The organism is Methylobacterium sp. W2 (assembly GCF_020662345.1).
Classification (GTDB): domain Bacteria; phylum Pseudomonadota; class Alphaproteobacteria; order Rhizobiales; family Beijerinckiaceae; genus Methylobacterium.
This window is the reverse complement of sequence record NZ_VMOA01000047.1, coordinates 1-43,127: the sequence shown is the minus strand read 5'-3', so window position 1 is coordinate 43,127 and position 43,127 is coordinate 1. Positions and strand designations below refer to the sequence as shown.

Genomic DNA, 43,127 nt, shown 5'->3' with positions numbered 1-43,127 from the left:
AGATCCCCGCCTCCCGGCACGCTATCGCCAAACTCTTACCCTGGGCCGTCTGCACCTCAATCTGGCGCAGCTTCAGCACCACCTGCTCCGCACCCGTCTTCTGACCTCGCTTCATGTCCAGCTCCTTTAGTCCTGGCTGATCCTCTCAATCAGCCCGGTCCAAAGCCAGCCGGTCAGGTCAGATCCTAGCCGCTACGGATTGGGATCGACACATCTAGCTTCTTACTGAACACAAAGGGTCATTCGGCCTTTCCGAGGCCTAACTGGGTGATCGCCAAGGTCCGGCGCTTGCGGGGGGCACGTGGCGAACGGGTAATTGGCCGCGATGTTTCAGGGTCCGGGCAAACGGTCGGGTGACATCTCGATATCATTGGCGAGGTGGCTATTGGAGGGAACTGCTCATTACGATGGTGACCTCGAATTCATCCAGCGTCAGGCTGAGCTTCGGCATGCAGATGCCGAACGTAGTCGACGTCCTGAGGCCAGTTCAGTGTTTTGGGGGGGCCAGCTTCGACTGGTCCGGTGACACCCAGGCAGATGCCAACGGAAGCTCGGGCAACTCACTCGTTCAGTGCTGCGAGCGTCCTACAGGCGGAAATCGGCGGGTGGATCTGCGACCATGGGCGGAACACCGGCCGCGCAGGCTCAACCGGAGGCGGCATAGTTCCCCGACATGCTGGTCCGATAGGCGGCCAGACGCCGCTGTTCGACGCGCAACGGTTCTGGAGCCTGCTCGCAAAACGCGGGTGAGAGGCTCTAACCGGCCAAGGCCTGCATCTCGGCTACGCCATCGCGCAGGACGTACCCGCGTCCCCAAACGGTCTCGATGTAGTTCTTGCCAGCGGAGGCATTGGCGAGCTTCTTGCGCAGCTTGCAGATGAAGACGTCGATGATCTTCAACTCCGGCTCGTCCATTCCGCCGTAGAGGTGGTTGAGGAACATCTCCTTCGTAAGGGTTGTGCCCTTCCGCAGCGCAAGGAGTTCCAGCATCTGGTACTCCTTGCGGGTGAGGCTCACCCGGTTGCCGGCAATGGCCGCCATCTTCTCGTCGAGGTTCACCGTCAGGTCGCCGGTAGTGATGACCGACTGGGCATGGCCCTGTGAGCGGCGGACGATCGCGTGAATGCGGGCGACCAGCTCGTCCTTGTGGAACGGCTTGGTGAGGTAATCGTCGGCTCCAAAGCCGAGGCCCTTCACCTTGTCCTCGATGCTGGCCATGCCAGAGAGGATGAGGATCGGCGTCTTGACCTTCGCCACGCGCAGATTGCGGAGCACCTCGTAGCCCGACATGTCGGGGAGGGTGAGGTCGAGGAGGATGATGTCGTAGTCGTAGAGCTTGCCGAGGTCGATTCCTTCCTCGCCGAGGTCCGTCGTGTAGGTGTTGAAGCTCTCCGACTTGAGCATCAGTTCGATGCTCGCTGCGATCGAAGCGTCGTCCTCAATCAGCAGCACGCGCATGGGAAGGTCCTCAAAAGATTGAGACTTCCTAACCGGACGTTGGCAACAAACCGTTAAGGTGCGGGAGAAAGACCCGCTTCATGCAGGCACGGCTCGGCTGCGCACGAGGCTGCGGACAGCTCGAAACGGAAGCGTCAGGATCGTCAAACAGGCGCCCAGCGCCAGGACTACGAAGACCGACAGGATCGCCGTCAGGATTTTGATCATAGGCGTGCTCGCTCCGGTGTGCAGCGGGACAGGCCCCGCACCGCAGCCACGATCCTCCTGAAGTTCGGCGAGAGTGTGTGTGAGCCAGCTCAGGCCATCGGGATGCGCTCGTCCGCCCTACTGGCCAGCCACATCCTCTCACCACCCTGATGAGATCGATGCACATACGAAAAACGCCCCAGGAGAAGCTCCTAGGGCGTCTGTTGGCTGAGCGACCAGCTGGATCGGGCCGGGGATGCTCAGGCAGATGATATAAGACGAAAAGCCTTAGTAAGATCCGAACTTGTAGTTCAGGCCGGCGCGGACGACGGCGAACTCGCTCTCGCGAGCGGTGACCGAACGGCTGAGCGTAAGAACGTTGGTAGCTGGGTTGAACACCGAGCGTTCGCCGGTACGGCCTTCGTTCTCGAGGTTCACGTACAGGCCTTCGACCTTCAGGGTCACGGCCGACGACTTGAAGAAGTTGAAGAACGAGTCGGTGGGCATGGCGTACTCGAAACCGCCACCAGCGGTGTAGCCGGTGCGGAAGTCGTCGCGGCCAGTGCCGCCGTCGCCGTAGGCAAAGCCGCCGGTGCCGTAGAACAGGACGCGATCGAAGGCGTAGCCGAGACGACCGCGGACGGTGCCGAAGAAGTTCATCTCGTTGCCCGGGACGCGGACACCGACGGGGCTGTTGAGAGCGCCGGCGACGGGGCTGATGGTGCCGGTCACAGTGCGGCTCTTGTTGCCGAAGTCGGTGTACTGAGCGTCAGCTTCGATACCGACGACCACGCCCGAACCCGGAGTGAACTGGTAGTTGTAGCCGACCTGGCCACCGCCGACGAAGCCTTCGAGGTCGTTGCCGCCGTTGGTGGACACGACCACCGGGGTGCGGGTGAAGGAGTTCAGCACCGAACCACCCGGGAGAGCGTAACGATCGCTGTTGCTACCGGCGTCGAAGCCGTAGCCTGCGTTGATACCGAAGTAGGCGCCCGTCCAGGTGAACACCGGGACCGGTACGAAGACCGGGGGAGCGGCGCGACGCGGCAGGTCAGCGGCCGAAGCGGCGCCAGCCAGGAGAGCGGTGGCCGCAGTGGCGAGGAGGAGCTTCTTGAACATGGAAGTCGTTGGCCCGTGCGATGAATTTGAACGATACAGAGCCCTGAAAGCGCCAGCAGCGATAGTGCGATCTTGCAACACTGCGGAGCTACAGCTTACCAGCCAAGAGTTGACGCAATACGCCACAAGCAGAAACGCAAAATATTTCATGTTTGAAGTGACGTCATGATTAATTATTTCTAAACAGAGGTGGGACGTGGCATGACCGTTAAATCTACGACAGACATTGATCGTGCCGTCGGTTTGCGCATCGCTGCCCTCCGTAAAGCTAAGGGATTGTCACAAACTGCGCTCGGCGAAGTCGCCGGAGTTACGTTTCAGCAGATCCAAAAATACGAGAATGGACAGAATCGAATAGCCAGCGGCCGCCTACAGCAGATCGCCCAGTTTTTCGAAGTACCGATGTCAGCTCTCTTCGGCGAGAGTGAGCCCCAGGGGCAGGACGAGATGTTCCCGTTTCTCGCTGAGCCTGGCGCCATCGAAATCCTCGCCGCTTATGCATCCATTGAGAACAGTGACCTTCGCCGCGACGTGTTGTCGATTGTGCGAACCGCATCTCGGCTGAGTGTCCGGCAGACCGATTAGCCAGCAGCACCTCGCGTCCGACCGGTAAGCGCTCTTCCTTCACACGGTACGGTTCGGCCGCGCGCAAAGCCTCAGACGGTTCGGAAGAGCAGTGTCCGGCTTGTCGAACAGCCGCATACCCTCACCGCATGGCTTTCGCCCGTTCCGCAGTCCGCCTGGATTCTCGCGAGCCGCTGGCGTGAAGGCGACCCTGCCGTTCCGGCAGCTTTCTTAGGGTTTTGCTGGTCTCGGTTTTCCCCGGAGTTAGAACCCCTGTATCCGTGGGGTGAATCGCTTTGCACCCTATCCCCTCGGCCTTCGGTCTGCCGGCACGACGCATCCACGCCTGCCACTCTCGGCTGATGACGCGGACGAGGTTCGGCGAGTTCTTCCGGCCCTCGTGCCGACGCTCCTCAATAGTCAGTAGCCCGTCGCCCTCGGCGAGGCGGATCGCGGCCTGAGCGAGGCGACGGCAGACCCCGGCCCTCGCGGCTATCGCGTCGATGCAGAGGCCACACACGCCCTTGGCGGCGACCTCGTCAGCGACGATGCGCAGGACCGCGAGCTGGCCGGTAGTGAAGCGCGAGGCCAAGGCGGGCGGCATAGGGCCGGAACAGGCCAGCAGGCGGCGTCTATCCCTGGACATGGCCTTGTCGGGACTGATGACGTTCCTCCGCGGCGGGAACAGGCTCGCACGGCTTGCGGGGATGCCGACAGGCACAATGCCCTCACGGATCGTGCTGCGTCGCCCGTGAAGCCGTTCGGCGAGTGCCTGGGCCTCCTCATCGGCCAAAGCCCCTGACCCGTGCCCCTGCCAGACCTGACGCGATAGTTCGTCCATCTGCGCAAGCGTCCGCGCGCCGTCGATCGCGGCGGCCATGGTCGCGTGAAACATCGTCCCCAACCCTCTCGGGCCGCGGCAGGCACAAGGCACGACTTCTCGATGCGGGAATTGGCGTTCCCGCTTGACTCCCGAGGGGGTCATATGGCTTGTGAGGGATTGCATCGGTCCTCACAGACCATTTTCGATTTCGACGGCTCCCCGTTTGGCGACGGGGGGCCGTTGTCGTTTCAGGGTCTATCTCGCGGCGGTGATCTCTCCTGATGCCGGCTCACGACTCGCTTGGGGCGATACGGGGCCGGACATGGCATGTCGGCCGGGCAGGGCGGTTAAGTCAACGCTAACCCTCATCGGCGACGCCCACGGCCTGCTCGATCCAAGGGAGGCCCGCCGTTTCCGACGCCCTGCTCCTGCTTGCCCTGGCGACCGAGAATGCCGAGCTGCGTGCCCAACTCGCGGAGGTCCAGGACCAGTGCGTCGAGCTGGCGGTGGATGCCGGCGAGTTACACGCCGAGGTCGAGTCGCTGCGGCGGGAATTGGCTGAGGTGCGGGCTGGAAGGGATGCGTGGAGGTTCTAGAGCATCGCTACGAGGGCAACGCCGCCGATCATCAGCAAGCCGCCGAAGATCCGCCAGATCGTTGCCGGGTGACGCTCGAAGCCTATCCAGCCAAAATGATCGAGCAGGATCGAGGTGACGACACCCGCTGTCACGAGCATTCCTAGGAATGGAGCTGCACCAATCTGCCTAGCCACGATGAACTGTGCCAGGATGATGCCGCCGCCCAGAACGCCGCCGATCCGATGCTGGATCGTCGCCCTCATGCCGGCCAGTGCCTCGATGTATCCTTCGGCGCGTACGGTACTCATGCTCGGGTTCCTGGCGGCTACCGCGAAGAGGTAGGGCAAGCTTTCCGGTCGTTTACCGCTTCGCCGCCCAGATCGGTTTGGACCGCGAGGTAGGGTGAGATGGGAACCGGAGTCGCATCTACGTAGTTCTACCCGCTCAATGGACGGACTGCTTTCAAACTCGCCCGGCTTCGGCCGCGGCGGGTTTTTTGACGCTCAGACGAAACAATCTCGGCATCCCATACGTACTGCGCCTCGTCGCGCAACGTTTTGAAGGAACGCCGTTTGCCTATCGACCTCGCATCTCTCCGCGAAGTAGAGGCTCCGCACCCTCAGTACCGGGCCCATTTGAAAGACCTCGGTGATCGGATCTTACGAGTGCGTGAGATTGCCGCCGACAACGAGGAGGAAGCGTTTCGCCAGCTGCACGCGATGACGGACGGACGCCCTCTAGAGCTATGGAAGGGCCGTAACTTGCTCGCTCGGTTGGACGCCTCGGGTAACCGAGAGACCTAACCCCCGGCACGCCCCATGCTTCGCCCTCTCCGGAGTTATCCTCCACGGTGCTCCTATGAATGACCGACCCCGCGCAGCGAAAGTTGTCGCAGGGTTTTCCCATGTTTGGATGCCATATCGAAGCAGGCATGGAAATTAGGGAAGGGCCCCGTGTTGCCACCTGCATTGACAGGAGCATCCATGAAGACTTTGACCCTCACCGCCTGCACCGTAGCCCTCGCATCTTTCGTCCTCGTCCAAATGGGAACGACAGCGGACGCCCGATCCAGAAGCAAGAAGCGCGGCACCGCCGTAACCACCAGCACAAGCACGACCGGTGGTCGGCCGGGACGCACGATCTCTCGCGGTGTTACCGGCGCAGACACAGTTACCTCGAACTCGGCCGCAGGTGGCAATTCCAGCCAGCCTGCACGTGCATCCGGGACCGGTAGCGCCGGCGGTGGTGCGGGCGGGGGCATGTAGTAGGAAGCGTCTTAGAACGATTGGACCTCGGCAGCAGCGCGAGGGTGCCTCGAAGGCTGTGGCTGCGAAGGCTCCGCAGAATGAGGTGATGTCAGACGCACCTGCTCCCGAGAAGAAGCGTGCAGGTCGGCCCCGCAAGGCTGCTGCAGCCGAATAACCTAGGCCATAAAAGCGGGTCGGGCGAACGTTCGCGGCGCGTGCCCGACCCGCCGTCACCCTAAATGCCCGTTGAGGCAGGCCGCAGGGCAACGGGGGCAGTATCGACGGTGGATTGCGGTCGTCAATCGTCGCTCCCGCCTCCAACATAAGTCGGGTCGATGCAACGAGGTTTTGCGGCAGGAGCCTCACCGCGGGGCCATCTTCACAGGGGCGCCCCCAGGATCGAACGGCGCCGGGGCGAGAGTACGGTTAACAATTGGTGACCGCCCTTACCATGCTGTGCAAGGCCATCAGCAAATGCTCGGTTTGCACACTTTGATAGGCCGTGGATCGACCGACCCAGTCGTTTCAGGGTCGCGGCTCAGCGAGGCATGGTCTGCCGGCTGTGGAGCAGTCTTCGGGATCTTCATCAGTTGGAAGGCACAGATGCAGCATAGAGCTAGGGATGCCAGCCAGAGGGCGCCTCTCGCTGTTCTTACGGTACGTTTTGACATGGCCCCCAGGTTGAACCTGGATAGTTAGCGGTTTCCTAACGCCGTGAACCAGGAGCGCTACAGGGAACCCGAGCATCGAGAGCTATGACGCTTGATCGGAAATTTGATCGGGGGCTCGATAGATAGCGGCTCCGGTGCCGAGGTGCCGCTGGGCGCGAAAGCCAAGTCTCTCAGCATGGCAGGCGCTATCAACAAGGTTAAACTCGCAAAATGGGTCTGACGAGAAGACCACCGGCGACCACCATAGGAAGCTCGTCAACGACGTATTTTAGAGCGTTTGAACGAAAACGATCACCGTCGCGTTTGAACACCGATTAAGATCAATCGGGAGAAACGCACATGACAACCAAGTCACTTATCGTCGCTGCTTCGCTCACCCTTGCTCTCTCAGGGGCTGCCTTCGCTCAGACCGCAGCGGGCGGTGGCAGCACCGAAGGCAACATGAACAACCCCGGCAGCGTGAAGAGCAACAGCGAGAAAAGCATGGAGCGTTCGACGGGCTCGGCCACAGGCACTTCCATGGAAGCTCCTGGGTCCTCTATGGCCCCCGGCGCCAACAGTGGCTCTGTAGCACCTGGTGGTGCCCCGATGGGTGGTCATAGTAGCGGCGGTGGCACGAGTTCCAGCGGCATGTCGAAGTAGCTTGCGGCAGGCCCCTTGGCTTTAAAGCCGGGGGGCCTTCTAGCTCGGCAAAGCATCGATGAATTTCTCCCAAGGGATTGATTCCAGGTGCCTTCACTTAAAGATGGAAACTCTGAATGCGCAGCTTCTTACTCACCCTCAGCTTTGGCATTTTTGCTGTAGGAAGTGCAATGGCAGCGCCAGATGCATCTTCGACGAAGCGCGGAAACCCAGATTTGAAAAAGTATTGTACAGGGGATGCGCTTACATATTGTGGCAATATTAGTCCTGACGATCCTGCCATGGATGAATGCTTCAAAAAAAATAGAGACAAAATATCAGAGAATTGCCGCAGAGCTATAGATGCTTATGAGGCCTCGGGAGGCAAATAAGTCATCTTCCCAAATATTTTAATCGACACCTTCAGCTAGCTTCTGAGCAAACTGAAGGGCTTCGAGCACGCCTTTGCCAATCCGATCTGCCTCTGCCTGCCCATCCGGGTCCGCAAGAACGACGGCTACAGCCCGGGGAACGGAAAGAGCGGGAGCACTGACCGTAACCTGCAACTCATCGCCGTGTGGTGCCCTAATGGTCCGCAGTCCTACGACCAGACCTGCTGCTTCACCGAACACATGACATAGACCGTTCGCCAGAAGCGGATGGCTACCAAAATCGGCCTCGATCACATCAGCCATGATGATAGCCCTCAGAGCGCAGTCAGTCGCTTCGTGTTGATAGCCACGTGCTGACGATAGCGGGCGATCACGGTCTCGGGGGAGCCGCCGAGCATCAACGTGTTCGTTGCCTCGATAGCTGCGCTGATTTTCTCTGAAACCATTGAGTGTGCCTCTTCGCGCGCCTCACGGCCTCCCCACGCAAGCCGAACCATCCGAAACTCAATGACCTTTTGCGCTTCAAAAGCCAGCATGAGGTATGACAGGAAGGGATTGAACACGGCACACTCCGCACCACGGTTTCGCAGCGAATATGCAACGTAGGGCGGCTTCGGAATGATCCCGAATATGAGGCATGCCTGGATTGACGAGAGTGGGCGGTAGAGCCGGGAAAGCCGAGAAGCTAAATGCCCGCAATGCCCGACAGACGATGACGATCTCCGGCGCGGCTAACTCCGATAAGCCGGACCTCGCCCGCCTCCAGGCTGATGCGTTCGATGGAACGAGTGCCTAGCGTCCCTGCGTAGCGCGGCGTTCCCCTTCCCCCCTCATAGACGACCGCTGCCTCCATCGCTCTGTCCATCGTATCCGCTAGGACTGCATAGATATGGTCGGATCCGTCGGGCTGCTCGACTGCGATCAGGTAAGCGAACAGGGTCGGCTTTTTGGACATGGTCTCCTTCGATGCCGTGGGCAGTGCGAGCGAAAGGCTCATACGTAAACACGAGCGGTAGTCCCTCCGCGATCTCAGCACTGGGTTGGACGGAGGAATAGGCCTTGCATTCCCGAAAAGGCCGAGCCTTGGGTAGGACTTCTATTCGTTCTAAAACGCCATATCAGTGGGCCCAATCGGCGCTGCATGTTTCGAGATGACAATATATCAACAATATTTTTATCCAATGGTTGCAGAGTGTGTTGTGAATGAAATTAATCACATCCTATCGTGCTTTTATTCGCCATCAGAGAGAATGCTATGTCCGACAAGACCCAAGACTTTTCGTCAAACTACATCGAACTCACCGCTGACATCGTCGCCGCCTACGTCTCCAACAATTCGGTCCCCGCGAGCGCATTAGGCGAGTTGTTGACCAACGTGCACGCTGCCGTCAGCGGTCTCACGACGGGCGGAACCGCCACAGCAGCTGAGGACAAGATCGAGAAGGCCACGCCAGTCCAAATCAAGAAGTCGATCACACCGGACGCACTGATCAGCTTCGAGGACGGCAAGCCTTACAAGACGCTGCGCCGCCATCTGACCCTTCGCGGTCTGAGCCCCGAAGCCTACCGCGCGAAGCATGGCCTGCCGCCGGATTACCCGATGACCTCCGCGAGCTACTCGGCGCAGCGCTCGGAGCTTGCCCGGTCGCTTGGCCTTGGGCTGCAGCGGCGCAAGACGGCACAGGCGGCGTCAGCCGCGCCGGAAGAGGCCGAGCCGGTGTCTGAGAAGCCCAAAAAAGCCGGCCGGCCGCGGAAGACTGCCGCAGCCTGACGGGCGCCAAACGCGCTCTAGGCCAAGCGGGCGGGTAGAAGAGGAAAGTAGCAGAGGGCCGGGCCGCATCGAGAGCAGCAGCTCCCTGAAAAGTTAACGGCCACGGACGCTGGGCCAAGGTGCGCGTACATCCGGCGTCACCCTATCCCGGCATCGTGGCCGTTCCCGATCAAGCGACGTGGGTCGCGATCGGCATGATCCTCATATGGGGGTCATATGGTTAACGATCAATGAGGAGCCGTAATCCGCTACTCCGCGGCCTCGGCCTTGGCGTCGTCCTCGTCGAGGATGCCTTCCAGATCGCCCGTCAGAGCCTCAAGCTGCTCGGCGGTCGCTACGATCTTGAACTTGGTACCGTCCTCAGCTTCCACAGCGATCTCGACGTGGTCGCCAACCTTCGCCGCGAGAGCCTGCTTCAGGGTGTAGGTCGTGGCCTTGTCGTTCGCTGCCATGAGGATCTCCTTGTTCGGCAGCAGCCAACGCATCGGCGCTGAAAAGGGTCACGACGCCTATCGAATTTTAGGGCTTTCTTGGTGCGACTTCTTCGTGGAGGAACAGGCAAACCCAGCACATGGTTGGTCGCCTGGACAAAGATCCAGGAGGAAACATGACGATCATCCGTTCGCTCGCTGCTGCCACGGCCATACTAACGCTCACGGCCGCCACCACGATCGCAGCTCCCTGCGCCGTCGGCACGACATCCAATAGCCAGGACAAGCAAGCTGCGGCTGACAAGAGCTCCAAGGTAGACGGCGGCTCCGATGCCAAAGTGACCCCAGGTGCGAAGGCCGAGTCGCCCGGTACGGTCGGCGCCATGAACAATGTCGGCGCCAACGCCCAGCCGGCCGCCGGCGAGAAGAAGCCGGCCGAGGGGCAGGTTGTGAAGCCCGGCAGCGACGACTGCTAATCGTCGGTTCAAGGCCAGCGTACCTGATTAAGGAAGCCCCACGATGCTTATGGCCGCGGGGCTACTTTCGAGACAAGGACGACGAGCTGTCGTTATCCCGCGCCGTAGCCACCCTTTTTGTTGGTTGGGTGGTTGCTGGGGGAATGGTCATCATATCCCCCTGTCGAAGGCCCTTTATCCGCGGAAGGCTCTACTGAGCGCGGGCCTGTTGGGCCAGCGTCGGCGAGGCCGGCCGGTTCCTTGGCCTTCTCCGCGGGGTGGAGCGGTAGCGGAGTTTTTGGTTCGCGTGGTGCAACGTCATCGACCATCGGTTCGCTCCAAGTTTCGACTTCAACGGAAGCGAGATTGAGGTGTTCCTACATGGCGAGACTAGGTCGCGACCGCGGGCAATGGCTCGATGCGCTCCAACTCGGGGGCGGATCTCGGAAAGCAAGGTCTCGCTCTCAAAATCGGCTTGTATGGCGAACTGGTGCGTCGTGCCGAAGTACCTAGACCGGCCGGAAGGCAGGGCTGACGCCGGCCTTCTCCTTCACGATGCGCTAAATGCTTGAGGGGCAAGGCCGAGCTTCGGTCGCGCTCTGGAACGCTTCCGATCATGGGAGGCTTTGCTTCTTGCAACGATGAGGGAACAAACCCGTGACCGCAGCCGATACACCACAGCCTGGCGCCGATTTGCAGCCCATCGACAATCCGCCGGCCACGTCCCAACCGCCTGAGCGGAAGCCGCCCTCGATCCCGGAAGAAGACGATCCGGAGATCGAAAAGACCGAGGAGCAGCCAAGCTAGCTCGGCATCACTCCCACGCATGCACGTTGTAAGAAGTCTCCAGCCGTCAAAACGCTCACCCCCGCCGCCCCGATCTGATCACGGGGCCGGCGGGGTGGGTCGTTCATCTCACGCTGAGCCGGTACGCAACTTGGCTCGACGGACAGGATGCGGACGGGGCGGTTAAATAACCGTAGCCTGATTTCTAATTCGCGTTAGCGATCTGCGCTGCTAGACTTACTCGGATCATCGGCCGAATTGATGTAGTTCAATCCAAACGGTCCCGTTCCGCTTACTTGAATCACAACCTGTTCTTCGGTTGACCATAATGAATGAGCCATATCCGCCGGCAAGGATACGAACCCCCCTGTTCCCAGCATCTTTCCACGTCCCTTATCTATCGTACTTCCCATATCGTGCACGAGAGAACCGGACAAGATTGTCACCGTTTCAGCGGTTGAATGGGTATGCGGAGCAATAGTCGTATTAGCCGGGATCTTTAGCCGCAGCACGAAGGGTCCAGGCTTAGCTGGATCACCGTCGAGTAAACTAATTTCGATACCCTTTGGCAGGTCATTTGGAGCCGGTTGCCACTTGATGTCTGCAGCGTTTGAGATCGCTATCATGCCGTGCGTATCGGAGGAGATGGGCATAGAAGCTTCCGACTGAGGCAGATTGTTTTTCACGAGGTACTTAATGCCTCGATCAAACGAGATGTCGTTGTCTCCTCGAATATCCACGCTGTAGGCCTGCTCGGCCTTGTCGCCCCGGAGATCCTTCACATAGACGTTGATGTTCAAGATGAGATTTGAGACCTTCTGGATCTCACCCGTGATCGCGACATCGGCACCGAGCTTCTTCGCATATTCTTCGGCGCAGCCATTGCAGTGCCGCAAGTCCGATCCTTTGGTGACTTCTTCCTTTACGGGATCGGTTGATACGATGACATAACGGCCACTGTCTTTTAGAAGGGTGCGCAATAGGTCACTTAATGGTCCAAGACGTGCCTTATCGGCCTCCGTTGGGCCTTGGATGCCGAGATTGGCAAGCTGGAAGTCGAAAACTGCTGCCTTTGGAGGCTCAGCCCATGCGGCTGTCGCACTCAGTAGCGCGCCCGCCAGGGAAAATAATGTCCGGAAACCAGCCTTCATAGTCGTTCCATCCTAAGTTTGTTGGAAGTGGAACGTGTCACGGCAGGAATGGTCCCGCGATCATGCCCGCGGGAGGTGAGTTTCAAACTCGATGCGCAGAGACACCTGCTGATGTCGGTCCATGAGCGTACTGAACATTAGGTCCGAGTGCCTGATCTACTGCTCTCTAAAAGAGGCTTTTAGGGCACGCGAGTCTGACCGCGTTTTCCTACGGGCCACCCCCATTCCGATAAAAAAACCCGGGCTCTTTTATGGAGCGCCCAACGCCGGGTCGGCAGCCGGGTTGTCCCGGAACCGGATGCCAGCACCACCGCCGTTCGCAGGGATGAACTCCAGCCCGGCCTTCTCGAATGCCTCAACAAGCGCGCGATTGTTCATCGTTGTCAGGCGAGCGTCTTCGTCCTTCGCCTCGAAGGCTCCGATGGTGGACTTCGAGACGCCAGAAGCGGCGGAGAGCTCGCCCTGCCCCCATCCCGCGAGTGAGCGAGCGGCCTTGCACATGCGGGGCGTGACGCGAAGGGCCATTCTCTCTCCGAACCTGTATTTCTGATGCAGGACTGGTGATACGTTGCAGCTAGTGAGCAAATATAGCCCTGCAACGGAGATACAGCAACGCCCAACATCATCGAAACCCTCGCCGGGCAGTTCTACCGGGTCCGTGACACCGACAAGGCCGAACTCGATCACGTCTGGCTCGGCGTCGAGGTGAAGCGCGTCCGTGGCGGCTTTGCTGACAAGGCCAAGGCTCGCGAAATCCTCGTCCGCAAGCTCGGCACCCGTGCCGTCGCCGCTTCCTGAGGGCCGGGCTGATGTCCTTCCATTCCCGCACCCTCTCTTGGTCGATGGTTCTCCGCGAGATCCGCGACACCGGCCCGACCAAAGCCGAGTTCGCCGCTGCCATCCAGGCCGAGAACGACGCCAAGCGCGAAGCTGGCCGCGCCAAGGTCGGCATGGATCGCGGCCTCGTCACCGGCTCCACCTTCAACGTGCCGGCGATCATGTCCTGCGCCATCGTCGAGGCCCGCAAGCACCCCCGGAACGACCCGACCCTGACCTGGGGCGCCGCCCTCTCCCGCGCCCTCCGCTTCTTCTGGGCCTGCGCCCACGCCGCTCGCCGCCTCGTCGTCCCGGCTGCTGCGCCCGTGGCTCCGATGCCTGCCGCTCTCCGTCGCGGTGTCCTAGCCCGCGCCTGGGAGCTGTTCCGCTCCTCGTACAACTACCCCCGCGTTCCCTTCCGCTCGATCGGCCGCGATTGCTTCACCTCGGCGCTCAAGCGGGCATGGGCTGAGGCCCGCGAGACTGCCCGCCTCGCCGGTCTCGGTGTCGAGGCCCTGAAGGCCGCTGACGCCATCGAGCCCCGTGTCCGCGTCGGCCTCTCGACCTCCTACAGCGAGCGCGCCGACGAGGTTGCCGCCCGCCACAAGGCCAGCCGCCTCCGCACCGCTGCCATGGCCTACGCGACCGCCTAGCAGCCCCGATCCCTGCCGGCGGGTAACCGGCACCCCTTCCCCGATCCTGCCGCCACGAGCCCTTTGGAGCCCGACCGATGACCTATGCCGAGATCCCGGATTTCTCCCTGCCCCTCGTCCCGACCACCGTTGTCGAGCGGGTGCCCTTCCACGCCGACCCAGTGCTGGCCGCCATCGACGCTCACGACGAAGCTTGGTCCATCTGGCAGGCTGCTCCCGAGGCTCGCATGGCCAGAGCCCTGGTCGAGATGAGCGCCGCCCTCGACCGCCTGCTGCTGACGCCCTGCGCGACCCGGTTCGGCTCCTTGACGCTCCTCCGTCATCTGCGCTGGCACATTCAGCACGACGGCATCACGGACGCCGCGGTCCTGGCCCGTGCCGGCGACCTCGCCCGCTCGCTGCATCTCGATTTCCTGCCGGTGACGCCTCCCCGCGAGCCGGTCGCCCCGATCCTCCGCGCCCTCATGTCCGGCGTCGAGGTAGCTGCCGCCCTGGTCATCGTCTTCGGCGGAATGGCCCTCGTCGGTCTCGCCACCCTCGCCTGAAGCATTGCAACATGTCAGCACGACAGCATGACAGCATCACAACGCTGAGGAGCTATTCGATGCGCAATCCCCTCGCCCGCCTCGTCCATCGCGACCCCGCTAAGCCCACCCTGCGCGAGCGTGCCGCCTCGCTGAAGGCATCCGCAGCCCGTGTGATCCGGCGTCCGAAGCCGGTGGAGGCCGAGCCGGAGGTGGATTGGAACAGCCCGCCTGCGGGGTTCCTGGATTATCCGCACGGCCAGCCCGCAGGCTTCCTACGGGTAGATCTCGTGGTGGCCAACGAGGCACAACGGCTGCACGACCTCGCCCTCGCGGAGTTCGAGCGGCGCAGCACATCGTGGGACGACTGCCATCCGGACATGAAAGCCGGCCAGCTCGACAAGCTGCGCCGCCTCCTCCGGCTCGATGAGCTGGCCCGCGCTGCCGATCCCACGAAGGCCATCCCGATTGAGTTTCAGCCGAGAGACGGGACGATCCTTTACGAGGACGCGAGCGGCCGGGCGCACCGCAAGCCGGTCGCCGATTGGATCAGCTTCATGGCAATGCGCATGTTCAGCGTTGCTCGCGGAGAGTCCGGCCGGCTGTTCAACGAGCGCGCCGGGACCGACCAAGAGGCCAACCGGCCGATTGAAGACCGCATCCGCCGGGAACTCCGGCTCGATGCCCTCCATGATCTCGCTTTTCGGTCGAATGCCGTGTTCGAGGCCGGGAAGGAATACGCGCTCGGCCGGGGGCCGCTCGCGGTTCACGCAAATGACGATGCTGAAATCCTGGCGCTCGCTCGGCAGTTCGATGAGGCGCACGCAGCCTGGCTTGTGACCGTCGAAGCCGGGCGGGAGCCTACGGAGCAGTACGAGAGGATCATTCGTGAAGCGTGCGCTCGCGGCGGGCCGACGATAGACGACTATCGCAGGGCCGAAGCAGTTCCCCGCCATGCTGAAACCAGCGAGGCAGAGGAGGACGCTTTCGGCGTCGCGACCGACATCGGTATGGCCATCTATCGGTCTAACCCGCGCACCCTTCTCGGTCTCGCTGCGATGGCCCGCGCCACGATCCCGAACATCTGGCCTCAGGGAAACTACGGTCCAGACGCCAGCTTGGGGTCCGAGGAAGACGTCAAGGAAGAGGCGGCGCGCAAGCTGATCGACGCCTGTCTCTCGCTCGCGGGGGTGGATTGGAAGGGGCAGCCGGTAGGGGCGAGCCTAGCGACCGCCGGTGAAGCCTTGGACCCTGTTTTCGCGGTGATCGAGCGCCATCGGCAGACCTATGCGGAATGGCGGCCGCTCATGGAAGCCTTGTCTGAAATTCGAGCTGGGACGGGTCGTGTCCCTCGGCGTGGTGTAGCTCGCTGAGGGCCCCCACGATTACCGGCTTGGGCTGGGAGGATCAGGCTGCCAGGGTCGGCAGGCTGACGAGGGGATCATCGCCGATTGGGGCGATGCTTTCCAGGGTCATGTAGCGGGACCGCTGGACGGCCCATTCGTCGTTCTGCTCCAGCAGGATTGCGCCGACGAGGCGAGTGATGGCGGCCTCGTTGGGGAAGATGCCCACGACCTCGGTCCGGCGTTTGATCTCGCCGTTCAGTCGTTCGAGGGGGTTCGTGGAGTGGAGCTTGACCCGGTGGGCGGCCGGGAAGCCCATGTAAGCGAGCACGTCGGGCTCCGCCGTGTCCATCAGGACGGCGAGCTTGGGCACCTTGGGCCGGAGCTGATCGGCCACCCGTCGCCATTGCTGCCGGGCCGCCTCCGCGTCGTCCTGGGCAAACGCGGTAGCGATGAAGGCCGACACGACGCGCCGCCCGCTACGGCCGGCATGGGCGAGCACGTTGCGCATGAAGTGCACACGGCAGCGTTGCCAAGTCGCGTTCATGACTTTGGCCACCGAGGCCTTGATGCCCTCATGGGCGTCCGAGATCACGAGCTTGACCCCGCGCAGGCCGCGCCGGGCGAGCTTGCGTGAGGTCGTCCGTCCAGAACGTCTCGGCTTCCGACGGGCCGACATCCATGCCGAGGACTTCGCGGCGACCGTCGGTGTTCACGCCGACCGCCACGATGACGGCCACCGAGACGATGCGCCCGTCCTGGCGGACCTTCACGTAGGTCGCGTCGATCCAGAGATACGGCCACTCGCCCTCGATGGGGCGGTCCAGGAATGCGCCAACCCGCTCGTCGATCTCCTGGCACAGACGCGAGACCTGGCTCTTCGACACGCCCGTGCCGCCCATCGCGGGTTCCCATCGCGGCTTGCCGCGATGGGGCCCTCCCTGGACCAGATCATCGACCGAGCGGGTCGAGATGCCCTGGATGTAGGCCTCCTGGATCACCGCCGTCAGTGCCTTCTCGGCCATCCGTCGCGGCTCCAGGAAGCCGGGGAAGTACGAGCCCTTGCGCAGCTTCGGGATGCGCAGTTCGACCGTGCCGGCGCGCGTCTGCCAGTCCCGGTCACGGTAGCCGTTGCGCTGGACCAGCCGCTCGGCGCTCTTCTCGCCGTGGGCCGCGCCGGTCAGGCCGCCCACCTCCAGCTCCATCAGTCGCTCGGCTGCAAAACCGATCATCTCGCGCAGCAGATCAGCGTCGGCACTCTTCTCCATCAGCTCGCGCAGGGCCATGATCTCGTCGGTCATCGGGGGTCTCTCGGGTGCGGGGTTGGTCGTCGCAACCCGACCCTACCCGGCAACCGCCGATGACCACCCTGAAGCTACACCACTGCTTGGGACACGACCCTGGGACGCCAGAGTATGACGCTGCCGAGGCTGCGGAAAAAGAGCCGCTGCGTCGCGACGTAGAGGCATTCAACGCACTTCTGATGGTTCGCCCCACAACGACAGCCGGTCTCCTTGCATGGGCTGGCTGCCTCCCTCGGTATGTCAGCGACTACTCAATTGACGACACGGGGAGCGACTGCCTGCGCGCTCTGCGTGGCGTTTCGGAAACGGTCTTGGCGCTCGTGTCCAGTGACGCCCCTCCTCCTGTCGAGGTCCTCCCCCTGCCCGACGTGGCGGCGATCTCGCTGCGAGAAATGCGCGGGCTCTATGACATCGCCGATCTGCTCCACGAACTCTGCCACGCGCTGAAGTGCCAGCCGCGGTGCCATGACGATGGGATGGGAGACACGCCCGCCGGCATCTTCGCCGGACAAGTCCTGGAACAGTGCGTCCGGCTGATGGAAGCCTGCGAGGTAGAGGCCGAACGGCGCAAGCCGGCTTTGTCTGGGGAGGCGGATGAGCGGCTGTGCATCCTCGCTCGGGCGGTGATCGAGAACGGCGACCCAGCTCAGACCGCGGCTTTTGCCCACGACCTTCAAGCGGCGGTGGCCTGACCATGAGCAACGTCCACACCTTCCATCCGAAGCGCGCCACCGTGGCGCAAACTCCTCTCCCCTCCCCGGCGGTGATCCGAGCCGAGATCGAGGTCGCAGCCCTGGCGGCCATGGATGCCGCCGACCGGCTGATTGCCATTCTCGACGGCCTCGACGGCGACGAGACCCTTGAGGACGGCGGCGACACTGAACCGTCCCTCGGCGCTCCCGAACAGCATCACGGCAGCCAAGTCGTTTGGCTCCGGGGCTCTGACTCCGACCGCGAAATCTCCTAGCAGGACGCCACCCGATGAAACTCCGTCTCACTCAGCGAGCCGCCCTCGCCTTCGGCTATTCCGACATGGCTCGCGGTATCGGTCGGCTCCAGCGCTGGCAGCGTGGCATCCTCTCGCGAGCCGGACACGAGGTCGGCCGGGGCAATGTCATTACCGCTGCCGTGCTGGTCGCGGTCTATATGGCAGCGCTGTAAAATTACAGCACTACAGCATTTTGACGTGACAGCATGGCAGCGCGGAAATGCTATCATCTTATCGTGCGGCAACGCTGTCCGGTGATGATGCTTTCATGCTTTTGTGCTTTACCGCTGTGACGGGACAGCACGATAGGATGCCCATGCGAACCCTTACCCTCGTCACGCAGAAGGGCGGAGCCGGCAAAACCACGCTTGCCGCTTCGCTGGCGGTCGCCGCAGCAGAGGCCGGGGAGCGCGTCATCGCGCTCGACCTAGATCCGCAGGGCTCGCTCGGAACCTGGGGAGATATGCGCACCGCCGACGCCCCCGCCGTCGACCGCATCGGACCCGATCAGCTCGGAAGCCTTGCGGCGATCCTGAAGGCTCTAGACGGCGAAGGCTACACCCTCGCCATACTCGACACGGCCGGCGTGTCCTCGACCGGCGGCAACCTTGCCATGCAGGTGGCCGACCTCGCCCTGATACCGGCACGCCCGTCGCGTTTGGACCTGCATGCCACCATGCCGACCATTGAGACGCTGATGCGCCTGGAGATGCGAGACCGCTTCGCCTTCGTTCTTAACCAGTGTCCGGCCGGGCGCAGCTCGCGCGCGACCGAAGCCGCCAATGGCCTCGGCATGTTTGGGGTGCTGGCGGAGCCGGCCTTGACCCAGCGGGCGGACCATCAAGACGCCCTGGCCGCAGGACAGGGGGTGACGGAATACGCCAGCGAAGGAAAAGCCGCCGACGAGGTGCGCGCCCTATGGGCTTGGGCGGATCGCAAGATGAAGGGCAACAAGGCATGAGCAAGCGACCTTCGATCGTCGGCGGCCTCACTCTCTCAGGCGCGGGGATCGCGCCATCCAGCCAGCCTGCGCCCGCCGAGCCCGCGCCTGCTCCGAAGTCACCGTCCCGGCGGGCTCGACCCGAGGTGGTCCATACCTCCGTCTACCTGCCGCGCGAGGTGCATCGCCGTCTGCGAGAGATCGCGTTCACCCGTGACGTGAAGGTGCATGACGTCATCATGGAAGGCATCGACGCTGCCCTGCAGAAGCACGGCCATCCTTCCGTCGAGGCCATCAAGGCCGGCCGGAAGGTCAGTGAGTAATACAGCCTGCCATGGTGCTGTCATGCTGCAGCATTGTAGCAGCGAACCATCGGGGAACTGGCCAGCGAACAGGTGAAGCGATACCTTGTTGCCGGACCTCGAGCCGTTTCGGACGTTCGGCCCAAGGACGGCTGCATAAGCCGGGCACGAGGCATCGAGGGAGGGCGGTGGCATTCGTGCTGCCGCCCGTTTTTGTCCGCGCCCAATATCCTTCGGCTGTCGATAAGGACAAGCCACGGCCTCAAGGAAGCGATGGCGCTACAGCATTACAGCGCGAAACTGTTGCCATGCCATACCGCTGAGCATAACTTCCGATACCGGTCATTCTCGGAAGTTTTGAGACAGGCGGGTCAAAAGGCCGGTGAGACAATGAAGCCAGGGCTATATCCGTTGCCCACCGTCGTGGTCGAGGCCGAAGAGGTTTCCGCCGGATCTGGCGAGAACCTACCGGTCGTCGTCTCCACGATCGTCCAGGCGTACCAGCGGGCCTCGAAGGCTGACGCTACCGTGCGGGCCTACCGCGGGGACGCCGCAGCGTTCGGCGCGTGGTGTTTGCGGTTCGGCTTCCAATCCATGCCCGCATCGGCGCACGCCATCGCCGAGTTCCTGGTCCATGAGGCTGAGGCGGGGAGGGCGGTATCGACCATCGGCCGGCGCCTCGCCGCGATCCGGTACGCCCACAAACTCGCCGGGCTCGCGGACCCGACCGACGACGAGGGCATCCACGCGACAGTGAAAGGGATCCGGCGTCGGGTCGGGGTACGGCCGACGCAGAAGTCTCCGGCCACGGCCGAGGTCATTACCGCGATGATGCAGCACGTCCCGCCCGGGCTGGCCGGCAAGCGGGACAAGGCGCTGCTCGCGCTAGGGTTCGCCGGCGCGTTCCGTCGCTCCGAGCTGGCCTCGCTCGATGTCGCTGATCTCCGCGAGGATGCCAAGGGTCTGCGGGTCATGGTCCGGCGGTCGAAGACGGACCAAGAGGGCAGGGGCATCGAGAAGGCGATCCCGCACGGGCGATTCATTCGCCCGGTCGCCCTGGTGCGGGACTGGCTCGACGCGGCCGGGATCACAGAAGGGCCGGTGTTCAGGCCGGTGTCGCGGTCGGGGAGGGTGCGGGGGGCCCAACGCCTGACGGATCGAAGCATCGGGGATCTCGTGAAGCACTACGCCGCGCTGGCTGGGTTCGACCCTGCGCTATTCGGCGGCCACTCGCTCCGTGCCGGTTTCATCACAACGGCAGCCGACCGCGGCGCCGACATGACCCGCATCATGGATGTGTCAGGCCATCGCGATCCGAGGACGGTCGTCGGGTACATCCGCCGGGCGAACGCCTTCAAAGGGCATGCGGGCTCGGGCTTCCTGTAGGCTCAAACGAAAACGGCCGGGGTTTCCCCCGGCCGCTCATCGTCGTGGAGGCTGATCCGCTTAGCGGAGGAGCTGCAGGATGCCCTGCTGCGCCGTGTTGGCGAGCGAGAGGGCCGAGATGCCGATGGACTGGCGGGTCGACAGGGCCTGGGAGTTGGCGGCTTCCTCGTTGAGGTCCGCGTTCGTCAGGTTGGCTGCACCGGTATCGAGGATGTTGATCAGGTTCTTCGAGAAGTCCTGACGGTTCTGCACAACCGAAAGGTTGGAGCCGAAGGTCGAGGACTGGGCGCGAAGCTGGCTGGTGGCGGAGGTGATGGCCGTCAGTGCCTTGTTGATCTCGTCATCGGACTGGAACCCACCGGTAATCGAGGTGAGACCAAGGCCATCTGAGTCGAGCTTGGCACCCTCGATGTTCAAGTTGGAAGAGCCCGTCTCGTTGAAGGTGACCTTCAGCGAGTTCTCGGCCTTGTCGGTGCCCGAGCGGTACAGCAGGTTGATGCCGTTGTAGCTCGAATCCTTCGCCTGCTGAGTGATCTGCTCCAGGAGGGTATTAAACTGCTTAGCTAAAGACTGGCGGGTTGCGTTTGTGCCGCTAGCGGAACCTTCGCCAGTGCCTACCAATGCCTTCGTGCTAGCTCCCGCAACGCCGAAACCGACATCGGTATCGCCACCTTTGGATGCATCAACGGTGATTTTTTCAGAAGAGCCAGCCCCCGTCGAGGTGATGCTCAGCTTGCCATCGGTGTTGGCGACGGTCAGCTTACCTTTGAATCCCGTATCAGCGTCCAGCTGAGACTGGATTGCGGTAGCAACTTCGTCTCCGGTAACAGCAGTAATATCAGCTGCATCAGCCAAGCTAGCTGCATCCAGCTTGATTGTCTTTACAGCACCAGAGCCAAGCTGGATGTTGAAATCCGCCGTAGCAGTCGTGAAGTCGATACCGTCTCCTGCATCTGCAAGATCAGCAATCGACAGGCCTTCAATCTTTGCGGCGATTGCCCCGTTCTTGGCGTCCGCACCTTTTGCAGTCAGCGCAGTCGTGGCAACACCAAAACCAAGGTCGACTTCGTTGTTCGCCGCATTGGTGACCGTCGCCGTTGCGTCCTTGCCGGTCGCGGTCGACGTGAAAACGATCCGACCATCTGTCGTCTTCGAAGCGGAGACCGCGGCCGGGTTCGAGGTATCGTTGGCAAGCTGGTTGTTGATGGCCTTGACCACGTCGTCCGCGGTGGCCTTGCCAACGTTGCTCGTCACGCCGCTCAGCGTCGAAGCATCAAGAGTGATGGTGGTGGTGTTGGTGCCATCGTTCACCGTGAACACAGCATTGCGGGTGCCAGAGAAATCCTGCGTGCCGTCGGTGGCAGCCGTGGTGGTGCCTTGGAAGGAGGTCCCTGCCGAGAGGATCGCGGCCGTTGCCGGCGTACCGCTGGTGACAGCGCTTTTGTCGGCCAGCGCCTGGTTGGCGGTGGACTTGGCAGAATCGACCAGCTTCTGGATCGAGGTAATGCCCTGGTTGGCAGCCTGGATCGTCTGGACGCCGTTGGAGATGCCGTTGAGGAGCGAGCCAAGGTCACCCGAGCGGCCGGACAGCGACTGCGAGGTGAAGAAGCTCGTCGGATCGTCGAGGGCCGAGTTGACCTTCTTGCCGGTCGACAGACGGTTCTGGGTCTGGGTCAGCAGATCGGCGGTGCCCTGCAGCGAGAGCAGGTTCTGACGGGTCGCAGCGGTAAGAGTGATGCCGGAAGACATTGATTTTGATCCTTTGGATCTAAGAACCCTCTAATTTCGAAGGCACGTCACCAGGGCCCTCAACTTCCTAACCTGGTATTAAAGTGATGCACCGATTACCGTGGCGAGGCGGCCTTTCAATCGCATGGTTAATTTATCGTTAACCTGCAATAGGTACCTTGGAGAGACACGAACACTGGGTCTGACGCACTAATTTAATTAGCTCAAAAGGAGTTGACCGATGGCATTAAAGCTTACGATTAGACCCGGAGAAACTGTTTTCGTGAACGGCGCCGAAATCTGCAATGCAGGCTCAGCCACAAGCTTAGTTATCAAAAATCATTGTCGCATTCTTCGTGAAAGCGAAATGATAAACGAGGCAAACGTTCACTCACCATGCTCCCGCCTTGCTTTCGTGTTGCAACAGGTCGTACTTAAAGAAAACCCATTCGATGAGCTTAACGAGCTTTCAAAATTGGCTGTCCAAATCCTGGAGAAGATGCCCTCAGTCGCTTCTCAGATCCTAGAAATTCAAAATTTGCTGAGCGAGAAGAAGGCTCATATGGCCTTCAAGAAGGGTAAAGGGCTGATGGCCCTGGAGGCTGCAGAGTTCGGAACGGCTAGAGCTAGCTGACGACGACGCAGCTCAGGAGCTGTCCCTCTTCGCTACCACCACATAACTTCGCTCAGCGACCCGATGGGTGGCCCAGGCAACCGAGCCTGCAGTGCGTTGCCGAGAGGATCAAAAGCGGCCCATCCAGCGTTCACACCCGATCCCCAACTCTCAGTAGGAGGGTCGCCATGGGTCTGACCGCGTTCGCCATCTTTGTCGTTCCGTGGATGTTGCTCGCAATCTGGCTATTCCGCTTCCCGAGCGCCATCCGACTGGGTGCTCCCTCCCCACCATGGCGCCCGCTCACGCCCGGCCGTGATTGGCTACTGGAACAGCAGCGACGCGAGACCATACGGGAACAACAGCTGCGAGAGAGCCACCGCCGGAGCACGGCGGCACCCGCAGGATCAGGCTTGGCAGGCAGAGATAAGCACGAGCCGCACTCTATGCCCGACGGTGGCGCATTGGGCACAAGCGTTGAGGACACCGAGCCGAAAGAGTAAGGTGCGGGAGCGGCCTCTCTATCAGTTTGATCGTGCGCCGTCGCGGTAACAATCCGCGCTATCGCACTTGCATAGGGACCGCCAGGCGTGGCCCTTTGCAGCCATGCCCATCCGGCGCGAGCATCGCTTCTTCTACCCCATCGACTAGCCTCAGCTCTCGGCGGTGATCCGCTTCCGTAGGGCAGGGGGGCGCTGTGAGGTCTGCCGGCGTCCGCACGGCCGGACGGTCTATCATCTTGGCGATGGCCGCTGGTGGGACGCGGAGGCGGGAACCTGGCGGGACGGGGCAGGGCGGATCGTCTGCCTAGCTATAGGAACTGACGACGTGCTCGGGACGGTCCGTACGACGCGGGTTGTCCTGGCGGCCGCTCACCGTGACCACGACACCGCGAACAACGCCGGCTCGAACCTCGCGGCCTTCTGCCAGCGCTGCCACATGATCCACGATCGGCCGGAGCATCAACGGAGACGCTGGCGGACCCTGTTCCGCCGGAAGGCCATGGGTGACCTTTTTCGCGGGCCGTATGGAACTAGCACGTCGGGATAGCGATCTAGATACGTTTTACCGACAATAGAAAACCAGCCATATTTTTCCGACATGAACCGAGCTGCTTTGAATGTCCAATGAGGCACACTCCGTAGCTGTCAGAAAAACGATCGTTTTACAGACATAAAAAAGGGGCTGCCGTTAGGCAGCCCCTCTCAGGATGCGATTGAGTGTCAGACGACAAACGACCCGTTATCTAAGGTCTGCTGGCCCTGAAGCAGGACAGCGAAGTCCGCCGCTCCATCTCCATTCGTGTCGCCCTGTACGAGGGTGTTGCCGCCCCCGAACTTCGTCCGCAGTTCGCCGGCCTGTCCGGAGAAGGCGTCTGTTCCAATGAACTGGAAGCCCTGGTCCCCGGCCTGTCCGAAGTCCGCGTCGATCCCACTGAGGTCGATACGATCACCCTCAGCGAAGTCGAAGTCCTGGATGATGTCGCGCCCGGCAACTTCGATATCGCTGTCAGTGATGGCCTTAAAGACAAAGGTATCGGCCCCGTCGCGGCCGTAGAGGAGATCGCGGCCGTCATCGCCGTAGATCGTGTTGTCGCCGGCATTGCCGTAGATCTGATTGCGACCGGCATTTCCGTCGGCGGTCAGATCATCGGTGCCGGAGAGCACGAGCTTTTCGGTGTTCGTTTCCATCGTATGGCTGACGGTCGAACGAAGCGTGTCGAAGCCTTCGCCCGCCTCTTCAGCAACGACGTCACCAGCATCGTCGATGACATAGGTATCGCTACCGGCTCCGCCGCGCATGACATCCGCGCCGGTTCCACCAACGAGAACATCATCTCCATCGCCCGCGTTGAGGCGGTCGGCACCGGCCCCACCGTCGAGACGGTTGTCACCGCTATTGCCGATGAGGCTGTTGTCGCCTTCGTTGCCGATGGCGTTGGTGCCATCGGATCCGAGAAGGACGACGTTCTCGACGTTGGCGCCAAGAGTGTAATCCACCGCCGATCGGACGGTGTCGTTGCCTTCGTTCACGCCTTCGATGACCTGATCACCCGCTGCACCCACAAAGTACATGTCATCGCCGGCACCGCCGGTCATGACGTCGTCGCCGGCGCCGCCAATGAGGAGATCGTTTCCACCGCCACCGGTGAGGAGATCATTTCCTTCTCTGCCAGCAAGGCGGTTGTCGGCGATATTGCCGGTGATGCTGTTGTCCAGCGCGTTGCCGGTTCCATCGATGGCGCCGGTACCCGTGAGGGTAAGGTTTTCGACGGTGTCGGACAGGGTGTAGGAGATGGAGGACAGAACGGTGTCGGTGCCTTCGTCTGCGCCTTCGACTACCGTATCGCCGAGCGAATCGACGATGTAGCTGTCGTTGCCGAGGCCGCCGATCATGGTGTCGTTACCGGCACCGCCGACGAGGAAGTCGTTGCCGGTTCCGGCGGTGATGGTGTCGTTGCCCTGACCTGCGTTGTAGTAGAAATCCTGGCCGGCACGGAAAGGCGGGAAGAACGTCAGCGCGTCGTCCCCATTGGTTCCGAGCACGACACCCTCGAACGTATTGCCACGCTGAGTGCCGGAGACGAGATCACGGACGTCGAAGGTGATGCCCTGCGTTCCGGCAACGAAGGTGATGCCCTCGTCGTCGTAGCGGGAGATGGGACCGGTCAGGTTTCCGTCAGCATCCTCTGCCTGTACGCGGACCGCGAGCCCGCCATCCTGGTTGGTCAGGCTGCCGGCATCGTTGGTGTTGCCGTTGCCCACCTCGGCCGAGGTGAAGGTCAGGCGCACGTTGCCGGCTCCGCCGTCGACGCGATCGAACCGGACGGTGTCGTTGCCGTCGCCGAGATTCACCTGGTCGCTGCCGTCGGTGGAGACGTTGACGCCGAACGTGTCGTCGCCGTCGCCGCCGAAGACGGTGTCGATCCCAGAGCCGCCGCCGATCGTGTCGTTGCCGCCGCCCGTCGAAATGACGTTGTCGCCGCCGCCGCCAGAGACGACATCATCCGCCGACCCGGTGGTGAGCGTGTCGTTGCCGTTTCCACCCGTCAGCTGCGCCCGGACATTGCCAGTATCGACGACATTGTCTCCAGTGTCGGACAGGTTGAAGTTGACCGACTCAAAACCATAAATGACGGTACCGTCGGACGCCCTGCCTGTACCGTTCTCGTCGAGCTTCAACGTAATTGGGGTTGCCGAGCCGACAACCGGTCCATTGAAATTGAAATTGACCGACAGGAAATCATTACCCTGGCCGCCGACCAGACGATCGAGCTTTCCGCCCGTGACGTTGTCGTCTCCGAACCCGGCGTTGACGACATCGCGCACAGGATTGATTGATCCTGCGAATATGTTTGCGGGGCGATCGACCGAGTCGATCGTATCGTTCCCTCCGCGGCCATTGATGGTGTCTTCTTCTTCGGTGCCGTTCAGGAAATTGTCGCCGTTATCGCCATTGATCGTAGCCATTGCGTCGTCTCCCTTACTCGCAGCCTGAGATGCACGTGCGGCTCACAGGTTCGCGGCGACGTTTATACGCATGGTTAGCGAGAAAGGTTTCATTTTGTTTTAATAATATTGGATAAATGTTGATAGTAACTTGAGTTATTGTGACATTATTGACTGTTGCAAATTAGACTGCCGCTAAATTACTACATAAATTTCGCAGAGAGTTAGGGATTAAATCAAAAGCTCCTTTTTACTAAATGCGTATAGACCATTCCCAGACACCATCTTGGGATCACGATCGGCCAGAGCATCAGCGCAGGCGCTGGCGGACCCTGTTCCGCAGGAAGGCCATGGGGGACCTGTTCCGCGGGCCGTATGCGTGAGTGCCGGTGGGGTGAGCTGGATACGTCTAAGGGTGACGCGTCAGAGGCGCCCGTCACGCTATGGCCCTGGAAAGAAACAGGATCCCGCTGAAGAGGAAACGACCTTACCCTGTGCGCTTAGCCATCCAGCTACCGCTGCATTCGATTAGGCCACCGCTTGTGCGCCACGTCCCGCTGCCGTTGCCCCGAAGGGTGAGCTTGCCCGAAATCGGCACCCTGTTCGAGCCCTGCGTGATCGTAGCTTGCACAGCTCCGGCAGCCGATACACCGCCGTCGACGTCAATATCCTCTCCTGGGACCGAGGCATCGCTGTTTTTGATCTGAACCCGATAGGTCTTAGTCGCTGAACAGGGCCCTTCGGCTGTCGAAGCCACAATGCTCCATGAACCGTCATACTGGTCTGGAACTCGGACCTTCTTCGTGGCGGCATTCACCGGAGAGAGAGTGCCTACCATAAGGCAAGCTACTAAGATCGAGGTGCAAACGTGGGCCATACAAAGCTCCAAGGCTTCGATCATCAGGACGGCCGCACGCAGAAGGTCTCAGGCCGTTTCGTTACACAGTGAGGGGGTGAGCGGACGAACCCCTCTCACCCCGCATCGCTTCTAGACGAGAGTGGGAAGCCCTATTTCGAGCTTCCCGTAGGATCACATACCGCGGTTCATCATCCGGCTTTTCATCATGCGGCGCTTCATCATCTGCTTCCGCATCATGCGCTTCTTCATCATCATCCGCTCATTCCGCGTCATGCGGACCTGGGTGACGCCAGTTTCAGACTGAAGTCCGTTGGCAGCCAGAGGAGCAGCTGATGCCGAGCCTGCACCGAGCGCGAGCCCACTAAGAATGGTCATGGCGGCAAGCGCGAGGGTGGTCTTTCTCATTTTCCGTCTCCTAGAAGAACCGTATTAGGGATCTTCATAAAAGTAGAAAATCATTCCGTAAGTTCCTGAAATAAATAGATAATTCCGCTTGTGAACGTAGCGCGCATAACTACGAGAGCGTCGAGGCAATGCCGTCGCGCCTTTACCCTGAGAATGGGCACATGCCGCTCTTTACGGAGAAGGCTTTCGGGAAGTTTCAAAAACTGCTGGGAGGAGGTCGCGCTAGGTCCCCATTCGCTAACCGCCGCTGAATTCAGGCCGCATAGCTGGCCTCAGGAAGGTTCCGCTGACAGGCATTCCATTATTTTTGGAACAGGGACGTAGCTTGACCATTATGGAAGCAATATTTCGCTCCGTCTCGGGCCACCGTCATGAAGATTTCCCTGGTTCTCTCTCTCACCGTTGCCACCGTGTTCGCTTCGCTCGTCCCCGCTTCCGCCGAGGATCGACAAGTTACGGTTTACTCGGGCACCAGCTCCATCACGATCCCCGCCTCAACCCTTGCAGCCACGCAGTCGTCGCAGCAGGTGGCTACCTCCGAGACAACTCCCGCCCGTAAAATCCGGGTCGTGCTGGCTTCTCCCTACCGTTCCATGAACTAGGCACCGCAGCTTACACGCCGGACGGCTGAGGTTTGTCGCTTCGGGGGGTAGACACGAAATGAAGCGAGCAGTTGTCAGGCTGATCGGGTTCCTGGCAGCCCTGACCGCACAGACTGGTCCTGGCTTCGCGTTGGAGGTCTCCCGCAGCGTTGAGATTCAAACTTCACCTGCAGCTGTCTGGGCGCTCGTGGGTGACTTTTGCGCCATTGAGAAATGGCATCCGATGGTCGAGAGCTGCACCCTATCGAACGACGACAGAGCCAAAGGCAGGGCGGTCGCGACCCGGAGTCTCGTCGCAGCCGGCAACCTGGGGACTATCATCGAGGTCGAGACGAGCCGGGACGAAAAGGCGATGAGCTACAGCTACGCCTACGTCAGAGGGCCGCTACCCGTGAAGGCCTACAACGCGACGATCGCCGTGCATCCCAATGGGAGTGGGGCGACCGTGGCCTGGACCGCTACCTTCGATGCAGCCGGGATGACCGATGCGGAGGCGAAGGCCGACATCGAGGGCGTCTACGAACAGGGTTTAGCCGGCATCGCGAAGGAGGCGAGCCGGTAGCCTGTCATCCTTCGACACGCTCTGAGCTAGAACTCTCAAAGCGCCGAAGCGGCAATCTCCTCGATCGTGCGACCCGAGGCTACCGAGCGCGGTTCCTGCTCTAAGATATCTGGGTCATTCGGTCCGCAAGCTGCTGCGTCATCCGCCTTGATGAGCAGCCACGAAACCTGCCGATCGCGCGGACGGGGTTTCATCCGGCGCAGCCGTCAACGACCAGTCAGCTTGCTTCCCTACAGGGCGAACGAAAGAGAGCCGACGCTCAGCGCTTGGTTCGGATCACCGCCCTGGGATTCGCTTGCGGCGCTTACGGCCGGCGGCTTTGCTCAGCAACCGCGAGAGCTGCTCGACGGAGTAGGGCTTCTGCAGAAGCTCGAACCCATGATCGCTTTCCTGGGCGAGCACATGGCTGTAGCCGCTGGTCAGCACGACGCGCAGACCGGGATAGAGCCGCTTGATCTCGCGGCCGAGGTCGACGCCATTCATGCCCGGCATCACGACGTCCGAGAACACGACATCGTAGGCGGTAGGCTTGGCTGCTAGGGCCAACAGGGCTTCAGCGGCATTCGCTACCCAGTGTGTGCCGTAACCAAGTTCCTCCAGCGTCTGGGTCGAGAAGATGCCAACCTCGCGATTGTCCTCAACGACAAGGACACACGTGCCCCGCCCATCGACCGTGGGCTCGCTTGAGGCAGCGTCTTCCAAACTGCTTCCTTCGATCGTGGCGCGTGGCAGGTAGAGGCTGAATGTCGTGCCCTTCCCGACCTCACTCTCGACCAAGACCTCGCCCCCAGACTGTTTGGCAAAGCCGAACACCTGGCTGAGGCCGAGGCCCGTACCCTGCCCGACGCCCTTGGTCGTGAAGAAGGGCTCGAAGATCCGGTCGAGCTGATCGCCAGGGATGCCGGCGCCGGTGTCCGACAGGCTAATCCTGACGAAGTCACCGACCTGCTCGGGATGCGAGCGCAGAACCGGGATGGTTGACGCCCGGTCCACGGCAATCGTGAGCCGGCCCTCACCATCCATGGCGTCGCGGGCGTTGACGGCCATGTTGACCAGAGCGGTGTCGAACTGGCTCGGGTCCGCGCTGATACGGCAAGGTTCGTCGTCGATGCGGATCACGACCTCAATGCGGGCACCGGTGAGGGTGGCGACCATATCGCCGATGGCCTGCACGCTCTGGTTCGCATCGAACACCTCCGGACGCAGGGCCTGTCGCCGGGCAAAGGCCAGCAGCTGACCCGTGAGCTTGGCGGCGCGATCGACGGTATCTGAGATCGCCCCGATGTAGCGCTCGCGCCGCTCCTCGGTGAGGTCGGGGCGCTTGAGCAGGTCGGTTGAGGACTTGATGACGGTCAGGAGGTTGTTGAAGTCGTGAGCCACGCCGCCGGTGAGCTGGCCCACGGCCTCCAGCTTCTGCGACTGACGCAGAGCTTCCTCGGTTTGGAGTAGGCTGGCGGCACGCTCCTTCTCCTCCGTGACATCGCGCGAGACGCAGTACAGCAGGCCCTCGACGGGCACGGCCGTCCACGACAGGAAGCGGTAGCTGCCATCGCGAGCCCTGTAGCGGTTCTCGAAGGCCAAAGTCAGTCCGCCGGCGGCGAGCCGAGCAACCTCCGCTCGCGTCTTTTCTCTATCCTCCGGGTGTTCGAGCCACTCCGAGGTCTTCCCCAGGATCTCGTCGTAGTCCCACCCGAGGATCCGCGGCCAGGCCGGGTTGATGCTGATCCAAACGCCGTTCGTATCGGCGACGCCGAGCATGTCCTGGCTTACCTGCCAGATCCGGTCCCGCTCCTGGGTGCGCTCAGCTACTAATTCCCCGAGCGTCTCGTTCAGCTTTCGGAGGCGACGCTCGTCCTGACGCCGCTTCGTAACATCGGACACGGTCAGCACGGCGCCGACAATCTCTTCCCCTCGGAGGATGGGAGCGTTTGAGCAGACCATTTCGAGGAGCGTGCCGTCACGGCGAAAGAACGTTACCTCCCGCTCGCGAAGAACCTTCCCTTCTCGAATTGCCTCGACGAAGTTGCACTCGGAGGCCGGAAACGGACGCCCATCGGGGTGATGATGGTGAGCGGCCTCGTGGAGGTCCTGCCCGATCAGCATGCCCGCATCCCAACCAAGCATGATGTGCGCCGTGCGGTTGGCAAAGGTCACCACGCCATCGAGGTCGAGCTGAAACACAGCCTCGCTGACGTGGTCCGCGACGGTCTGGAGTAGATCCGTCTGCTGTTGCAACACGTCGGTCGCGCGCCGCTGGTCGGTGCGGTCCCTCAGGATCTTGAGGTAGCCGATATGAGTCTCGTTGTCGGCATGGAGCGGCATCATCTCGCCGAGGGAGAAGAACCGTGACCCATCCTTGCGCTGGTGCCAGCGCTCGTCATTGCCGCGACCACTCTCGCGGGCCGCTGCCATCTCACGTTCGGGAGTGCCGGCTAGTACATCCTCCTCGGTGAAGAAAACGTGGGCGAGCTGGCCGCACATCTCTTTTTCGGACCAGCCGAGGATCGTCTGGGCACCGATGTTCCAGCTCGTGACGAGGCCGTCGAGATCCATCGTGATGATGGCGTAGTCGATGGCGCTGTCGAGGATTTGCCGGTGGCGGGCATCGCTCTCCCGCGACTTGCGCCACGCTTCATCCCGCGCAGCCGCGGAGCGACGCAGCTTCATCTGCGACATGACCTGTCGGGCCAAGGCTTCCAGGCTCTCGGTCTGAGCCAGCGTCAGCCCCTCCGGTCGAGGCTCCACGTCGATGACACAGAGGGTCCCGAGCGCGACGCCCTCGTCTGTCTCGAGCCGGGCGCCGGCGTAGAAGCGGATGCGAGGCCCGCCCGTCACTAAGGTGTTGTCCCGGGTGCGCGGATCGGCTGTCAGGTCGGGAATAATGAGGAGACCGGGCTGAAGCAGGGCGTTCGCGCACACCGATTGCGACAGGGGTGTTTCGCAAGCGTCGAAGCCGACGCGAGCCTTGAACCACTGCCGGTCGCCGGCGACGAGACTGACCAGGGCGACTGGCGTCTGGCAGATCCGCGACGCGAGCAGGACGATGTCGTCGAAGCCCTGCTCGGCCTCGGTATCGAGGATGGCGTAATCGTCGAGGATGGCAAGGCGGGTAGCCTCGTCCACCGAGTGCTCCAAGCGCACGGTTTCACGGCCGGTCATGGGTTTGTCCTGAGGCGACCTTCGCCCCGCGCTTGCGTCGGGCCTTGGCTTCGTCGCGCTTGATCAGGAGACGGAGCGTTGCGCGGACCATCTCACTGGCTGAGGCGTACTCGCCCTGGGCCACCTGATGGTCAACGTACTCAGCGAGAGGTCCGGTCAGGGCGATGTGTACGGGGATGCCTGGCAGCCATGGGAGGGCCTATCATGACGCGGATAGGGTGTCGCCTTTCGAATTTGCCAGCTGGTTTGTGGTGTCGCAATCCAGTGATGGGGGCGGGATCTGTTGTGAGGCGATAGAGACCGCTCTGAGCTGCGTCTACGCCGGTCCCCGCGCGCTCACCGTCTGCCGTCTCCTCGCCCAGGCCGAGACCGACGCCGACGCCCTGGAGTTGGCCAGCCGCGCCCTCAATCGCTTAGCCGCTACCGATCGGCGGAACGTGCTCGCGTCCTATCTCCGTCTTTCATCCCTCGTGTAGGAACGCTGCATCATGATGCGCCCACGGACTACCGGACATCTCTCCGACTCATCGGCGCAGACAGAGCCGCCGGCGCCGTCATCGTCTGATATCGGAACCTCCATCGGCCAGGCACTCCTGGCCCTGGTCGTGGTTGTCGAGGGTAAGCCCTCGGCGGGGCCTGCCGTGAAGGCCTACCAGACGGCGATCCGCCGAAAGGGCGAGGAAGCTGCGGCTGCAGGCGGTAGCGAAGCCATGCAGGAAGCGCTTCGCGTCATGATCGACGCCGATCCTGACCGTGCACAGCAGCGTGATCGCATCGTCAGAAAAGCATGGGCCGACCTCCCAGGCTGGCCGGCGTGATCCCACAAACAAATACGGCGAGGCTTTCGCCCCGCCGCTGGTCATCTCAAGGGTGTGAAGGCTTAGCGACCGCCACCCGAGGTCTGGCCGTACTGCTGGACCGGGAAGTTCGGCTGGTTGGCGTTGCCTTCCTGAGCCGAGTCGTGGCCCCGGCCATATCCGATCGAGCCGGTGGTGAGCTCGTCATCGGTCGCAGCGGAGGACATCACATCATAGGCCGGGACCTGTCCCCGTGCGAGATAGTCCTTGGCAAGCGCGGGCGAAGCAATGGCGCTGACGCTCAGGACGACAGCAGCAACAGCAGAAGTAATATGAGCGTTCATGGCACAATCCACTTGGGTTTGCGCGGTCTCCGTCGAATGGCGGTTGGCCGTGACTTGTTCAGTGACCTTGATCTAGGCCCACCTCGCCCAGCCCGCCGTGCGGTTCAGCACCTACTCACACGCCAACCAGCTTTTGGATTTCGAGCATGACCCCAGCCGAACAAGCCGCCTACGCCCGAGGCGTGGGAGAGGCCCGTCAGATGGCGATGATCGCTGCCATCTCTATCGAGGCCCGCGACGATCACCGCGAGGTCCGCCAGCAGGCCGCATCCGCTGCCCTTCATGGGCTGGCCGAGGGATTGGAGCAGCTAGTCCCGCAGAAGCCCGCCACCGGAGCGTGACGCGGCGAGCGCCCCGCTCCCCTTGGTCGCACTCGTGCAGCGGATTGGATGCTTTAGCTTCTGGTGATTGACGAGGCGGCTGGTTGAAAATCGCTGATCTGAACTTTTGGTCCTGCGCCGGCTTGATGGGCATGGTGAACCCATCGGATGCCCCATATGCCCTGGTCGCAGATGACGATTTCCTCATCCGAATGGACGCAGAAACGATCTTAGAGGACGCCGGCTTCCACGCTTTGTCCGCCGAGAACGGCGTCGAGGCGATCAAGCTGCTCGATCAATACGCGGGATCTATCATCCTCCTGTTTACCGATGTCGAGATGCCTGGTGGGCCGGACGGCTTTGAACTGGCGCAAACGACCGCACGGCGGTGGCCTGACATCTCAATAGTGGTCGCGTCAGGCGGGGTGAAGCCTGGGGTGGGCGATCTTCCGGAGGGCGCTGTCTTCCTCGACAAGCCGTTCAGCGCTCAGATGGTGCATGACCATCTCGACATGATCCTTCCAGACGGTCGAAAGCCGGAGCCGCTGAAGGCCCGCAGAAAATAGGAACGACCTATCCAGCCGTTGACTAGGCGACCACTAGGCTCGCACATACGGTATTTCGGATTCAACTCTAGATTTGATGCGACTCTGAGTATCTACGTTAGTTAGTGATTTTGATAGTGTGGCGCTTTAGGGTCTCGCTATCGCGGCCCTGCCCTGGCCCTCCGCGCTTGAGAGACAGACATGTGCTCCCGCCTTCGACGCGTGGAGAGCCCTGTGCCTCGCTACTATTTCGACATCAACGACGGTCGTAACGAGCGCGACGAAGTGGGCGTCCTCTGCGTCAGCCTGCAGGCCGCCGTGTTCGAGGCCAAGAAGTTGCTCCCCGCAGTCGCCGCCGACGAAGTGCCCAAGGATGGCGAACGCCAGGCGATCACGGTCCTGGTGACGGACGAGGATGGAAAAGCCGTTTATCTGGCGGCGCTCGCCTACACGGGGACATGGCTGATCCGGTAGCGCTCGCTCGGGGGAACGACCGGGATACGAGGACTAATCGGAATTCGGTGATTGCGGAGCGCGGCGTTGTAATTTAGCATCAGCGTAGCGAAACAGTTCTCTGCGCTGCTCATCTCGTTGAATGAGTTCCTGCCCCACCTGCCACAGGAGAGCGCGCGTCATGGCAAGCATTGCGGGCGTGCCAGCGTCGGCCACCGCTTCGTGAGCCTTGAGGCAAGCCTCGGCCATTGCATTGAAACGCTCGTCGTCTTCCATTCCTGCCCGGCCCCCTGTCCAAAACCAGATGGATACTCGCAGAATAACTTAGGTAATCAATGCGGATGAAACGCAGGTGTTCATTTCTGGTTGCAGTTTGACGGGTCTCCACAGGAAGCGATAATCCGGTCGCGCGCAATGGAGTTATCTATGTGTAAGCGGGATGCCGCTGAGTACGAGTCGGACGAATCGGAATTGCTATTGAGCCGGATCGCTGCGGCGCTCGATTGCCCGGTCGAAGCGTTCTCAGATCCGTCATCGCTTGATCGAAACCAGACTGTCGAGCTTCTGCGGCTTTGGGCCATGCTTAAGGACGAACAGGACCGATCGAAGGTGTTGAGCTTCCTCCGCGGCGTCGCTCCCAGAACCAGTCTTCCAGGCGGCCCCTGATCTTTTGACAGGTTCGAGAAGGGCCTGATCGTGCTTCCAGTTCGACCGCTGCGCCCGCAACCGATCCAGCACGCCCCGACATTCCCGGCGGAACGCCACCTGCTCATTGGTGAAGCGCCAGTGCCGATAGGCCCCGGCAAGCGCATCATTTCACCGGGTCGAATGACGCTGACCCCCTGATTGGCATCGCATCCCGCTTCCCTGTTTGAACGTTGTTCAATACGGTGAGTTTCTCGTATCGATGGGCGTTCAAGACGAAGCATGACCACGAGGAAACCCGGCTTTCAACCTGGCACGAGCGGCAACCCTGCCGGCCGCCCGAAAGGCAGCCGTAGCAAGTCTACGCTCGCCCTGGAGGCCATCTTGGAGGGCGACGCCGAGAGCATCGTCCGCAAAGCCATCGAACTTGCCACCGATGGCGACACGCAGGCCCTCAGGATGTGCCTGGACCGCCTCATGCCGGCCAGGAAGGATCGCCCGGTAATTCGACCTCCCCGTGATCGAGACCGCTGCTGACCTCCCCAGGGCCACGCACGCCCTACTGCAGGCCGTTGCCGCCGGCGAGCTCACCCCGTCCGAGGCCGCCGACATCTCGAAATCCGTCGACGCTCACGTCCGTGCCATCGAGGCGACGGATCTGCATGAGCGCCTTGCCCGCCTTGAGGAGATGACCCATCCATGACCTCGAAAGTGATCGATCTCCGCCTCCGCAAGCTGGAAAAGGCGAGGAAAGCCAACCGCTTTGACAACATGTCGGAGGAGCGGCTGAACGAGGAGATCAACCTTTACCTCGGCGAGGTCTGCGCCCCCTACGGTACCGTGAACGCCACGGCCGAGGCCCTGAAGGCATCACCCGATCGTCTGGACCAAGAGGTCGCCGGGCACCTCGAATGGTACATCGGCTATGTGGGCGAGGAGCGGGCTGCCGGGCGGATGGGGTGAGGGCGATAAGGTGGTCGCGAACGCGGAAGGACTGCTTTAGCACGTCGCTTCAAAATGCTGATGTTACCGTTCCGCTCGTTGGGCGCGTTGTCCGATCGGTGCGTTCCTTCACGCAGCCCTGGGAATGGATATGACAAAGCTCTTCATCGCGAACATCCGTACAGCCGAAGGATTCCGCCCCTTGGTGACGGTCCGGGCAGCTGCAGAGGGCGATGCGCGGGTATTCCTTGCCGCAGCCTACCCCAACGACGAGGTGGTCGATGTGGTCGAGCCAAGCGACTGGATCAGCGATGTCGATACGGGGAGTGCGGCTGGCGACATCCGAGAGCATTCTGGGGTCGAATGGCAGGCTCCTTCGAGCTTGGCTGAATAGCTGGGGGTCGAACCTCTCGCTCGGTCCCTACGTACGACGTTTGTTGTGGGTGGCACCGGACCTTAACCACTGACACGAGCGCATCCGACACGAGGTTTCAGCTACATCGGCAGCAGTTGGCGGCTCAGTCTGATCGAACGACGGAACGGTGACGCCCCTATTCAACACCTGAGTAAGTTGCATACCACATGGCCGGACGGAGACTAGAAATAAGTCCTAGAAAAATACTCAATTACAATCGTAATCCTGATCAAGCGAGTTTTCCGCGTCCAACGTCAGTGTATAGGTATCGATTCTTGCAGGAGCCTTAGCTTCTGATATCGGGGGCGATGTAAACATTATAATAACGAATGCAGCCGCAGCGATTGAAGACGCCGTCCCAAACGCGGTAATTACACGCATGTTAATCTCCACTGAAAATCAGCGTTGCGATTATTTAATACAGTGATTCGCTATGGAACGTATGCTTGATTCGAGTGAAAAACAACGGCCTGCTTCGAAAGCAGTGGCGCTTAAGGTTTGCCGCTATTCGCATAAGCGCGTCTATGAAACTGGAGTGAAGGTGCTTCAGCGAAGCAGCGCAGTCAGCGCGTAACAGGCCGCAGCGATCAGGGCAGCAGCCGGCAGCGTCAGCACCCACGCAACGACGATGTTGCTAGCGACCCCCCAGCGCACCGCAGATGTTCGACGCGCGGCGCCGACGCCGATGATCGCACCCGTGATGGTGTGCGTGGTCGAGACCGGCACCCCGAGCCAGGTCGCCATGAACAGGGTGATGGCGCCCCCAGTCTCGGCGCAGAAGCCCTGCATCGGGTTGAGGCGGGTGATCTTCGAACCCATCGTATGGACGATGCGCCAGCCGCCGAAGAGGGTCCCGAGCGCCATCGCCGATTGGCAGGCCAGGACCACCCAGAGCGGAACGTGGAAGCTGCTCCCCAGATGCCCCTGCGAGTAGAGCAGCACCGCGATGATCCCCATGGTCTTCTGGGCGTCATTGCCGCCATGACCGAGGGAATAGAGCGAGGCCGATACGAACTGCAGAGCGCGGAAGCGCCGATCGACCGCGAAGGGTGTCGCGCGCACGCAGGACCAGGACACGACCAGCACGAGGATGAGAGCCAGCAGGAAGCCGATCAGGGGCGAGAGCACGATAGCTGCAGCGGTCTTCGTCAAGCCGCTCCAAACTACCGCGCTGAACCCTGCCTTGGCCACGCCTGCCCCGATGAGGCCGCCGACCAGGGCGTGCGAGCTGCTCGACGGGATGCCGAAGACCCAGGTAACGATGTTCCAGGCGATGGCACCCATCAGCGCGCTGAAGATCACGCGCGGGTCGATGATACCGGCATCGACGATGCCGGTGCCCAGTGTCTGGGCCACGTGCAGGCCAAAGAACAGAAATGCGATGAAGTTGAAGAACGCCGCCCATAGCACGGCGTATTGCGGACGCAAGACCCGGGTGGAAACGATGGTGGCGATTGAGTTGGCCGCGTCGTGTAGGCCGTTGAGAAAGTCAAAAAACAGCGCGACGGCGATCAGGCCGGCGAGGGCTGGCAGGGCAAGTGCGGTGGCCTCGGTCATCGTACCCTACACGTTCTCGATCACGATGCCGCTGATCTCGTTGGCGACGTCCTCGAACCGGTCGACCACATCCTCCAGGTGCCCGTAGATCTCGGCGCCGATGATGTAGGCCATGGTGTCGCCGTCGCCGCCATCCTTGCGATGGGCGCGGTAGAGGGCCTTGAGGCCACGTTCCTGCAACTCGTCCGAGCGGCCCTCGACCCGGGTGATCTGCTCGGTGATTGTGTTGATACGTCCCGCATGGGTTCCAATGGCGGAGAGAAGCGGGATCGCCTCCGCAGTGAGCCGCGCCGCCTCAATGACGGTACCGCCCATCTCCTGCATCAATGGGTTGAAGCTCCGGATCTCGTAAAGCGCGATGGTTTTCACCGTCTTGTTCATCTGGTCGATGGCGTCGTCCATCGACTGGATCAGGTCCTTGATGTCACCCCTGTCGAAGGGCGTGATAAAGCTACGGCGCACGGCTAGCAGCACCTCGGCGGTGATTGCATCCGCCTCGTGTTCGCGATCGACAATGATCTGGCAGTGGCGCAGGACATCCTCACCACCCCGCAACACGCCTTGGAGCGCCTCGGCCCCGGCAACCAAGGTTTGTGAGTGGCGGGCAAACAGGTCGAAGAAGCGGTCCTCCCGCGGCATGAGTGCTCGAAACCAACCCAGCATCCAGCGAGCCCTTCCTTTGTCCCCATAGAACCGCAGAGCGACACCCACCGCTGCCGACACAGCGTTGTTGACCCCCGCCTCTCGTGAGAAGCCGCTCAAGATGCTGAGCCACAAGCACAAACGTCAGACCGCCTTTATTGTTGCCGTGACGGTAACGACTGAAACCGGCGTTGAAGCTGACGCCGTGACATACGCTGCAATGAAGCCGAGCGCAGAGGAGGCTTTGGCGAGCATCCAGGCGGTGGTCGATGTTCACGCTCACATCGCGATTGTTGGCAAACTATCCGCCCAAGTGGCCAAGGCCATCAATCTCAAGCGCGATGAGATCCGGGTGATCTGAATACCCTGGGGCTACACAGGAGCAACAATCGCGTCGGCAAGATTGATAAGCAGGAGGATGACAGTGCAGGGGCCGGAGGTGGGTTAGACTGGCACTTTGATTTAGATCGGCCAAATAATCTCATTTTGGCGCAGCTTTGCGACGGGCCATACGCCAGCAACACGTTGAATTCTCCACTTCCCAAAGCGTCCAGAAAACGATGGTATTTCCGACACCTACGGCTGATTGCGGCAGAGTCCGAGAAGGGCGGCTACCGGACCTTGGCCTTTCGCTCTGAAGCGGACGTTTGCCGCCAGCTCCTCACCGGTGGAATGGACGACGGCCTTGGCAGGCTAATGATCTCCGTATCGGCGGAATGTGCGGGCTCAGCCGGCTGATCGTTTCCGCAGGTGTAGATAGGCCGCGTCAAACTCGGCAGCGCGGACAAGCTCATCCCAGGCCAGAATGACCAGCGTGTTGCTACGGAGGGTAATGATCCCATTGCCCCGCATCTCTTGCAGCGTGCGGTTGATGTGCACGTTTGACAGGCCAGTGGCGTCCCCGAGTTCAGCCTGCGTCAGTGGCAGGGCACAGCGGTGTTCACTAGCCAACCCCACGGCCTCCTGCCTGAGGTACAACTCGCAGAAAAGGTGGGCGAGGTGCTCGTAGGCTGAACGCCGCCCCATGCACGCCATCCATTCACGGAAGATCCCTGCATCCACCAATGTGTCGCGCCAGAGCACGGCGGCGAGGCGTGGGAAGCGGTCGATGAGATCCCGCAGTGCCTCGTGGGGGATGAAGGCCACGGTAGCATCCGTCTTCGTGGCGAGGCTGTGATCCATCAGCGGGATGTGCAGGCTCTGCAGATCCGGGATGTCACCAGCAATGTGGAAGGAGAAGATCTGGCGCTTGCCCTCGCCCATGATCTTGTAGCGGCAAGCCCAGCCATCGAGGATGAGGCAGCACTGCGTGGCCGTCTCGCCATCGCGGATAATGTCATGATCCGCTCTGAGAGCTTGAGCCCTGACGGGCAAGCTCTCGACAGCTTGGCGCTCCTCCTCCGTGAGGGGGGAAATGCTCTCCAGCTTGGTGATCATCGGCTGGAGCAAATGGAGGGACTTCGAGGCCATGTCGCTTCGCCTTTCATTGCCGGCGGAAGCACGCAGCTCTCCCAGGCATCAGCACCTGTGCCGGAACGGCTGACGATTTTTACAACATAAAGCAGTAACTACCCGTGGGCGCTATCATAGATTAATTTTGCTCACGGGGTGGACATGGAACTGCGATAAGAGGCGAATGGCTACTCAGCCTACTCTTCGTCCGAACGCGGACTAGCAACAATCCACTCCCGATCCGCTCTAAAAACATGCTTCACCAAGAGCCTGCAAGCAGACCTTCCAAGGGTCTGTAAAGGGTCGATAGCAACCTGGGTGATATGTCGGGTATCCGATCGTTTTCCCGACGCTTCCGAGCTGGGCTCCGTCTACCGGTCCAAACGGCCCAGTTTCTGTCGGAAAACTATGACTGGTTTTCTATTGCCAGATAAACGCTCTTGAACTACTATCCCGACATGCTCGTCGGATATGCCCGTGTCTCTACCATTGACCAAAACCTGGACCTGCAGCGCGACGCGCTGACAAAGGCTGGTTGTGAACGGCTGTTCGAGGAGAAGAAGTCCGGGAAAGCCGGCACGAAGCGTCCCGAGTTCGATGCCGCCCTCGCCTACCTGCGCCCCACCGATGTGCTGGTGGTGTGGAAGCTTGATCGGCTCGGCCGCTCGCTCGTGGAGATGATGCGCACGATCGACAGCCTCCGTACAAAAGAGATCCACTTCCGTAGCCTCACCGAGCAGTTCGATAGCGACACGGCTCACGGTCGCTTCGCCCTGCAAATGCATGGGGCCATGGCCGAGTACTTTCTCGACCTGAACCGTGAGCGCACGATGGAAGGGCTGAAGGCGGCTCTGGCCCGCGGCCGGAAGGGTGGCCGACCGAAGAAGCTCACCGATGCCGATCTCGAAGTCGGGCGTGCCCTGCTGCAGTCTGGCACGATCTCGATTGCGGCGATCGCCCGGCGCCTCGGGGTCAGCCGGGATACCTTTTACAGCTACTTCCCCCAAGCCCGGGCACGGAGCCAGGCTGCCGCCGCAGCTAGGGAGACATGATCGCGATGCCAATTCGGCGTGAGTACCGCTTCTATTACCCGATCGACTGGCCGCAGCTCTCCGCTGTGATCCGCTTCCGACGGGCAGGAGGCGCCTGCGAGGGATGCGGACGGCCGCACGGGCAGACGATCTACCATCTGGGCGACGGACGCTGGTGGGATGCCTCGACCGGCTGTTGGCGTGACGGGAGAGGGTACACTCTCCAAAGCTTGCCGAGCTTCGAGGACCTTGGACGCCTGCGCTCGACCAGGGTAGTGCTCGCAACCGCGCATCGCGACCACGACACCGGCAACAACACGGACAAGAACCTCGCCGCGTTCTGCCAGCGCTGCCACATGAACCATGACCGGCCAGAGCATCAGCGTCGCCGATGGCGAACCCTTTTCCGGCGCAAGGCTTCCGGCGACCTGTTCCGAGGTTCGTACTAGCCGACACCGTCGGCAGCCTGCCGCATCAGACGAAGCCACTCGCTGAGTTCGCGACGAGTTTCTAATGCTTCGGCTGTGTAGCGCCCGTGTCGATACATACCATTGCGCGAGCCCTTCGGTGCACCGGGAGAGGCGCCACCGTGCATGCGGCAGCGGCCGTTCGGCATCGCGGGGGAACAGCAGGGACTTCCGCGGCGTGTCTTCGCCCCGCACCTCGGCGAATGGTGCATCGACCCATGCATGGGGTTGCCCTCAGATTTTATCAGGAGCCCCTCCCCCACGGGATGGAATGTTCACCGCACCGACCACTGCTTGTCCCCCGGCCTCGACCGTGACGCGCTCGACCCTGACCGTCTGTTTGCCATCGCTACGGTATCGCTTCAGCGCCTCAATCTGAGTCGTGAAGGTTCGGGCCAGTTTATTGAACGCGCGCTCAGCACCCTCTTGTTGAGGAAGGTTCTCAACGTGTGCCAAGCGCCGCGCGAATGTCATTGTCGCTAGGTGCACCGCGGCCATCTGCACGGCGAGCATGGCCTCGACCTCATCCCGCGGTTCGATCCCATTGACGACCGAAAGCACGAAATTGATCCCCGCCTCATCGGGCTCCCGCCCCTGGCTCGCAACATTGGTGATTTGGCTCAGCAAGCCATTCATGAACGGAAGGCTGGCCGTGCCGAGCGCGTTTAGAAGGTTGACCGTTCCCGTGCCGAGATCGGGATGGTCCGGGCCAGTGGAGATGCCAGCCTTCCCTTTGGCGACGCGAATGCGAGCCGGGGGCCTTTGAGCGCCGCGAGCAACGTACCGAGTAAGAGCGGCTTTTTCAGCGGGGGTTGGTTTGTACGGCTCTGTCACTGCTGGTGGTTGAGAGGAGGCGAGAGCAACCTTCCTTCGAGGTGACGGCATGAGATCATTTCCTATCCGCGCATCAACCGCCGCGTCTGTAATCTGGCGTCCCTGATGTGATGGTGGGCTGGGTGGGAGGCATAGCTTCGCCTGCGATCGACGAAGCTCTGTAACCTGACGTGCCGGAGCCTGCCGTACTGGTTACATAGATCGATGGACGAAACCCTGTCGGGGAGGCCGGGGTCAGGCGGTCGGCCTTTACTCGCCGCTTCACCTCTTGCGAGGTCTGACGCGGAGCGAACCAGTCAGCACATCGACCTGCTGACCGGTTGTCTGTGGGTTCATTCCCACTCCTGCGGCTTCACTCAGCCGCTTGTTGCCGGTGCCCTCCGGCGTATCGCGGGGACCCGGAACTGACCTGGCTAGTCACCCGGCCCACGGCTCCATAAGGGAGCGGGCTATCATCTCATTTTAGGATTATTCGGCAGGTTCACCATTTGAGCAAGCCTTAAATCCGAAGTAAGGTGAAATTTCCGGAGTATAAGGTTTTTAGCCTAGGACGAACGCTGGAATGTCTGGGCGACTGCCGTTCCCGTAGGGGAACTGACCGAATGTCGTCACCAGGGGAATGCAGCTTGTGAGGCAATGCACCAAACTGACGTTCGCTAACGGGGGAGTGTGACCTGACCGGTATTTTGGACCGAGCCGATTGAGAGGCTACTGCATGGTGGCGACCATGGGTAGCCGGAAGGCCAGATCCGGGAAGGTGACAGGCGCGGGCGGCCGGTAGCCCAAGGACGAATGCG

The 43,127-nt window shown here is 61.5% G+C and carries 52 protein-coding genes and 2 pseudogenes; 28 read left to right on the top strand and 26 right to left on the bottom strand.

Annotated features, from left to right (window positions below; all coding sequences use genetic code 11):
- The 4 genes and pseudogenes from FPV16_RS21360 to FPV16_RS21350 form a co-directional block, all read right to left on the bottom strand.
- Positions 1–115, bottom strand: a pseudogene (locus tag FPV16_RS21360) (IS3 family transposase); the annotation flags it as partial.
- 641 nt (positions 116–756) lie between these two features.
- Positions 757–1,458, bottom strand: coding sequence for a response regulator transcription factor CtrA (gene ctrA, locus FPV16_RS21355; RefSeq protein ID WP_227440401.1), 702 nt, complete (start codon positions 1,456–1,458; stop codon positions 757–759).
- Between the two features lie 78 nt (positions 1,459–1,536).
- Positions 1,537–1,665 (bottom strand): hypothetical protein, encoded by a 129-nt coding sequence (locus FPV16_RS26185; protein WP_264483972.1) that lies wholly within the window; start codon positions 1,663–1,665, stop codon positions 1,537–1,539.
- A 267-nt stretch (positions 1,666–1,932) separates the two neighbouring features.
- Positions 1,933–2,763 carry an outer membrane protein gene (locus FPV16_RS21350; protein ID WP_056145285.1) on the bottom strand — a complete coding sequence of 277 codons (831 nt, stop codon included), beginning with the start codon at positions 2,761–2,763 and terminating at the stop codon, positions 1,933–1,935.
- Between the two features lie 201 nt (positions 2,764–2,964).
- Here FPV16_RS21350 and FPV16_RS21345 point away from each other — a divergent pair, with 201 nt between their 5' ends.
- Positions 2,965–3,348: a helix-turn-helix domain-containing protein gene (locus tag FPV16_RS21345; protein ID WP_227440392.1), complete on the top strand. Its 384-nt coding sequence runs from the start codon at positions 2,965–2,967 to the stop codon at positions 3,346–3,348.
- Positions 3,349–3,469: 121 nt separating this feature from the next.
- On the opposite strand, the gene FPV16_RS21340 is transcribed toward FPV16_RS21345, so the two are convergent.
- On the bottom strand, positions 3,470–4,222 hold the full coding sequence (locus FPV16_RS21340; protein WP_227440390.1) for a hypothetical protein: 753 nt from the start codon (positions 4,220–4,222) through the stop codon (positions 3,470–3,472).
- A 520-nt stretch (positions 4,223–4,742) separates the two neighbouring features.
- Positions 4,743–4,991 carry a DMT family transporter gene (locus FPV16_RS21335; RefSeq protein ID WP_413629332.1) on the bottom strand — a complete coding sequence of 83 codons (249 nt, stop codon included), beginning with the start codon at positions 4,989–4,991 and terminating at the stop codon, positions 4,743–4,745.
- 2,467 nt (positions 4,992–7,458) lie between these two features.
- On the opposite strand from FPV16_RS21335, the gene FPV16_RS21325 reads away from it, so the two are divergent.
- Positions 7,459–7,659 carry a cysteine rich repeat-containing protein gene (locus tag FPV16_RS21325; RefSeq protein ID WP_227440410.1) on the top strand — a complete coding sequence of 67 codons (201 nt, stop codon included), beginning with the start codon at positions 7,459–7,461 and terminating at the stop codon, positions 7,657–7,659.
- A gap of 18 nt (positions 7,660–7,677) precedes the next feature.
- Here the strand turns inward: FPV16_RS21325 and FPV16_RS21320 are convergent, their stop codons facing one another.
- The 3 genes from FPV16_RS21320 to FPV16_RS21310 all read right to left on the bottom strand — a co-directional run bounded on the left by FPV16_RS21320 (position 7,678) and on the right by FPV16_RS21310 (position 8,614).
- Positions 7,678–7,962, bottom strand: coding sequence for a hypothetical protein (locus tag FPV16_RS21320; RefSeq protein WP_227440387.1), 285 nt, complete (start codon positions 7,960–7,962; stop codon positions 7,678–7,680).
- Between the two features lie 11 nt (positions 7,963–7,973).
- Positions 7,974–8,222, bottom strand: a complete 249-nt coding sequence (locus FPV16_RS21315) for a hypothetical protein (RefSeq protein ID WP_227440386.1) — start codon at positions 8,220–8,222, stop codon at positions 7,974–7,976.
- Between the two features lie 122 nt (positions 8,223–8,344).
- Positions 8,345–8,614, bottom strand: coding sequence for a hypothetical protein (locus tag FPV16_RS21310; RefSeq protein WP_227440385.1), 270 nt, complete (start codon positions 8,612–8,614; stop codon positions 8,345–8,347).
- A gap of 300 nt (positions 8,615–8,914) precedes the next feature.
- Between FPV16_RS21310 and FPV16_RS21305 the strand changes: the two genes are divergently transcribed.
- Positions 8,915–9,430 carry a MucR family transcriptional regulator gene (locus tag FPV16_RS21305; RefSeq protein ID WP_227440384.1) on the top strand — a complete coding sequence of 172 codons (516 nt, stop codon included), beginning with the start codon at positions 8,915–8,917 and terminating at the stop codon, positions 9,428–9,430.
- Between the two features lie 248 nt (positions 9,431–9,678).
- On the opposite strand, the gene FPV16_RS21300 is transcribed toward FPV16_RS21305, so the two are convergent.
- Positions 9,679–9,882: a hypothetical protein gene (locus FPV16_RS21300; protein ID WP_227440382.1), complete on the bottom strand. Its 204-nt coding sequence runs from the start codon at positions 9,880–9,882 to the stop codon at positions 9,679–9,681.
- 155 nt (positions 9,883–10,037) lie between these two features.
- Between FPV16_RS21300 and FPV16_RS21295 the strand changes: the two genes are divergently transcribed.
- Both FPV16_RS21295 and FPV16_RS21290 read left to right on the top strand, forming a co-directional pair.
- Positions 10,038–10,337: a hypothetical protein gene (locus tag FPV16_RS21295; protein WP_227440381.1), complete on the top strand. Its 300-nt coding sequence runs from the start codon at positions 10,038–10,040 to the stop codon at positions 10,335–10,337.
- A gap of 636 nt (positions 10,338–10,973) precedes the next feature.
- Positions 10,974–11,123 carry a hypothetical protein gene (locus tag FPV16_RS21290; protein WP_227440379.1) on the top strand — a complete coding sequence of 50 codons (150 nt, stop codon included), beginning with the start codon at positions 10,974–10,976 and terminating at the stop codon, positions 11,121–11,123.
- A gap of 194 nt (positions 11,124–11,317) precedes the next feature.
- Here FPV16_RS21290 and FPV16_RS26470 read toward each other — a convergent pair whose 3' ends face one another.
- Together FPV16_RS26470 and FPV16_RS21280 are read right to left on the bottom strand one after the other, a co-directional pair.
- Positions 11,318–12,253, bottom strand: coding sequence for a DUF2380 domain-containing protein (locus FPV16_RS26470; RefSeq protein ID WP_227440377.1), 936 nt, complete (start codon positions 12,251–12,253; stop codon positions 11,318–11,320).
- Positions 12,254–12,502: 249 nt separating this feature from the next.
- On the bottom strand, positions 12,503–12,778 hold the full coding sequence (locus FPV16_RS21280) for a helix-turn-helix domain-containing protein (protein WP_227440376.1): 276 nt from the start codon (positions 12,776–12,778) through the stop codon (positions 12,503–12,505).
- 284 nt (positions 12,779–13,062) lie between these two features.
- On the opposite strand from FPV16_RS21280, the gene FPV16_RS21275 reads away from it, so the two are divergent.
- The 3 genes from FPV16_RS21275 (at position 13,063) to FPV16_RS21265 (ending at position 15,619) form a co-directional block, all read left to right on the top strand.
- Positions 13,063–13,722 (top strand): hypothetical protein, encoded by a 660-nt coding sequence (locus FPV16_RS21275; protein WP_227440374.1) that lies wholly within the window; start codon positions 13,063–13,065, stop codon positions 13,720–13,722.
- Between the two features lie 77 nt (positions 13,723–13,799).
- The gene (locus tag FPV16_RS21270) at positions 13,800–14,267 is read left to right on the top strand and encodes a hypothetical protein (RefSeq protein WP_227440373.1); all 468 of its coding nucleotides are present in this window, start codon (positions 13,800–13,802) and stop codon (positions 14,265–14,267) included.
- Between the two features lie 59 nt (positions 14,268–14,326).
- On the top strand, positions 14,327–15,619 hold the full coding sequence (locus tag FPV16_RS21265) for a hypothetical protein (RefSeq protein ID WP_227440372.1): 1,293 nt from the start codon (positions 14,327–14,329) through the stop codon (positions 15,617–15,619).
- 34 nt (positions 15,620–15,653) lie between these two features.
- Here the strand turns inward: FPV16_RS21265 and FPV16_RS21260 are convergent.
- Positions 15,654–16,890, bottom strand: a pseudogene (locus FPV16_RS21260) (IS256 family transposase).
- 59 nt (positions 16,891–16,949) lie between these two features.
- On the opposite strand from FPV16_RS21260, the gene FPV16_RS21255 reads away from it, so the two are divergent.
- The 6 genes from FPV16_RS21255 (at position 16,950) to FPV16_RS21230 (ending at position 20,509) form a co-directional block, all read left to right on the top strand.
- Positions 16,950–17,585: a hypothetical protein gene (locus tag FPV16_RS21255; RefSeq protein ID WP_227440371.1), complete on the top strand. Its 636-nt coding sequence runs from the start codon at positions 16,950–16,952 to the stop codon at positions 17,583–17,585.
- Between the two features lie 2 nt (positions 17,586–17,587).
- The gene (locus FPV16_RS21250) at positions 17,588–17,860 is read left to right on the top strand and encodes a hypothetical protein (protein ID WP_227440368.1); all 273 of its coding nucleotides are present in this window, start codon (positions 17,588–17,590) and stop codon (positions 17,858–17,860) included.
- Between the two features lie 14 nt (positions 17,861–17,874).
- Positions 17,875–18,054: a hypothetical protein gene (locus tag FPV16_RS21245; RefSeq protein ID WP_227440367.1), complete on the top strand. Its 180-nt coding sequence runs from the start codon at positions 17,875–17,877 to the stop codon at positions 18,052–18,054.
- Between the two features lie 143 nt (positions 18,055–18,197).
- Positions 18,198–18,842: an AAA family ATPase gene (locus tag FPV16_RS21240; protein ID WP_227440365.1), complete on the top strand. Its 645-nt coding sequence runs from the start codon at positions 18,198–18,200 to the stop codon at positions 18,840–18,842.
- Positions 18,839–19,144 (top strand): hypothetical protein, encoded by a 306-nt coding sequence (locus FPV16_RS21235; RefSeq protein ID WP_227440363.1) that lies wholly within the window; start codon positions 18,839–18,841, stop codon positions 19,142–19,144. The genes FPV16_RS21240 and FPV16_RS21235 overlap by 4 nt, the downstream gene beginning before the upstream one ends.
- Before the next feature lie 252 nt (positions 19,145–19,396).
- Positions 19,397–20,509 carry a site-specific integrase gene (locus tag FPV16_RS21230; protein WP_227440361.1) on the top strand — a complete coding sequence of 371 codons (1,113 nt, stop codon included), beginning with the start codon at positions 19,397–19,399 and terminating at the stop codon, positions 20,507–20,509.
- 60 nt (positions 20,510–20,569) lie between these two features.
- Here FPV16_RS21230 and FPV16_RS21225 read toward each other — a convergent pair whose 3' ends face one another.
- A complete protein-coding gene (locus FPV16_RS21225; protein WP_227440359.1) occupies positions 20,570–22,258 on the bottom strand; it encodes a flagellin in 1,689 nt (562 codons plus the stop codon).
- A gap of 220 nt (positions 22,259–22,478) precedes the next feature.
- Between FPV16_RS21225 and FPV16_RS21220 the strand changes: the two genes are divergently transcribed.
- Positions 22,479–22,871, top strand: coding sequence for a flagellar biosynthesis repressor FlbT (locus FPV16_RS21220; RefSeq protein WP_227440357.1), 393 nt, complete (start codon positions 22,479–22,481; stop codon positions 22,869–22,871).
- Positions 22,872–23,516: 645 nt separating this feature from the next.
- Positions 23,517–23,900: a hypothetical protein gene (locus FPV16_RS21215; protein ID WP_227440356.1), complete on the top strand. Its 384-nt coding sequence runs from the start codon at positions 23,517–23,519 to the stop codon at positions 23,898–23,900.
- Positions 23,901–24,073: 173 nt separating this feature from the next.
- On the opposite strand, the gene FPV16_RS21210 is transcribed toward FPV16_RS21215, so the two are convergent.
- The gene (locus FPV16_RS21210) at positions 24,074–26,320 is read right to left on the bottom strand and encodes a calcium-binding protein (protein WP_227440354.1); all 2,247 of its coding nucleotides are present in this window, start codon (positions 26,318–26,320) and stop codon (positions 24,074–24,076) included.
- Positions 26,321–27,329: 1,009 nt separating this feature from the next.
- Entirely contained in the window at positions 27,330–27,563 is a 234-nt protein-coding gene (locus FPV16_RS21205; protein WP_227440352.1) for a hypothetical protein, read from the bottom strand.
- 371 nt (positions 27,564–27,934) lie between these two features.
- Here FPV16_RS21205 and FPV16_RS21200 point away from each other — a divergent pair, with 371 nt between their 5' ends.
- Complete coding sequence (locus tag FPV16_RS21200; protein ID WP_027172712.1) at positions 27,935–28,165, top strand: hypothetical protein; 231 nt, start codon at positions 27,935–27,937, stop codon at positions 28,163–28,165.
- Between the two features lie 58 nt (positions 28,166–28,223).
- Positions 28,224–28,727: an SRPBCC family protein gene (locus FPV16_RS21195; protein WP_227440350.1), complete on the top strand. Its 504-nt coding sequence runs from the start codon at positions 28,224–28,226 to the stop codon at positions 28,725–28,727.
- 276 nt (positions 28,728–29,003) lie between these two features.
- On the opposite strand, the gene FPV16_RS21190 is transcribed toward FPV16_RS21195, so the two are convergent.
- Positions 29,004–31,886 carry a PAS domain S-box protein gene (locus tag FPV16_RS21190; RefSeq protein ID WP_227440347.1) on the bottom strand — a complete coding sequence of 961 codons (2,883 nt, stop codon included), beginning with the start codon at positions 31,884–31,886 and terminating at the stop codon, positions 29,004–29,006.
- Positions 31,873–31,977 carry a hypothetical protein gene (locus tag FPV16_RS21185; RefSeq protein ID WP_413629331.1) on the bottom strand — a complete coding sequence of 35 codons (105 nt, stop codon included), beginning with the start codon at positions 31,975–31,977 and terminating at the stop codon, positions 31,873–31,875. The genes FPV16_RS21190 and FPV16_RS21185 overlap by 14 nt, the downstream gene beginning before the upstream one ends.
- Before the next feature lie 397 nt (positions 31,978–32,374).
- Between FPV16_RS21185 and FPV16_RS21180 the strand changes: the two genes are divergently transcribed.
- Positions 32,375–32,704 carry a hypothetical protein gene (locus FPV16_RS21180; RefSeq protein WP_227440346.1) on the top strand — a complete coding sequence of 110 codons (330 nt, stop codon included), beginning with the start codon at positions 32,375–32,377 and terminating at the stop codon, positions 32,702–32,704.
- A gap of 62 nt (positions 32,705–32,766) precedes the next feature.
- Here the strand turns inward: FPV16_RS21180 and FPV16_RS21175 are convergent, their stop codons facing one another.
- Complete coding sequence (locus FPV16_RS21175; protein ID WP_227440344.1) at positions 32,767–33,027, bottom strand: hypothetical protein; 261 nt, start codon at positions 33,025–33,027, stop codon at positions 32,767–32,769.
- Positions 33,028–33,173: 146 nt separating this feature from the next.
- Here FPV16_RS21175 and FPV16_RS21170 point away from each other — a divergent pair, with 146 nt between their 5' ends.
- The 3 genes from FPV16_RS21170 (at position 33,174) to FPV16_RS21160 (ending at position 34,366) form a co-directional block, all read left to right on the top strand.
- Positions 33,174–33,368: a hypothetical protein gene (locus FPV16_RS21170; RefSeq protein ID WP_227440342.1), complete on the top strand. Its 195-nt coding sequence runs from the start codon at positions 33,174–33,176 to the stop codon at positions 33,366–33,368.
- A gap of 83 nt (positions 33,369–33,451) precedes the next feature.
- Positions 33,452–33,913 carry a response regulator gene (locus tag FPV16_RS21165; protein WP_319802264.1) on the top strand — a complete coding sequence of 154 codons (462 nt, stop codon included), beginning with the start codon at positions 33,452–33,454 and terminating at the stop codon, positions 33,911–33,913.
- Between the two features lie 213 nt (positions 33,914–34,126).
- Entirely contained in the window at positions 34,127–34,366 is a 240-nt protein-coding gene (locus FPV16_RS21160; RefSeq protein ID WP_027172706.1) for a DUF6894 family protein, read from the top strand.
- Positions 34,367–34,399: 33 nt separating this feature from the next.
- Here the strand turns inward: FPV16_RS21160 and FPV16_RS21155 are convergent, their stop codons facing one another.
- Positions 34,400–34,621 (bottom strand): hypothetical protein, encoded by a 222-nt coding sequence (locus FPV16_RS21155; protein ID WP_155935107.1) that lies wholly within the window; start codon positions 34,619–34,621, stop codon positions 34,400–34,402.
- A gap of 651 nt (positions 34,622–35,272) precedes the next feature.
- Between FPV16_RS21155 and FPV16_RS26345 the strand changes: the two genes are divergently transcribed.
- Positions 35,273–35,527, top strand: a complete 255-nt coding sequence (locus tag FPV16_RS26345; protein WP_319802263.1) for a DUF5681 domain-containing protein — start codon at positions 35,273–35,275, stop codon at positions 35,525–35,527.
- Between the two features lie 22 nt (positions 35,528–35,549).
- Here FPV16_RS26345 and FPV16_RS26340 read toward each other — a convergent pair whose 3' ends face one another.
- The gene (locus tag FPV16_RS26340; RefSeq protein ID WP_319802262.1) at positions 35,550–35,687 is read right to left on the bottom strand and encodes a hypothetical protein; all 138 of its coding nucleotides are present in this window, start codon (positions 35,685–35,687) and stop codon (positions 35,550–35,552) included.
- Positions 35,688–35,689: 2 nt separating this feature from the next.
- Here FPV16_RS26340 and FPV16_RS21145 point away from each other — a divergent pair, with 2 nt between their 5' ends.
- Entirely contained in the window at positions 35,690–35,953 is a 264-nt protein-coding gene (locus FPV16_RS21145; RefSeq protein ID WP_227440339.1) for a hypothetical protein, read from the top strand.
- A 130-nt stretch (positions 35,954–36,083) separates the two neighbouring features.
- A complete protein-coding gene (locus FPV16_RS21140) occupies positions 36,084–36,326 on the top strand; it encodes a hypothetical protein (RefSeq protein ID WP_227440337.1) in 243 nt (80 codons plus the stop codon).
- A 567-nt stretch (positions 36,327–36,893) separates the two neighbouring features.
- Here FPV16_RS21140 and FPV16_RS21135 read toward each other — a convergent pair.
- Entirely contained in the window at positions 36,894–37,904 is a 1,011-nt protein-coding gene (locus FPV16_RS21135) for an inorganic phosphate transporter (RefSeq protein ID WP_227440336.1), read from the bottom strand.
- A 6-nt stretch (positions 37,905–37,910) separates the two neighbouring features.
- Complete coding sequence (locus FPV16_RS21130) at positions 37,911–38,567, bottom strand: DUF47 domain-containing protein (protein ID WP_227440406.1); 657 nt, start codon at positions 38,565–38,567, stop codon at positions 37,911–37,913.
- 100 nt (positions 38,568–38,667) lie between these two features.
- Here FPV16_RS21130 and FPV16_RS21125 point away from each other — a divergent pair, with 100 nt between their 5' ends.
- Positions 38,668–38,907, top strand: coding sequence for a hypothetical protein (locus FPV16_RS21125; protein ID WP_227440334.1), 240 nt, complete (start codon positions 38,668–38,670; stop codon positions 38,905–38,907).
- A gap of 365 nt (positions 38,908–39,272) precedes the next feature.
- On the opposite strand, the gene FPV16_RS21120 is transcribed toward FPV16_RS21125, so the two are convergent.
- On the bottom strand, positions 39,273–40,016 hold the full coding sequence (locus FPV16_RS21120; RefSeq protein ID WP_227440332.1) for a Crp/Fnr family transcriptional regulator: 744 nt from the start codon (positions 40,014–40,016) through the stop codon (positions 39,273–39,275).
- A gap of 440 nt (positions 40,017–40,456) precedes the next feature.
- Between FPV16_RS21120 and FPV16_RS21115 the strand changes: the two genes are divergently transcribed.
- Positions 40,457–41,050, top strand: a complete 594-nt coding sequence (locus tag FPV16_RS21115) for a recombinase family protein (protein WP_227440404.1) — start codon at positions 40,457–40,459, stop codon at positions 41,048–41,050.
- 5 nt (positions 41,051–41,055) lie between these two features.
- Positions 41,056–41,478, top strand: a complete 423-nt coding sequence (locus FPV16_RS21110) for a hypothetical protein (RefSeq protein ID WP_227440330.1) — start codon at positions 41,056–41,058, stop codon at positions 41,476–41,478.
- Here FPV16_RS21110 and FPV16_RS26335 read toward each other — a convergent pair.
- Complete coding sequence (locus tag FPV16_RS26335) at positions 41,475–41,708, bottom strand: HGGxSTG domain-containing protein (protein WP_319802266.1); 234 nt, start codon at positions 41,706–41,708, stop codon at positions 41,475–41,477. The genes FPV16_RS21110 and FPV16_RS26335 overlap by 4 nt on opposite strands.
- A 22-nt stretch (positions 41,709–41,730) precedes the next feature.
- Positions 41,731–42,381 carry a hypothetical protein gene (locus FPV16_RS21105; RefSeq protein WP_227440329.1) on the bottom strand — a complete coding sequence of 217 codons (651 nt, stop codon included), beginning with the start codon at positions 42,379–42,381 and terminating at the stop codon, positions 41,731–41,733.
- Between the last annotated feature and the right edge of the window lie 746 nt (positions 42,382–43,127).

Excerpts from the sequence above, each read along its gene's own strand:
- ctrA (WP_227440401.1), bottom strand. The coding sequence starts at position 1,458 with ATGCGCGTGCTGCTGATTGAGGACGACGCTTCGATCGCAGCGAGCATC.
- FPV16_RS26185 (WP_264483972.1), bottom strand. The coding sequence starts at position 1,665 with ATGATCAAAATCCTGACGGCGATCCTGTCGGTCTTCGTAGTCCTGGCG.
- FPV16_RS21350 (WP_056145285.1), bottom strand. The coding sequence starts at position 2,763 with ATGTTCAAGAAGCTCCTCCTCGCCACTGCGGCCACCGCTCTCCTGGCT.
- FPV16_RS21345 (WP_227440392.1), top strand. The coding sequence starts at position 2,965 with ATGACCGTTAAATCTACGACAGACATTGATCGTGCCGTCGGTTTGCGC.
- FPV16_RS21340 (WP_227440390.1), bottom strand. The coding sequence starts at position 4,222 with ATGTTTCACGCGACCATGGCCGCCGCGATCGACGGCGCGCGGACGCTT.
- FPV16_RS21335 (WP_413629332.1), bottom strand. The coding sequence starts at position 4,991 with ATGAGGGCGACGATCCAGCATCGGATCGGCGGCGTTCTGGGCGGCGGC.
- FPV16_RS21325 (WP_227440410.1), top strand. The coding sequence starts at position 7,459 with ATGGCAGCGCCAGATGCATCTTCGACGAAGCGCGGAAACCCAGATTTG.
- FPV16_RS21320 (WP_227440387.1), bottom strand. The coding sequence starts at position 7,962 with ATGGCTGATGTGATCGAGGCCGATTTTGGTAGCCATCCGCTTCTGGCG.
- FPV16_RS21310 (WP_227440385.1), bottom strand. The coding sequence starts at position 8,614 with ATGTCCAAAAAGCCGACCCTGTTCGCTTACCTGATCGCAGTCGAGCAG.
- FPV16_RS21305 (WP_227440384.1), top strand. The coding sequence starts at position 8,915 with ATGTCCGACAAGACCCAAGACTTTTCGTCAAACTACATCGAACTCACC.
- FPV16_RS21300 (WP_227440382.1), bottom strand. The coding sequence starts at position 9,882 with ATGGCAGCGAACGACAAGGCCACGACCTACACCCTGAAGCAGGCTCTC.
- FPV16_RS21295 (WP_227440381.1), top strand. The coding sequence starts at position 10,038 with ATGACGATCATCCGTTCGCTCGCTGCTGCCACGGCCATACTAACGCTC.
- FPV16_RS26470 (WP_227440377.1), bottom strand. The coding sequence starts at position 12,253 with ATGAAGGCTGGTTTCCGGACATTATTTTCCCTGGCGGGCGCGCTACTG.
- FPV16_RS21280 (WP_227440376.1), bottom strand. The coding sequence starts at position 12,778 with ATGGCCCTTCGCGTCACGCCCCGCATGTGCAAGGCCGCTCGCTCACTC.
- FPV16_RS21275 (WP_227440374.1), top strand. The coding sequence starts at position 13,063 with ATGTCCTTCCATTCCCGCACCCTCTCTTGGTCGATGGTTCTCCGCGAG.
- FPV16_RS21270 (WP_227440373.1), top strand. The coding sequence starts at position 13,800 with ATGACCTATGCCGAGATCCCGGATTTCTCCCTGCCCCTCGTCCCGACC.
- FPV16_RS21265 (WP_227440372.1), top strand. The coding sequence starts at position 14,327 with ATGCGCAATCCCCTCGCCCGCCTCGTCCATCGCGACCCCGCTAAGCCC.
- FPV16_RS21255 (WP_227440371.1), top strand. The coding sequence starts at position 16,950 with ATGACCACCCTGAAGCTACACCACTGCTTGGGACACGACCCTGGGACG.
- FPV16_RS21250 (WP_227440368.1), top strand. The coding sequence starts at position 17,588 with ATGAGCAACGTCCACACCTTCCATCCGAAGCGCGCCACCGTGGCGCAA.
- FPV16_RS21245 (WP_227440367.1), top strand. The coding sequence starts at position 17,875 with ATGAAACTCCGTCTCACTCAGCGAGCCGCCCTCGCCTTCGGCTATTCC.
- FPV16_RS21240 (WP_227440365.1), top strand. The coding sequence starts at position 18,198 with ATGCGAACCCTTACCCTCGTCACGCAGAAGGGCGGAGCCGGCAAAACC.
- FPV16_RS21235 (WP_227440363.1), top strand. The coding sequence starts at position 18,839 with ATGAGCAAGCGACCTTCGATCGTCGGCGGCCTCACTCTCTCAGGCGCG.
- FPV16_RS21230 (WP_227440361.1), top strand. The coding sequence starts at position 19,397 with ATGGCGCTACAGCATTACAGCGCGAAACTGTTGCCATGCCATACCGCT.
- FPV16_RS21225 (WP_227440359.1), bottom strand. The coding sequence starts at position 22,258 with ATGTCTTCCGGCATCACTCTTACCGCTGCGACCCGTCAGAACCTGCTC.
- FPV16_RS21220 (WP_227440357.1), top strand. The coding sequence starts at position 22,479 with ATGGCATTAAAGCTTACGATTAGACCCGGAGAAACTGTTTTCGTGAAC.
- FPV16_RS21210 (WP_227440354.1), bottom strand. The coding sequence starts at position 26,320 with ATGGCTACGATCAATGGCGATAACGGCGACAATTTCCTGAACGGCACC.
- FPV16_RS21205 (WP_227440352.1), bottom strand. The coding sequence starts at position 27,563 with ATGAGAAAGACCACCCTCGCGCTTGCCGCCATGACCATTCTTAGTGGG.
- FPV16_RS21200 (WP_027172712.1), top strand. The coding sequence starts at position 27,935 with ATGAAGATTTCCCTGGTTCTCTCTCTCACCGTTGCCACCGTGTTCGCT.
- FPV16_RS21195 (WP_227440350.1), top strand. The coding sequence starts at position 28,224 with ATGAAGCGAGCAGTTGTCAGGCTGATCGGGTTCCTGGCAGCCCTGACC.
- FPV16_RS21190 (WP_227440347.1), bottom strand. The coding sequence starts at position 31,886 with ATGACCGGCCGTGAAACCGTGCGCTTGGAGCACTCGGTGGACGAGGCT.
- FPV16_RS21185 (WP_413629331.1), bottom strand. The coding sequence starts at position 31,977 with ATGGTCCGCGCAACGCTCCGTCTCCTGATCAAGCGCGACGAAGCCAAG.
- FPV16_RS21180 (WP_227440346.1), top strand. The coding sequence starts at position 32,375 with ATGATGCGCCCACGGACTACCGGACATCTCTCCGACTCATCGGCGCAG.
- FPV16_RS21175 (WP_227440344.1), bottom strand. The coding sequence starts at position 33,027 with ATGAACGCTCATATTACTTCTGCTGTTGCTGCTGTCGTCCTGAGCGTC.
- FPV16_RS21170 (WP_227440342.1), top strand. The coding sequence starts at position 33,174 with ATGACCCCAGCCGAACAAGCCGCCTACGCCCGAGGCGTGGGAGAGGCC.
- FPV16_RS21155 (WP_155935107.1), bottom strand. The coding sequence starts at position 34,621 with ATGGAAGACGACGAGCGTTTCAATGCAATGGCCGAGGCTTGCCTCAAG.
- FPV16_RS26345 (WP_319802263.1), top strand. The coding sequence starts at position 35,273 with ATGACCACGAGGAAACCCGGCTTTCAACCTGGCACGAGCGGCAACCCT.
- FPV16_RS26340 (WP_319802262.1), bottom strand. The coding sequence starts at position 35,687 with ATGGGTCATCTCCTCAAGGCGGGCAAGGCGCTCATGCAGATCCGTCGC.
- FPV16_RS21145 (WP_227440339.1), top strand. The coding sequence starts at position 35,690 with ATGACCTCGAAAGTGATCGATCTCCGCCTCCGCAAGCTGGAAAAGGCG.
- FPV16_RS21140 (WP_227440337.1), top strand. The coding sequence starts at position 36,084 with ATGACAAAGCTCTTCATCGCGAACATCCGTACAGCCGAAGGATTCCGC.
- FPV16_RS21135 (WP_227440336.1), bottom strand. The coding sequence starts at position 37,904 with ATGACCGAGGCCACCGCACTTGCCCTGCCAGCCCTCGCCGGCCTGATC.
- FPV16_RS21130 (WP_227440406.1), bottom strand. The coding sequence starts at position 38,567 with ATGCTGGGTTGGTTTCGAGCACTCATGCCGCGGGAGGACCGCTTCTTC.
- FPV16_RS21125 (WP_227440334.1), top strand. The coding sequence starts at position 38,668 with ATGCTGAGCCACAAGCACAAACGTCAGACCGCCTTTATTGTTGCCGTG.
- FPV16_RS21120 (WP_227440332.1), bottom strand. The coding sequence starts at position 40,016 with ATGGCCTCGAAGTCCCTCCATTTGCTCCAGCCGATGATCACCAAGCTG.
- FPV16_RS21115 (WP_227440404.1), top strand. The coding sequence starts at position 40,457 with ATGCTCGTCGGATATGCCCGTGTCTCTACCATTGACCAAAACCTGGAC.
- FPV16_RS21110 (WP_227440330.1), top strand. The coding sequence starts at position 41,056 with ATGCCAATTCGGCGTGAGTACCGCTTCTATTACCCGATCGACTGGCCG.
- FPV16_RS26335 (WP_319802266.1), bottom strand. The coding sequence starts at position 41,708 with ATGCACCATTCGCCGAGGTGCGGGGCGAAGACACGCCGCGGAAGTCCC.
- FPV16_RS21105 (WP_227440329.1), bottom strand. The coding sequence starts at position 42,381 with ATGCCGTCACCTCGAAGGAAGGTTGCTCTCGCCTCCTCTCAACCACCA.